This is a genomic window from Methylobacterium mesophilicum (genome assembly GCF_036441335.1).
In the GTDB taxonomy this organism is placed as follows: Bacteria; Pseudomonadota; Alphaproteobacteria; order Rhizobiales; family Beijerinckiaceae; genus Methylobacterium; species Methylobacterium mesophilicum_B.
In genome coordinates this window covers 55892-111221 of the sequence record NZ_MLBW01000026.1, presented here as the reverse complement: position 1 = coordinate 111221, position 55330 = coordinate 55892, and the positions used below count along the sequence as shown (strand labels likewise).

Genomic DNA, 55330 nt, shown 5'->3' with positions numbered 1-55330 from the left:
GCGGCCGCACTCGCCCCGCTCGCCGGCCGCCTCGCCGCCGCGGCGGAACCGCTGATCCGCCGCCCGATCCCGTCGACCGGCGAGATGCTCCCAGCCATCGGGATCGGCACGTCCCGGCGCTACGAGGTCGAACCGACGCCCGAGGCGGTGGCGCCCCTGAAGGCGGCGGTCAAAACCTTCGTCGATCTCGGCGGATCGGTGATCGACACGGCCCCGAGCTACGGCACCGCCGAGGACGTCCTCGGCCTGATCCTGGCGGAGCCCGGCCTGCGCCAGAAGATCTTCCTCGCGAGCAAGGTCGACACGACCGGCCGCGACGCGACGCTCGCGGAGTTCGAAAGATCGCTGAAACGCATGAAGGTCGACACCGTCGACCTGGTGGCGGTCCACAACCTGATCGACGTGAGCAACAATCTGGCGGTTCTGCGCGATCTGAAGGCGCAGAAGCGCATCCGCTACGTCGGCGTCACGGTCTGGCGCGACAATCAGCTCGATGCCTTGGAAGCCGTCATGAAGCGCGAGAGCCTCGACTTCATCCAGGTGAACTACGCCATCGACAACCGCGCCGCCGCCGAGCGCGTGCTCCCGCTGGCCGCGGATCGCGGCGTGGCGGTGATGACCAACGTGCCGTTCGGCCGCGACCGCCTGTTCAAGGCGGTCCAGGGCAAGGAGCTGCCGGCATTCGCCAAGGATCTCGGCTGCGCGAGCTGGCCGCAGGTCTTCCTGAAATACGTTCTCGGCAACCCGGCCGTGACCTGCCCGATCCCCGGCATGGCGAAGGCCGCCTATGTCGAGGACAACCTCGGGGCCGCGCGGGGCAAGCTGCCCGACGCGGCGCAGCGCAAGCAGATGGAGACGTTCATCGATGCGGTCTGATCTCACCTCGCGCCGCACGGCGCTCGCCCTGGCGGCCGGCCTCGTCGTGGCCGCCGCTGTCCCCGCGGCCGTGCTCGCCTCGGCCCAGGACGGCCCGAAGAAGATCCGGATCGGAGTGATCGGCGCCGGGAACATCGGCGGCACGATCGGGACGCTCTGGGTCAAGGACGGCCACGAGGTCATGTTCGCCTCCCGCCACCCGGAGCAGCTCGCCGCGATGGTCTCGGAGCTCGGGCCTAAGGCCAAGGCCGGCACGCCGGAGGAGGCGATCAAGTTCGGCGACGCCGTGTTCATCGCCGTCCCGTACAAGGCCTATCCGGACCTCGCGAAGGAGATCGGACCGTCCTTGAAGGGCAAGGTCGTCCTCGATGCCGGTAACGCCACGCAGAAACGCGACGGCGCGCTCTACGACGAGGTCCAGGCCGACGGGATCGGCGCGACCTCGGCCAAGTACTTCCCCGGCGCCAAGATCGTGCGTGCCTTCAACGCGGCCAACTACAAGGTCTTCGCCAAGGAGGGCGCGGACGGCGGCAAGGGTCGAGCGGGCGGGCGCATGGCGATCCCGATCGCCGGGGACGACCCGGAGGCGCTGACGGTCGCCGAGGGCCTCGTCCGCGACGCCGGGTTCGACCCGGTGGTGGTCGGCCCGCTCAAGGACGCCGACAAGTTCGCCATGGGCAGCCCGGGCTTCGGTCACGACGTCACCGCGCCGGAGATGCGCGAGAAACTCGGACTGGCGAAGTAGGCGCGTCGCCCGACCCCTCGCCGCGCCCTGCGCCGGCGAGGGGCCCGACCGAGCCGTCCCCGAGGGAGGCCCGTCCGGGGAAGAAGCCCATTCCGGTGAGATCGGCCCATGCCTGAAACCGCCCCCGCCCGCGGCACGCTCGCGCGCCTGATCGACGTTCAGCCCGGGGAGGGCCGGGCGCTGGCGTGGTCCTGGGCCTACATCTTCTCGATTCTCGCCGCCTACTACGTCCTGCGCCCGATCCGGGATCAGATGGGCGTCGCCGGCGGCATCGAGAACCTGCCCTGGCTGTTCACCGCCACCCTGGTGGGGATGCTCGCCCTCAACCTGCCCTTCGCCTACCTGGTGAAGCGCATGCCGCGCGCGCGGTTCGTGCCGATCACCTACCGGTTCTTCGCGGCCAACATCCTGGCCTTCGCGCTGACGCTCTACCTCGCGCCCGCCGAGTGGGGCGTTTGGATCGGCCGGGTCTTCTTCGTCTGGCTGTCGATCTTCAACCTGTTCGTGGTGTCGATCTTCTGGGCGACAATCGTCGACGTGTTCTCGAACGCCCAGGGCAAGAGGCTGTTCGGCTTCATCGCGGCCGGCGCCACGCTCGGCGCCATCGCGGGCTCGGCGACCACCGCGATCCTGGCCAAGAACGTCCCGACCTGGGGCCTGATGCTCTGCGCCGTGGTGCTCCTGGAAGTCGCGGTGTTCTGCATGCGCGGGCTCGCGGCGCTGTCGACCCAGCTGCACGAGGTGCCGGGTCGCGACGGAGGCGTCGAGGGCGGTCAGGACCGGACGATCGGGGGCAGCGTGCTCGCCGGCGTCACCCGGACCCTCGCGTCGCCCTACCTGCTCAACATATCACTGTTCCTGCTGCTGTTCTCCGTGACGTCGACCTTCCTGTACTTCGAGCAGGCGGGTATCGCGAAGCGCAGCTTCCCGGATCGCGGCGCGCAGACGGCGTTCTTCGCCAGCGTCGACCTGGCGGTGAACGTCCTGACGCTGGGGATCCAGCTGTTCCTGACCGGACGGATCGTGAACCGCATCGGCGTCGCCCTGACGCTGGCGATCCTCCCGGCCTTCAGCATTCTCGGCTTCGCGGCGCTCGCTCTCTGGCCGACGATCGGGGTGATCGTGGCGTTCCAGGTGCTGCGCCGGGCCGGCAACTTCGCTATCGCCCGTCCGGTGCGCGAGGTGCTGTTCACCGTGGTCCCGCGCGAAGACCGCTACAAGGCCAAGAGCTTCATCGACACGGTGGTCTACCGGCTCGGCGATCAGGTCGGCGCGTGGTCGTTCACGGGTATCCAGGGCATGGGGCTCGGCAGCGCCAGCGTGGCCGGCGCCGCGATCCCGCTGTCGATGGCGTGGCTCGTGAACAGCGTCTGGCTCGGGCGCGCGCAGGACCGGCGCCGTGCAGAACAGGCCGCTGAGACGGGCGTCGCTCCTCAGCCGACGGCCCCGGTCGTTCGCGCGGCGGCCTCGCTCGACGGGTGACCGCCGCCGGCCCGCCTATCGGTGCCGCATGAAGTCCCAGACCAGGTACGCCGGGAACGGCAGCATGATCGCGAAAAAGATCCAGTCGAACATCTGAGGCATGAAGCCGTCTCCCGCTCGGCCCCCCGAGGTTCTACCGGCACGACCGGGTGAAGTTCCGCGCGGCCTCGGCGCCCGTTAAGGGGCGGTTTACCCTGACGGGCGAGGTATCGCGCTCGTTCCGGGCTGGAGACAGACATGGCGGGACCCGCATGGTCGACGCCGCGGCGCCATTGGCGCGCAGCCGGGCCCGCGATGGCCGTGCTCGGGCTCCTCGCGCTCTATCCGGCACCCGTCGCCGCGCAGGAGCCCCTCTACATCCGCATCCGCCCGCTTCCGGACGCCGAGGCCGCGCGCGCGGCGCGGGAGATGCTCTGGGCTCGCCGGCAGGCCCATGCGCGCGCGGTGATCGAATCGGTCTGCACCGGGTGCCTCGGCGCCTGGAAGCCCGAACCGGCCACACCACCGACGCCCGCGCCGGCGCAGGACAGGATTGCGAACCTCACCGTCCCGATAGGGGTTGAACTCGACCCCGGCTCCGGGGCATCCGAGCCTCATCCCGATCCATCGATTTCCGAGAGGCATCCATGACGCAAGCGCATCCGACCAGCGGCGCCGAGCCCGAAGTCGATTGCCCGGTGACCCTCGAGGTTCTGGGCTCCGTGTACCGGGCCGACGATTTCGATCTGCCGCTGATCCTGGAGCAGATCCCGCCGCTGAAGCGCGCCCAGCTCGCCGCCTACCTCTACGGCAAGAGCCACATGCACAAGCTCGGGCTGAAGGTCGCCCGCTCGTGCGAGCGCGACGACCTGATCCGCGTGGCGGGCGAGATCGGCTCGGTGATCCACGGCCAGGCGCATCTGAAGCCGTCGCGCCCGGCTCCCGAGGTTGCCCCGCAGCTGCGCGCCAAGACACCGCCCGGCCAGAAGAAGGTGAGCCTCGCCGGCGCCGCCGCCAAGCCCGCGATCAGCCTCGGCGGCTCGGCCAAGGTCCGCAACTTCGACTGAGGTCCGTCGCGCCGGTCCGGCCTGGATCGCCGGCCGGGATCGCCGCGCGGCTCGCCGCGTCGGCGGATCCGGGTCCCGGACCGGGCGGGATGGCCCCGGGGCGAGGGAAGCGGCTTTGACCGGCGGATGAATCTGGCGATTTCGTGGGTGTCGGCACGTCGGCGGGCCGGACAATCCGGACTTGTGCGTTGCACGCGCCGCGGCCTTCGGATAATCGCCCGCGATGAACACCGACCACGACAAGATCCTGATCGTCGATTTCGGCTCTCAGGTGACGCAGCTCATCGCCCGCCGGGTCCGCGAGGAGGGCGTCTACTGCGAGATCGTGCCCTTCACGAAGGCCGAGGCCGCGTTCCGCGAGCAGAGGCCGAAGGGCGTGATCCTCTCCGGCGGCCCCGAATCGGTGACTGTCGAGGCCTCGCCCCGCGCGCCCCAGCTCGTGTTCGATTCGGGCGTCCCGGTCTTCGGCATCTGCTACGGCCAGCAGACCATGGCGGCCCAGCTCGGCGGCGCCGTCGAGGGCGGCCACCACGCTGAGTTCGGCCGCGCCGAGGTCGAGATCCTGGCCGACTGCCCGCTGTTCAAGGGCGTCTGGCACAAGGGCGAGAAGTACCCGGTCTGGATGAGCCACGGTGACCGCGTCACCAAACTGCCGGACGGCTTCACCACCGTGGCGATCTCCCGGAACGCGCCGTTCGCGGCGGTGGCCGACGAGGCCCGCAACTACTACGCGGTGCAGTTCCACCCGGAGGTGGCGCACACGCCCCACGGCGCCCTGCTGATCCGCAATTTCGTGCGCGACGTCGCGGGCTGCTCGGGCGACTGGACCATGGGCGCCTACCGCGAGGAGGCGATCGCCAAGATCCGCGCGCAGGTCGGCTCCGAGAAGGTGATCTGCGGCCTCTCGGGCGGCGTCGATTCGGCGGTGGCGGCGGTGCTGATCCACGAGGCGATCGGCGATCAGCTGACCTGCGTGTTCGTCGACCACGGGCTCCTGCGTCTCGGTGAGGCCGAGCAGGTCGTGGCGCTGTTTCGCGACCATTACAACATCCCGCTGGTCCACGTGGAGGCGTCGGGGATGTTCCTCGCGGCGCTGGAGGGCGTCAGCGACCCGGAGGTCAAGCGCAAGACCATCGGTCGCCTGTTCATCGACGTGTTCGAGGCCGAGTCGAAGAAGATCGGCGGGGCGAAGTTCCTCGCGCAGGGGACGCTCTACCCCGACGTCATCGAGAGCGTGTCGTTCACGGGCGGACCGTCCGTGACGATCAAGAGCCACCACAATGTCGGCGGCCTGCCCGAGCGCATGAACATGAAGCTCGTCGAGCCGCTCCGCGAGCTGTTCAAGGACGAGGTCCGGGTGCTCGGCAAGGAACTCGGCCTGCCCGAGGGCTTCGTCGGCCGCCACCCGTTCCCGGGCCCGGGCCTGGCGATCCGCTGCCCCGGCACCATCACCGGCGAGAAGCTGGAGGCCCTGCGAAAGGCCGACGCGATCTACCTCGACGAGATCCGGCAGGCCGGCCTCTACGACACGATCTGGCAGGCCTTCGCGGTGATCCTCCCCGTGAAGACCGTCGGCGTGATGGGCGACGGCCGCACCTACGACCACGTCTGCGCGCTGCGCGCCGTCACCTCGGTCGACGGCATGACCGCCGACTTCTACCCATTCGACATGGCCTTCCTGGGCCGGGTCGCGACCCGGATCATCAACGAGGTGAAGGGCATCAACCGGGTGACCTACGACATCACCTCGAAGCCCCCCGGCACGATCGAGTGGGAGTGAGCCGGCCTCCGGTCCGATCCCGCGCCGTCACGGGTTGCAGAGCGCTGGCTCGACCGCCCTCATCGCCGGGCGGAACGCCGCGAGATGCAGCCCGTCGCGCAGGGCCCCGTGCTTGGCGTAGCCGGTGTCGCCGTCGCGCAGGGCCGCGAACGGGTCCGTGAAGACGCAGCCGAGCCGCCCGCAGAGGTCCTGCAACCGGCGCGAGTAGTCCGCGACCGCACCCGCCTCGACCAGCTTGCCGATCTCGCGGCCGACCGGGGGGAGGGCGGTCACCACGACGCGCGGGCTCAAGGCCTGGAGCCGCTTGACGATCGTCTCGGCGGCGGCCTCGAACTGCTCCGTCGGCTTGTGCAGCTGCGGGTTGTTCTTCACCAGGATGTCGTTGGTCCCGATGGTCAGGATCGCGAGCCGGGGATGGACCGCGAATTTCAGGCGCGCGAGGTAGTCCGCGTAGCTGGCCGCGGTCGCGCCGCTGATCCCGCCATTCAGGAACGCGAGGCCGCAGGGCCGCTGGCTCCCGGGCTGCAGCTCCACCTGGGAATCGCCCGCCCAGAACACGTAGTCCGGCGGTGCCTCGTCGAGGCTCACCTGCACGGCGATGAGGCGCATCTCCGCGTAGGCCCGCGCGTCGGCCCCCGGCCGATGGAGGCGCCACCCCGCGAATCCGCCGATGGCGAGAAGGGCGAGCCCGCCGAGAACGAGGAGAACGGCGCGCTTCACGGCTCGGCCCCGGCCCGCTCGACGCGAGCGTCGGGCCGCGCGTCCGTCGTGGCGTAGTAGGGCTTGATGTCGAGGAGCGGCGTGCCGTCGAGGCAGTCGAGCCCGCGCACCCGGAGGGTGTCGCCGTCGCGGCCGAGCAATTCCACGACGGAAAGGGCAATCGGATTGGGGCGAGCGGGCGAGCGCAACGAGAAGGTGCCGCGGGGGCCGTCGGCGTGGCGCGGCCGCTGGATCACGAGGCCGCGGGTCGCCCGGTCCATCCAGTAGAGCAGGATCAGGTGCGTGCAGCCCGTGACGTTGCGCAGGCCGGGGGCGTAGGCCGGATCGACCTCCACGGTGCAGACCGCGTCGGTCTGCAGGCCGTTCTTCGGGCAGTCGGACCGCGTCTGCCAGGGCGTGCGCAGGCGGCCGATGAAGTGGAGGCCCGCGTCGTAGGTCGCGGGCAGGGCGGCCCGCTCTTCGCCGGGACGGGTCCCGAACCCGTCCGCGTCCGCTCCCGCGTCCATTCTCGCGTCCCTGCCGCCTCGCTCCGCGCCGGCCGGCTTGTCGGCCATGTGTCCGCGGCCCGCAACCCCGCATCTCGCCCCCGGGTGGCGCGGGGTGTAGATCCGGCAGCAGCGATGGAGGCGACATGATCGAGCGGGAATTGCGGCCGATGCAGGCGGTGGCGGATGCCGCGACCGCCATCGACCGGCTGGTCGAACTCTACGACGACGCGGCCGGCGCCCTGCGGACCGCCCTCGAGCGCTATCTCGCCGGCGGGCCTCCGCCGGACGCCACGGAGCGGCTCGCCTTCCGCTACCCGGAGCTGCGGATCAGCTACCGCCCGGACGGGCCGCTGCCGCGCGTCCGGCGCGCCACCGCCAAGCTCCAGGCCGCCGGCACCTACGCCACGACGGTCACGCATCCGGGCTTCTTCCGAACCTACCTGACCCGTCAGCTGGAACCGCTGATCGCCGATTACGGCGTCGCCATCGAGGTCGGCCTGAGCGCCCAGGAGATTCCCTATCCGTACGTTCTGGAAGCCGGGCTGGACGCGCGCGGGCGGACCGTCGACGGCGCCGACCTCGCCACCTACTTCCCGGTCCCACTCCTCTCGCTCGTGGGCGACGAGATCGCCGACGGGACCTTCGACCAGATCGCCGGGGAGCCGCTGCCCCTGGCGCTGTTCGACGCGGTGCGGGTCGATTACTCGCTCCGGCGCCTGGTCCATTACACCGGCTGCGACTGGCGCGACGTCCAGCCCTGGATCCTGCTCACCAACTATCACCGCTACGTCGACCAGTTCGTCCGCCACGGGCTGGAGCGGCTCGCCTCGGGCGCGGAGGGGTTCGAGCGGCTGGTCCTGCCGGGCGGCGTGTCCGTGAGCCGCGCGGAGGCGGCCGGTGCGGACCCCGCCGCGGTGATCGCGGCGTCCCCCTGGCACCGGCACCAGATGCCGGCCTACCATCTGGTGGCGCGCGACGCCGACGGGACCCAGCAGGGCACGACGCTGGTCAATATCGGTGTCGGGCCGTCGAACGCGAAGACGATCACAGACCACCTCGCCGTCCTGCGTCCGGATTGCTGGCTGATGGTCGGCCATTGCGGCGGCCTGCGGCAGTCGCAGACGATCGGCGACTACGTGCTGGCGCACGCCTATCTTCGCCGCGACCGGATTCTCGACGAGCTCGTCCCGCCGGACGTGCCGGTGCCGGCCCTCGCCGAGGTGCAGGTCGCCCTTCAGGATGCCGCCGCCGCGGTGACGGGCGAGCAGGCCGACGCGCTCAAGCGACGCCTGCGCACCGGCACCGTGGTCACCTACGACGACCGCAACTGGGAACTGCGCTTCAGCCAGGAGCGGCGTCGGATCAACCAGTCCCGGGCGGTTGCGGTGGACATGGAGAGCGGCACCGTCGCCGCCCAGGGCTTCCGCCTGCGCGTGCCCTACGGCGCGCTGCTCTGCGTCTCCGACAAGCCGCTCCACGGCGAGATCAAGCTGCCGGGCGCCGCCAACGCCTTCTACGACCGGGCCGTCTCGGAGCATCTCCAGGTCGGCCTCGCGGCCCTCGACGGGCTGCGGGCGGACCGGCAGGGACTCCACTCGCGCAAGCTGCGCAGCTTCGACGAACCGCCCTTCCGGTGAGGCGATGCGCGGATCACCGTCTCAGCGACCGACTGCCACGCCGTCAGCTATACTCAAGCTTGGATACGACCATTCCGAGCGGTGTTGAGAGGTTAACACACCACTCATCAGGCTGAGCTCTTCCATGACTCGCATCGCACTCGTATCCACTACCCTGCTGGCCGCCGTTGCCTTCCTGCCGGCCGGGGCCGATGCCCGCGGCTTCGGCGGCGGCGGGTTCCACGGTCGAGCCTCTACGCCCGCAACCTCTACGCCTTCGTCGAGACCCTGATCGACAAGGAGTCGAAGGCGCTGGCGATCAACTGGGACGACGAGCTGGTGAAGGCCACCAACCTCACCCGGAACGGCTCGGTCGTCCACGCATCCTTCCAGCCCAAGACCGATGGCGCAGCCTCGGAAGCCGCCTCCGTGGGGCTGGCCAAGTCGGAGGCCAGCAGGCGTCGGCGGCGTCCGGACCGGCGGCCTGCGGACCGGCGGGCTCAACCAGGCCGGGCGGTACGGCGGGATCGGGAATCGCGGGATCGCGGGTCGCAACTTCGTCAACCGCGGCTATCACGGCCGGGGCTACGGCCGCGGCGTCGGTTACGGGCTGGCCGGCCTCGGACTCGGCCTCGGCGTCGGTTACGGCCTGGGCGGTCTCGGCTACGGCTACGACAATTGCGCCGACACTTACGGCTACGGCGCCTACGACCCGGCCGCCTGCAACGGCTACTACGGCTACGGCTATTGAGCCGGGCGGCGCGGGTCTCGTCCCCGCGGCGCAGCCTCTGAACCGCGCGACGCCCGGCCGGCTTCGGCCGGGCGTCCTCGCGTGATGCCCTGGCCGGGTCGACCTCCTCGATCCACAGCCTTCGCGGCTGACGAAGGCTCGCTCAATCACTCCCGAATTGCGAACCGTTCCAATCGGACGAGGATGCCGCTTCCGGCGTAGCGTGGTGCGGGGACGAACGCGGTGAGCGGTGAGGGACTGGTTGCGGCGACGGCGGCGCTGCTCGTGCTGTGCATGGGTCTCTGGGCGACCGCCCTCCTGCCCGAGATCGTCACGGCGCTGGCCTTCTTCGGGCTCGCGATGCTGCTGCGGCTCGGTTCCGCCGCCACGGTGTTCTCGGGCTTCTCGTCCTCCGCCTTCTGGCTGGTCCTGTCCGGCATGGTGGTGGGGCAGGGCATGACCCGGACCGGCCTCGGCGCCCGGATGGCGCGGACGCTCGCGCTGCGGCTCTCGGGTTCCTACGGGCGCTTCATCGCCGGGCTGGTGACGCTGAGCTTCCTCATCGCCTTCGTCATGCCGTCGAATCTGGGCCGCATCGCCCTGATGATCCCCGTCACCCTGGCGCTCTGCGACGCCTTCGGCCTCGCGGCCGGCCGGCCGGGGCGGACCGGGGCGGTGCTGGCCGTCGGCCTCGCCACGCCGATCCTGTCGGCGGCGATCCTGCCCGCCAACGTCCCGAACCTCGTCATGGCCGGCTCGGCGGAGCACCTGCTCGGCCTGCACCTCTCGTACCTCTCTTACCTCCTCCTGCACGCCCCGGTCCTGGCGCTGGTGAAGGGCGCGCTGCTGGTCGCCCTCATCGTCCGGCTGTTTCCGGACGATCTGGGTTCCACCGCTCCGATCCTGCCGGTGCTGCCGCCGCTCTCGGCGCCCGAGCGGCGCCTCGCGGTGATCCTCGCCTGCACGCTGGTCCTGTGGATGACCGACAGCCTGCACGGGCTCGCCCCCGCCTGGGTCGGACTCGCCGCGGCCGTCGTCTGCCTGCTACCGCGGATCGGAGTTCTCCCGCCGGAGGCGTTCCAGCAGGTGAACCTGAGAACCTGTTTCTACATCGCGGCGCTGCTCGGCCTCGTCGCCCTGGTCAACGAGACCGGGCTCGGCGAGCGCCTCGGCCACCTCCTGCTGACGGTCGCGCCCCTGGCGCACGACGCGCCGACGCAGAACTTCGCGGTGCTCACCGGGATCGCGACGGTGCTGACCCTCCTCGTCACCGCCAACGGCGCCCCGGCCCTCTACACGGCCCTGGCCGGCGAGATGACGCAGGCGAGCGGCCTGTCACCCTTCGCGGTCGTCTCGCTGCAGGTGATCGGCTACTCGACCCTCTTCTTCCCCTACCAGGCGCCCCCGATCGTGTTCGCCAGCGAGCTCGGCCGGGTCCGCCTCCGGGACGCGACCCGGCTCACGCTGAGCTTCGGAATCCTGTCGCTGCTCGTGGCCGCGCCCCTCGATTACGCGTGGTGGCGCATCCTGGGGCAGCTGAAGTGACAGAATCGGCAAAGTGTCGCCTCGGAGGGCACATTGCGCCGCACCATGGTGGATTGCGGGTTGCCCGCTCAGCCACTAGCGCTACCAGATTAGAGACGGTCCAGTTCGCAGCTGCGAGGCTTCAACCCGATGGCACCCACCGCCCGCCCGACAGTGGCACAGCCGCTATCGCCCCATCTCCAGATCTATCGCTGGACCTGGACGATGGCGATGTCGGTGTTCCACCGCATCACCGGCACCGCGCTCTACGGCGGGACTGCACTCGTCGCGATCTGGCTCGTGGCTCTGGCCTCGGGACCGGCCGGCTACTCTTCCGTGGCCGGGTTCTTCGGCTCGATCTTCGGGCGCCTGATCCTGTTCGTCTACACGTGGATCCTGATGCACCACATGCTCGGCGGCATCCGGCACCTGATCTGGGACACCGGCGTCGGCTTCGACCGGGAGAAGCGCCTCTCGATGGCCCGGCTGACGCTGATCGGCTCGGTGGCCCTCACCCTCGTCATCTGGGCGGTCGCCCTTCTGGTCCGCTGAGGAGGCCGACATGGCTAAGGAAGAGGTCCGGCAGGACACGCGCGTCTCGATCCGCACCCCGCGCGCGCGGGTCAGCGGCCTCGGCGTCTCCCATCACGGCGCCGGCCACTGGTGGCTGCAGCGGCTGACCGCCGTCGCCAACGTCGTGCTGATGCTGAGCTTCGTGGTGATCATCGCCAAGATGGCGGGCCGCGGCTACGCCGAGGCGCGGCTCCTCGTCGCGACCCCCCTGGTCTCGATCCTCCTGATCCTGGCGCTACTGTCGGTCACGGTCCACATGCGCCTCGGCATGCAGGTGATCATCGAGGACTACGTGCACGCGCCGGCGACGAAGATCGCGGCGGTGTTCGCCAACAACGCCTACGCGGTCGTCGTGGCCGTCGCCTGCCTCTACGCGGTCCTGCGCATCGGCTTCGGACAGCCGGCCTGATCCCGCCAACATCGATCTCGAGGAGCCGAACATGGCCGCCAACGGCACCAACGGCAGCGGGCCTGCCTACACCATCCACGATCACGCCTTCGACGTCGTGATCGTCGGCGCGGGCGGCGCGGGCCTGCGCGCCACGGTGGGCTGCTCCGAGGCGGGCCTGCGCACCGCCTGCATCACCAAGGTGTTCCCGACCCGCTCGCACACCGTCGCGGCGCAGGGCGGCATCTCGGCCTCCCTCGGCAACATGGGCCCGGACGACTGGCGCTGGCACATGTACGATACCGTGAAGGGGTCGGACTGGCTCGGCGACCAGGACGCCATCGAGTACCTCGTGCGCAACGCGCCGGCCGCCGTCTACGAGCTGGAGCACTGGGGCGTGCCGTTCTCCCGCACGGAGGAGGGCAAGATCTACCAGCGCCCGTTCGGCGGCATGACCACGGATTACGGCAAGGGCACCGCCCAGCGCACCTGCGCGGCGGCCGACCGGACCGGCCACGCCATGCTGCACACCCTCTACGGGCAGGCGGTGAAGAACCAGACCGACTTCTTCATCGAGTACTTCGCCCTCGACCTGATCATGGACGACGAGGGCCGCTGCCGCGGCGTCATCGCCCTGGATCAGGCCACCGGCGAGATCCACCGCTTCCGCGCCCAGATGACCATCCTGGCGACCGGCGGCTACGGCCGCGCCTATTTCTCAGCGACCTCCGCCCATACCTGCACGGGCGACGGCAACGCCATGGTGCTGCGCGCCGGCCTCCCTTTGCAGGACATGGAGTTCGTGCAGTTCCACCCGACCGGGATCTACGGCGCGGGCTGCCTGATCACGGAAGGCTCCCGCGGCGAGGGCGGCTACCTCACCAATTCCGAGGGCGAGCGCTTCATGGAGCGCTACGCGCCGTCGGCGAAGGATCTCGCCTCGCGCGACGTCGTCTCGCGCTCCATGACCATGGAGATCCGCGACGGCCGCGGCGTCGGCAAGAACAAGGACCACATCTACCTGCACCTCGATCACCTGGACCCGAAGATCCTGCACGAGCGCCTGCCCGGCATCTCGGAATCCGCGCGGATCTTCGCGGGCGTCGACGTGACCAAGGAGCCGATCCCGGTCATCCCGACCGTCCACTACAACATGGGCGGCATCCCTACGAACTACCACGGCGAGGTGCTGACGCTGCGCGACGGCAACCCCGACACGGTGGTTCCGGGCCTGATGGCGATCGGCGAGGCGGCCTGCGTCTCCGTCCACGGTGCCAACCGCCTGGGCTCGAACTCGCTGATCGACCTCGTCGTCTTCGGCCGCGCCGCCGGCAAGCGCTGCGCCGAGATCGTCGAGCCGAACGGCCGGGCCATGGAACTGCCGAAGGGCGCGACCGACAAGGCGCTCGAGCGCCTCGACCGCTTCCGCTACGCCAACGGCTCCACGCCGACCGCGGAGCTTCGCGCCGAGATGCAGAAGACGATGCAGAACAACTGCGCCGTGTTCCGCACCGGCGAGGTGCTCGAAGAGGGCAAGGGCCTGATCCACAAGGTCTGGAACGCCGCCGCCGACGTGAAGGTCTCCGACCGCTCGCTGGTCTGGAACACCGATCTCCTCGAGACCCTGGAGTTCGACAACCTGATCGGCCAGGCGGTGGTGACGATGGAATCGGCCGCCAACCGCACCGAGTCACGCGGCGCCCACGCGCGCGAGGATTTCCCGGACCGCGACGACAAGGACTGGATGAAGCATACCCTGTCCTGGCTCGACGAGGGCCGGCATCAGGTGAACATCGATTATCGCCCGGTCCACACCTATACGATGTCGAACGAGATCCAGTATATCGAGCCCAAGGCCCGCGTGTACTGATCCCCAACTCTGCACCACGACTGCGGCGGCGGGGCCTCGCCCCTCCGGCCGCCGCGTCCTGCTCCAGCGGAAGCCGTCGAGAACCATGGCTCAGTTCAACCTTCCGAAGAACTCCCAGATCACGCAGGGGAAGTCCTGGCCGGCCCCGCCCGGCGCCAGGAACCTGCAGACCTTCAAGATCTACCGCTGGAACCCGGATGACGGGGCCAATCCGCGGATCGACACCTATCAGGTCGATCGCGAGGATTGCGGCCCGATGGTCCTCGACGCGCTGCTGTGGATCAAGAACAAGGTCGACTCGACGCTGGTGTTCCGCCGGTCCTGCCGCGAGGGCATCTGCGGCTCCTGCGCGATGAACATCGAGGGGCAGAACGCGCTCGCCTGCACGATGGGCATCGACGAGTGCAAGAGCCCCGACAACGCCCTGCCGGTCATGACCCGCAAGGACAAGGACGGGGCGATCCGGATCTACCCGCTGCCGCACATGCCGGTCCTGAAGGACCTAGTGCCGGACCTGACGAACTTCTACGCCCAGCACGCCGCCATCGAGCCCTGGCTCCAGACCGAGACGCCGGCCCCCGAGAAGGAATGGCGCCAGACGCCGGAGGACCGCTCCCGCCTCGACGGACTCTACGAGTGCATCCTGTGCGCGTGCTGCACCACGTCGTGCCCGAGCTACTGGTGGAACGGCGACAAGTTCCTCGGCCCGGCAGCCCTGCTCCAGGCCTATCGCTGGCTGATCGACTCGCGCGACGAGAACACCGGCCACCGCCTCGACGGGCTGCACGACCCGTTCCGGCTGTACCGCTGCCACACGATCATGAACTGCGCCAATACCTGCCCGAAGAGCCTGAATCCGGCGAAGGCCATCGCCGAGATCAAGAAGATGATGGTCGAGCGCACGCTCTGATTGCAGAGAGCCGCCGCGTGTTGAGGCCTGGGAGCCACACTCGGCCGAAAAGGCCGGCTCTCCGCAGCGGAGTCGGCCCGGGCTGAGAGCGCCGCCTTGCGGTCAGCGCAATTGGCACGGAGTCAGGGTCGAAGCGCCTCCGCGCCCTCAATCCTGACCCGAAGTGGACCGATGCTGCGCCCGAGCCTGTCGACGTTCGCCGTTCTCTGCCTGAGCGCCAGCCTCGGCGCCTGCGCCTCGAGCCGCCTCGACGGGCCGCGCACCCGGGGCCCGTCGCCCCAGGCGTCCCTCGACACCGTGCCGGCCATGCCTTCGGGCACCGTGACGGCGGCCCCGCTGGCGCCGCCGCNCGGCCGCTCCTCGGTGGTCGGCAGCTGGGATGCCCGGGACGCCACCGGGGCGAACTGCAAGGTCACGCTCTCGAGCACGCCGGCCCTCGATCTCTACCGGGCGACGGCCTCGGGCTGCGCCAACAAGGATCTGGCGCGGGTCTCGGCCTGGGACTTCCGCGACGGCGAGGTCTACCTGTACCAGCCGGGCGGCTCGGTGGCGGCGCGGCTGCGCCAGGGCGGCGGCGGCCTGGAAGGCGCCCTGACCAAGTCCGGCGCGGCCCTCGCCCTGAACCGCTGAGGCCGGGCGGCGCGACCACGCCGCGCGGTTGGCACCCGGCGGGAGGCGCTTACATGAGGGGCTCCCGCCGCGTCACGCCCCCGTACACATGTTCCTCGATTGGCTCGAACGCCGCGTCGACCCCTTCGCGCCCTTCGACGAGGCGCGGATGCCGCCGCGGTCGGTGCTCGGTTTCGCCTGGTTCTACCTGCGCCCGATCCGCGCCGCCCTGGCGGCCCTGTTCGTCATCGCGGTGATCGCCGGCACGGTCGAGGCCTCCCTCTACCTCGTGATGCGCTGGTTCATCGACCTGCTCGGCTCGGCCGACCGAGCGACGGTGCTGTCGGACCACGCGGGCGAGCTCGGGCTGGTGGTGCTGTTGATCGCCGTGGTGCGACCGCTGTCGATCTGGGCCCACGAGGTCCTGTCCAACCAGCTCGTCGTGCCGCAATCGACGAGCCAGATCCGCTGGCGGGCGCATCTCTACACCCTCGGGCACGCGCTCTCGTATTTCCAGGGCGACTTCTCGGGGCGTCTGGCCAACCGCGTCGTCCAGGTGGGCCCGGCGGTGCGGGAGCTCGCCGTCGTCTTCATCGACACGCTCCTGTACGTGGCGATCTACGCGATCACCGCGGTCGGACTGTTCAGCGCGATCTCGCCGTGGCTCGCCGTCCCGGTCCTGCTCTGGATCGCTGCCTACGCGGCCCTGACCGCGTGGTTCGTGCCCCGGGCCCGGGCGCGCTCGCACAGGACCGCCGACACCCGCTCGACGCTGATCGGCCGCATCGTCGACAGCTACACCAACATCCTCACGGTGAAGCTCTTCGCCCGCGACCGCGAGGAGAGGGCCGCCGTTCAGGACGCCGTGGAGGTCCACACCGCCGCCTATCTCCACCAGTTCCGGCTGGTGACGCTGACCACCAGTCTCCTCGGCCTGCTCAACAGCACCCTCCTGATCGCCACCGGCGCGGCCTGCCTCGTCCTGTGGCGCGACGGCGGCATGACAACCGGCGAGGCGTCGGCGGGACTCGCCCTAGTCCTGCGCCTCATCGCCATGTCGGGCTGGGTCATGCAGACCGTGCGCGGCGTCTTCGAGAACGTCGGCGTGGTCCAGGAGAGCATGCAGACGATGGCCCGGCCGCACGCCCTCGTCGACGCGCCGGACGCGCGGACGCTCGCCGTCACCGGCGGCGAGATCCGGTTCGAGGAGGTCGGCTTCCACTACGGGCGCGGCGACGCCACCGTCATCGAGGATTTCTCCCTGACGATTCGCCCGGGCGAGAAGGTCGGGCTGGTGGGCGTCAGCGGCGCCGGCAAGTCGACCCTGGCGGGGCTGCTCCTGCGGCTCTACGACGTGGAGAGCGGGCGCATCCTGGTGGACGGTCAGGACATCGCGACGGTGACCCAGCAATCCCTGCGCGAGGCCATCGCGATGGTCAGCCAGGACACGTCGCTGCTGCACCGCTCCATCCGCGACAACATCGCCTACGGCCGTCCCGGCGCGACCCAGGCGGACATCGAGCGGGCCGCCCGCCTCGCCCACGCGGACGGGTTCATCGCCGATCTCGTCGACCACAAGGGGCGGCGCGGCTACGACGCCCAGGTCGGCGAGCGCGGCGTCAAGCTGTCGGGCGGGCAGCGGCAGCGCATCGCCATCGCCCGCGTCATGCTGAAGGACGCGCCGATCCTCATCCTCGACGAGGCGACGTCGGCCCTCGACAGCCAGGTCGAGGCGGCGATCCAGGACTCGCTCGACACGCTGATGGCCGGCAAGACCGTGCTGGCGATCGCGCACCGCCTGTCGACCATCGCGGCCCTCGATCGCCTGGTGGTGATCGACCGCGGACGGATCATCGAGGAGGGGACGCATGCCGAGCTGGTCGCAGCCGGTGGCGTCTATGCGGGCCTGTGGTCGCGCCAGTCGGGCGGTTTCCTCGACGACGGGACGGCCCGGTACGACAGCGCCGTGGCCTGAACGCCGGCGCGGCGCGGTTGCCGGCAACATACCGCTACGATTGAGGGGCGACCTTATCGCCGCGCCGCACACTGCGGCTTGACTCGGGGGCGGCAGACGGTCTCATTGCTCAGATTAGAACCATAATGCTTTGTTCCCGGGACGAGCCGGGACGAGGGCACCTGCGGCCCTGACGCCGACGCATGGAGTTCCGAACCTTGGCGAACACATCAGCCGCCGCTCCCGCGGTCTCTGGTCATGAGGGCAGCCGCCGCGACTTCCTGTTCCTGGCGACCGGCGCCGGGCTGGCGGTCGGGGCGGGTGCCGTCGTCTGGCCGCTGATCTCTTCCATGGCGCCCGACGCCGACACGATCGCCGCCGGCGCGCCGATCGAGGTCGACCTGACGCCCATCCAGGACGGCCAGATCGTCAACGTCTTCTGGCGCGGGAAGCTGATCTTCGTGCGCAAGCTGACCGCCAAGGAAGTGACCGACATGAAAGCGGTCCCCCTCTCGGCGATGATCGACCCGGCCGCTTTCCCGACCCGGGTGAAGAGCGGCCACGACCAGTGGCTCGTCGTGTACGGCAACTGCACGCATCTCGGCTGCGTGCCGATCGGTCACCAGGGCAATTTCGAGGGCTGGGCCTGCCCGTGTCACGGCTCGCAATTCGACGCGGTGGGCCGCGTGCGCCACGGACCGGCGCCCATCAACCTGCCGATCCCGCCCTACGCCTTCCAGACGGATACCAAGATCCGGATCGGCGAAGGCGGCAAGGAAGCGGCCTGAGGAGGACGGAAGCATGAGCGGAACGGCCAGCACCTACGTCCCCAAGAGCCGCGTAGCCAAATGGTTCGAGGCGCGCCTACCCATCGCCGGGCTGGTGCACTCGTCCTTCATTGCCTACCCGGTTCCGCGGAACCTCAACTACTTCTGGACCTTCGGGGCGATCCTCGCGGCCTTCCTGGGGATCCAGATCATCACCGGCGTGTGGCTGGCGATGCACTATGAGCCTTCGGCGACGGGTGCCTTCACCTCCGTCGAGAAGATCATGCGCGACGTGAACTACGGCTGGCTTCTGCGCTACGCGCACGCCAACGGCGCCTCGATGTTCTTCGTGGCCGTCTATGTCCACATGTTCCGCGCCCTCTATTACGGGTCGTACAAGGCGCCGCGCGAGGTGCTCTACATCCTCGGCGTCGTCATCTACCTCCTGATGATGGCGACCGCCTTCCTCGGCTACACCCTGCCGTGGGGCCAGATGAGCTTCTGGGGCGCCACCGTCATCACCAACATCCTGGCGGCCATCCCGGTGGTCGGCGACACGATCCAGACCCTGCTCTGGGGCGGCTACTCGGTGGGCAACCCGACCGTGAACCGCTTCTTCTCTCTGCACTACCTGCTGCCCTGGATGATCGCCGGCGTCGTGATCCTGCACGTCTGGGCGCTGCACGTGACCGGCCAGAACAACCCGGCCGGCATCCCGATCAAGTCGGGCAAGGACGCGGTGCCGTTCACGCCCTACGCGACGGTCAAGGACGTGTTCGCCACCTGCGTGTTCATGATCCTGTTCGCGTGGTTCCTGTTCTACCAGCCGAACTTCCTCGGCCACGCCGACAACTACATCCAGGCGAACCCGGCGGTGACGCCCGCGCACATCGTGCCGGAATGGTACTTCCTGCCGTTCTACGCGATCCTGCGCGCGGTCCCGAGCAAGCTCGGCGGCGTCATCCTGATGTTCTCGGCGGTGATCATCCTGGCCTTCGCGCCGTGGCTGGACACGTCGCGGATCCGCTCGTGCAACTACCGGCCGATCTACCGCCAGTTCTTCTGGGTGTTCATCGGCGCCACGCTGCTCCTCGGCTGGCTGGGCTCGCAGCCCCCGGAGGGTGGCTACGTGCTCGCCGCGCAGGTCTGCACCGCCTACTACTTCGCGCACTTCCTGATCGTCATGCCGCTCTGCGGCCTGTTCGAGACGCCGAAGAAGCTGCCGGGCTCGATCCTCGAGAGCGTGACCGGACCGGGCAAGCAGGTGAGCGGATCCGGCATGCCCGCGGGCGCCGCCGCCGCTCCGACCACCAAAGGCTGACGGGCCGACGACAGGACCATGATGATGACCCGCGTCCTCTCGACGACCGCCGCGGCCGCCCTGGCGGCCCTGCTGATCGGCGCCGTGCCGGTCTCCGCCCAGGAAGGGCATGGCGGGCCGATCCCGGCCCGCGTGAACTGGAGCTTCGCCGGCGTGTTCGGCCGCTTCGACACCGCGCAGCTGCAGCGCGGCTTCCAAGTCTACAAGGAGGTCTGCTCGGCCTGCCACTCGATGAAGCTGGTCTCCTTCCGCAACCTCGCGCAGGAAGGCGGGCCGGACTTCTCGGCCGGGCAGGTCAAGGCGCTGGCCGCGACCTACCAGGTGAAGGACGGGCCGAACGACGCCGGCGACATGTTCGAGCGGCCGGGCCGGCCGGCCGACACCTTCCCGCCGCCCTTCCCGAACGACCAGGCGGCGGCCGCGGCCAACGGCGGCAAGGCCCCGCCGGACTTCTCGGTCATCGCCAAGGCCCGGACCTTCTCCCGCGGCTCGCTGTACTTCCTGACCGACTGGCTGCCCTTCGTCGGCTACTCGGAGCAGGGGCCGGACTACATCCACGCCCTGATCAACGGCTACGAGGATCCGCCGAAGGACTTCGCGCTGCCGGAAGGCGGCCACTACAACAAGTACTATCCCGGCCACATCATCGCGATGCCGCCGCCGATCACCGACGGGCAGGTCTCCTACCCGAAGAACGACCAGGGCCAGCCGGTCGTGCCCGAGACGGTCGACCAGTACGGCAAGGACGTTGCGGCCTTCCTGATGTGGGCGGCCGAGCCGCACATGATGGACCGCAAGGCCCTGGGTTTCCGGGTGATCCTGTTCCTGATCATCCTGTCGGGCCTGCTCTACTACGTGAAGAAGAAGATCTGGGCCGATGTCGGCGGGGAGGTTCACGGCCTCCAGCCGGAGCTTCACAAGACCTACTGAACCGGCCGGATCGGGTCGCAGTTCGGATGGGCCTCCCTCGGGAGGCCCATCTTTTTTTTGGCCGGCGCTCCATGCTACCGCTCGCCCGCCGCGACGGTCCGCCTTCCGACACGGCCCGTCACCGGCACCACCTCGTCCCGGGGTGACCGCGTCAGCGGGTCTCGGAGGAGGGCTTCAGGGATCAGAGCGGCTTCGGGCGGTCTCCTTCGAGGCCTCCGCATGGCTCCGGCTCCTCGCGACGAGGTGCCGGGTGGGCAGGCCGCGCTGCCGAGGCGTCGCGCGTTGAGGGAGTCCGGCATGAGCGCAGCGGTACTGGGAGTCATGGGTGGCTCCGGCGTCTACGACTTGCCGGGGCTCGAGGATGTCCGCGAGGAGCGCGTCGCGTCGCCCTGGGGCGAGCCCTCGGACGCCCTGCGCATCGGACGGATCGGCGACACCAAGGTCGTGTTCCTGGCCCGCCACGGACGGGGACACCGGCTCTCGCCGTCGGGCATCAATTACCGCGCCAATATCGACGTCCTGAAGCGGGCCGGCGTCACCGATCTGGTCGCCCTCTCGGCCTGCGGCTCGTTCCGCGAGGAGTTGCCGCCGGGCCTCTTCGTGCTCGTCGACCAGTTCGTCGACCGGACCCACGGGCGCGCCTCGTCGTTCTTCGGCGACGGTTGCGTCGCCCACGTCTCCCTCGCCCATCCGGTCGGCCCCGGCCTGCAGGCGCGGATCGCCCAGGCCGCGAAGGCCGAGGACATCGCGGTCCATCGCGGCGGCACCTATGTTTGCATGGAGGGGCCGCAATTCTCGTCTCTGGCGGAATCCCGCGCCTACAAGGCCCAGGGCTTCGACGTGATCGGGATGACCAACATGCCCGAGGCCAAGCTCGCGCGCGAGGCGGAGATCACCTACGCGACGATCGCGATGGTGACCGACTACGATTGCTGGCACCCCGGCCACGACGCGGTCGACGTCGCTTCGGTGATCGCGGTCGCCCGGGCCAATGCCGACAAGGCGGCGCGGCTCGTGGCCCGTCTCGCCCGCGACTTTCCGGCCGTGCGCGAGCCGTGCCCGGCGGGCTCGCACCGGGCGCTCGACGGCGCGATCATGACGGCGCCCGCGGTCCGGGACCCGGCTCTGCTCGCCAAGCTCGACGCCGTGGCGGGGCGGGTCCTCAACGGGTAGCCGGCCGCCCTTTCCAATCCGCGGCGAGTCCCTCTAGAAGGCGCGGGCGGCCCCGGCCGCCCCCGACGCGAAGTCCAGACCGAAATGCGCAGCGCCTCCATCAGCCGGAAGACCGCGGAGACCGATATCGCGGTCACCGTCAATCTCGACGGGACCGGGCGGTCGACGATCGCCACCGGCATCGGTTTCCTCGACCACATGCTGGATCTGCTAGCGCGGCACGCCCTGTTCGACCTGGACGTGAAGGTCGACGGCGACCTGCATATCGACCAGCACCACTCGGCAGAGGATTGCGGCATCGCCCTGGGGCAGGCCTTCGCCAAGGCGCTCGGCGACAAGCGCGGGGTCACGCGCTACGCCGACATCCACCTGCCGATGGACGAGGCGCTGACCCGGGTCTGCGTCGACATCTCCGGCCGGCCCTTCCTGGTGTTCCGCACCACCTTCCGGGTGGAGAAGATCGGCAATTTCGACACCGAGCTGGTCCGCGAGTGGTTCCAGGCCTTCGCGATGAATGCCGGCCTGACCCTGCACGTCGAGACCCTCTACGGCGACAACGCCCACCACATCGCGGAGAGCTGCTACAAGGGGCTGGCCCGCGCCTTGCGGAAGGCCGTGGCGATCGATCCGCGGGAGGAGGGGCGCGTTCCCTCCACCAAGGGCTCCCTCTAAGACCCGTTGTCGTCGGGCGCCAGGATCGGTCACGCGGCCGTCGCGGCGCACGCTGTCGGAGTTTCGCGATGCGGATGCGCAGCTACACGCTCCACCTGCCGGCCGATGCCCGGCCGGGCGAGTCGGTCGGGCTCGACCGGGCTCTGCTGGTGCGGGACGGCTTCTCGTGGCCGGCCTTCGCCTTCACGGTCCTGTGGTTCCTGTTCCACCGCCTCTGGCTCGCCGCCCTGCTCGTCCTCGTCGGCCTCGTGGCGCTGGCCGCGGCCGGTATCGCCCTCGGGCTGCCGGCCGGCGCCGGCCTGATCGTCACCCTGCTGGCCGCCTGGCTGATCGGCCTCGAGGCCTCAAGCCTGCGCCGCTGGACCCTCGCCCGGCGCGGCTGGCCGGCGCGCGACGCCGTGATCGCCGCGACGCCCGAGGAAGCGGAGGCCCGCGCCCTGAACCGCTGGCTCGGGGCGAGCCCGACCGCGCCGCGGGCCCCGTTCCCGAGCGGCCCCAGCCGGCGGACCGAGCCGGTTATCGGGCTGTTCCCCGCCCAGGAAGGCGCCCGGTGAGTTCCCGGGCGAGACGCGCATGACCACCGAGACCGTCGCGATCATCGATTACGGATCGGGCAACCTCCACTCCGCCGCCAAGGCCTTCGAGCGCGCCGCCCGCGAGAGCGGGCGCGACGCGCGGATCTGCCTGACCTCGGACCCCGACGTTGTGGCCGCCGCCGACCGCGTCGTGCTGCCAGGCGTCGGCGCCTTCGCGGATTGCCGCCGCGGGCTCGACGCCGTCCCCGGCATGGTCGAGGCGATGACGCGGGTCGCCCACGGGGCCGGCCGCCCGTTCCTCGGGATCTGCGTGGGCATGCAGCTCCTGGCGAGCCGCGGGCTCGAGTACGCGACAACGGCGGGCCTCGGCTGGATCCCCGGCGATGTCGGCCCGATCCGGCCGTCGGACCCGGCCCTGAAGGTCCCCCACATGGGCTGGAACACCCTGCGGACCGAGCGCGACCACCCGCTGCTCGCCGGCATCCCCACCGGCGAGGACGGGCTGCACGCCTACTTCGTGCACAGTTACGCGCTCAACGCGGAGCGCCCGGACGACGTGGTGGCGCGCGCCGAGTACGGCGGCCCGGTCACCGCCCTCGTCGCCCGCGACAACGTGGCCGGCACGCAGTTCCACCCCGAGAAGAGCCAGCGGCTGGGCCTCGCGCTCATCGCCAACTTCCTGAACTGGCGCCCGTGAGCGCCGTTCGACCCAGGCAAGAAGGACGGAAGCGCCCGTGATCCTGTACCCGGCGATCGACCTGAAAGAGGGGCGTTGCGTCCGCCTCATCCAGGGGGACATGGCGCAGGCCAAGGTCTTCGGCGACGATCCGGCCGCGCAGGCCGCGATCTTCGAGGCGCAGGGGTTCTCCTGGCTCCACGTGGTCGACCTCGACGGCGCGTTCGCGGGGGCGCCGCGGAACGCGGAGGCGGTGGACGCGATCCTCGCGCGGGTGACGATCCCGGTCCAGCTCGGCGGCGGGATCCGCGAGATGAAGACGCTGGAGGGCTGGCTGAGCAAGGGCGTCGCCCGCGCGATCATCGGCACCGCCGCGGTGCGCGATCCCGGCTTCGTCCGGGAGGCCGCGCGCAAGTATCCCGGGAAGATCGCGGTCGGCATCGACGCCAAGGACGGCCGCGTCGCCGTCGAGGGCTGGGCCCAGACTTCCAGCATGACCGCGGAGGAGCTGGGGCGCCGGTTCGAGGACGCGGGCGTCGCGGCGATCATCTACACCGACATCGCCCGCGACGGGATCCTGAAGGGGCTCAACGTCGAGATGACCCTGGCGCTCGCCCAGGCCGTGCGCATCCCGGTGATCGCCTCGGGCGGCCTCGCGTCGATCGACGACGTCCACCGCCTGCTGCAGCCGGACTGCACCCTGATCGCGGGCGCCATCACAGGCCGGGCACTCTACGACGGCCGCATCGATCCGGAGGCGGCCCTGGCCGCGATCGCTGCGGCGCGCGGCCCGGCGGCGTGATATCCAGAGGCTCGCGACATGAGACGCCGCCCGTGCTGAAGACCCGCATCATCCCCTGCCTCGACGTGAAGGACGGGCGCGTCGTGAAGGGCGTGCGCTTCGAGGGCCTGCGCGACGCCGGCGATCCCGTCGAGGCCGCCAAGGTCTACGACGCGGCCGGCGCCGACGAGCTGTGCTTCCTCGACATCACCGCGAGTCGCGAGGCCCGCGGCACCCTGCTCGACATCGTCAGCCGGACCGCCGAGGCCTGCTTCATGCCGCTCACCGTCGGCGGCGGCGTGCGCACCGTCGAGGACGTGCGCGCGCTGCTGCTCGCCGGTGCCGACAAGGTCGCGATCAACACCGCGGCCGTGAAGGATCCCGACCTCGTGGCCCGGGCCGCCGAGAAGTTCGGCGCGCAGTGCATCGTGGTGGCGATCGACGCCAAGCGCGTCTCGCCCCCCGGCGCGCCGGCCGCCTGGGAGATCTTCACCCATGGTGGCCGCGACCCGACCGGGATCGACGCCGTGGCCTTCGCGCGGCGGGTGGCCGGCAAGGGCGCCGGCGAGCTGCTCGTGACCTCCATGGACAAGGACGGGACGCGCTCCGGTTACGACCTTGCCCTCACGCGGGCGATCAGCGACGCCGTCACCGTGCCGGTGATCGCCTCGGGCGGCGTCGGCGGGCTCGACGACCTCGTGGCCGGCGTGGCCGAGGGCGGCGCCAGCGCCGTGCTGGCGGCCTCCATCTTCCATTTCGGCCAGGCGAGCGTCGCCGAGGCGAAGGCGCACATGGCGGCGGCCGGCCTCGCCATGCGCCTCGACGGCCCGGCCTCTTCCGCGAGGGCGCCCCTGTGAGCAGCTACCTTCTGGCGAACGCTAACCTCCTCGATCCCGCGACCGGCCGCGAGACCGCCGGCGCGGTGCTGGTGCGGGACGGCCGCATCGCCGACATCGCCGCCGGCNGGCGCCCCGGCCGACGCGAAGCGCGTCGACTGCGCCGGCCGCGTGCTGACCCCCGGGCTGATCGACATGCGCGCCTTCGTGGGCGAGCCGGGAGCCGAGCACCGCGAGACCCTGGCCTCGGCGAGCGCCGCGGCGGCCGCGGGCGGCGTCACGACGCTCGTCTGCATGCCCGACACCAACCCGGTGATCGACGAGCCGGCCATCGTCGATTTCGTGCTCCGCCGCGCCCGCGACACGGCGAGCGTCAACGTCCTGCCGGCGGCCGCCATCACCAAGGGGCTGGCCGGCCGGGAGATGACCGAGTTCGGCCTGCTCAAGGAGGCCGGCGCGGTCGCGTTCACCGACGGGCTCCGGGCCGTGGCCAACGCGCAGGTGCTGCGCCGTGCCCTGACTTACGCCCGGGATTTCGACGCGCTGATCGTGCAGCACGTGGAGGAATCCGCCCTCGTCGCCGAGGGCGTCATGAACGAGGGCGAGCTCGCCTCGCGCCTCGGGCTCATGGGCATCCCCCGCGAGGCCGAGACCGTGATGCTGGAGCGGGACATCCGCCTCGTCCGGCTGACCGGCGCCCGCTACCACGCGGCGATGATCTCCTGCGCCGATTCGGTCGACATCGTCCGCCGCGCCAAGCAGGACGGCCTGCCGGTGACCTGCGGCGTCTCGGTGAACAACCTCGTCCTCAACGAGAACGACATCGGCCATTACCGCACCTTCTGCCGGCTCTCGCCGCCCCTGCGCCACGAGACCGACCGTCAGGCGGTGGTGCGCGCCCTCGACGAGGGCGTGATCGACGTTGTGGTGTCCGACCACAATCCGCAGGACGTGGAGACCAAGCGCCTGCCCTTCGCCGAGGCGGCGGACGGGGCCCTCGGCATCGAGACGCTGCTCGGCGGCGCCATGCGACTCGTCCATACCGGCGACCTCGCGCTGCCCAAGCTCGTCGCCGCGCTGACCGTGAACCCGGCGCGGATCCTCGGCCGCGAGGCCGGCCGGCTGGCGGTCGGCGCTCCCGCCGACCTGGTGCTGATCGATCCCGATCTGCCCTACGTCCTCGACAAGCGCCGGCTGAAGTCGCGCTCGAAGAACTCCCCCTTCGACGAGGCGCGCCTCCAGGGCGCGGCGGTGCTGACGCTGGTCGGCGGCCGGATCGTCCACGCGGTCGACGACCTCGCGGCCGCCGCATGATACCGCCGCATCTCGCCACCCCGGCCGCCCTCGGCGGCCTCGCCCTCGGCTACGCCCTGGGCTCCATCCCGTTCGGGCTGATCCTCACGAAGTTCGCCGGCCTCGGCGACGTCCGGGCGATCGGCTCCGGGAATATCGGCGCCACCAACGTGCTCCGCACCGGCCGCAAGGGCCTCGCCGCGGCGACCCTGCTGGGCGACGCCCTGAAGGGCACGCTGGCCGTCCTCATCGCGCGCCAGCTGGGTGAGGGCCCGGCGCTCGCGGCCGGGCTCGGCGCCTTCCTCGGCCACCTCTTCCCGGTCTGGCTGGGCTTCAAGGGCGGCAAGGGCGTCGCGACCTTCATCGGCGTGCTCCTCGCCTTCAGCCCGCCCGCCCTCGCGGCGTTCGCGGCGATCTGGCTCGGGCTCGCCTTCGCGCTCAAGTACTCGTCGCTGGCGGCGCTCGCCGCCTCGGCGGCCACACCCCTCGTCCTCTGGGTGCTCGGCGCGCCGACGCAGGCGGCGCTGTTCCTGCTCCTCGGCCTGCTGCTATGGTGGAAGCACGCGCCCAACATCCGCCGACTCGCGTCCGGCACCGAGGGGCGCATCGGCCAGAAGGGCTGAGTGCCGGCGCGCCGCGCCGACCTTCGGGCAGGTGTGGGGGTGTTGGATGCAGCTCACCGAGGCCCAGCGGCTCGACTGGCTGCGGCTGATCCGGACCGAGGGCGTCGGCCCCCGCACCTTCCGGAGGCTCGTGAACCGGTTCGGCGGCGCGGCCGCCGCCCTCGACGCCCTGCCGGAGCTCACCGGCCGCCAGGGACGGCGGATCGTACCGCTCGCCCGCGCTGAGGCCGAGGCCGAGATCGCGGCCCTGGCCCGCCTCGGCGGGCGGCTGATCGCCAGCGGCGAGGCGGAATACCCGCGTCTCCTCGCGCAGGTCGACGCGGCGCCGCCGCTCCTGGCCGTGCGCGGCGCCCCGATCCTCAACCGGCCCGCCGCCGCTCTCGTCGGCTCGCGGAATGCCTCGTCGGCGGGGCTCGCCTTCACCGAGCGGCTCGCCCGCGGCCTCGGCGAGGCCGGCCTGACAATCGTCTCCGGCCTCGCCCGCGGGATCGACGCGCGCGCCCACAGGGCGAGCCTCCGGACCGGCACGATCGCCGTCATGGCCGGCGGCCAGGACCGGATCTACCCTGCGAGCCACGGAAGCCTGGTCGAGGCCATCCTGGCGGAGGGCGGCGCGGTCCTCGCGGAGATGCCGATGGGCTGGGAGCCCCGGGGGCGGGACTTCCCGAGGCGCAACCGGATCATCTCCGGCCTGTCCTACGGGACGGTGGTGGTGGAGGCCGCCCGCCGCTCCGGCTCGCTGATCACGGCGCGCTACGCCCTGGAGCAGAACCGGGAGGTGTTCGCGGTGCCCGGCTCGCCCCTCGACCCGCGCGCCGAGGGCACCAACGACCTGATCCGCCAGGGCGCCACCCTGGTCTCCGAGGTGGACCACGTCCTCGAGGTGCTGGGACCGATCGTCGAGCGCGGCCCGGATGCCGAGGCGGCACCGGCGCGCGGGCGGCCGGACCTCGCCGAGCAGCCGGATTTCTGGGACGAGATCGCGCTCGACGCGGCTCTCGACCCGGGACCGGAGCGAGCCTACGGCGCGTCCGCCGACGATCCCGCGCGCGACGACCCGCCGCCCGAGGCGGTGGACGACCGGGCGCGGATCGTGGCCCTGCTCGGCCCGAGCCCGGTCGGCACCGACGAGCTGGCGCGGAGCGCCGGGGTCGGTGCCCGGACCGTGCAGAGCGTGCTGCTGGAACTGGAGCTCGACGGACGGATCGAGCGCCACGGCAGCGGCACCGTCTCGCTGGTCAGCCGCTGAGGGACCCGTCCTCGGGATCGTCGTCCGCGTCGGCGTCCGCGAGGTTGCGCATGACGTCGAGGCAGCCCTGGAGGATGTAGGCGGCGGCGAGCTTGTCGACGAGCGCGCCGCGCCGCGCCCGCGAGGCGTCGGCCTCGATCAGCGCGCGGGTGACCACGGCGGTGGAGAGTCGCTCGTCGAAGAAGACGTGGGGGAGGGGGAGGATCGGCGCGAGGTTGCGCATGAAGGCGCGGGTCGACTGCACCCGCGGCCCCTCGCTCCCGTCCATGTTGAGCGGCAGTCCGACGACGAGGCCGCCGACCGCGTGCTGCCGGCACAGGGCGGCGAGCCGCTGCGCGTCGGGAGTGAACTTCACCCGGCGGATCGTCTCGAGCGGCGTCGCGATCTGGCGGCCGAGATCCGACAGGGCGAGGCCGATCGTCTTGGTGCCGAGATCGATGCCGATCAGGCGGGCGCCGCCGCGGGACTCGGCCGCGAAGGCGCGGATCGCGTCGAAGTTCATGACTCCGCCCGCGCGGTGCGCGCGAGGGTGGCCTCGGTGACGCCCTCGAACCGGGCGGGGAGGGGCTCCGAGCCCGGTCCCAGGACCAGGGCCGCGGACGGCGCCGTGACCCGGGTGAAGAAGTCGTCGAGGCTCTCGCCGCCGAAGCGCACCGTCTCCAGGTCGGGCGCCAGAAGCCAGACGTCGTACTCCCCGTCGGTCCCGGCGACGTCCCAGAACAGGAAGCTGCCGTCCTCGCCCGCGCCGAAGAAGCAGGCGCGCTCGACGATGCCGGCGTCGCCGCCCTCCACGTCGAACCGGTGCGGTTCCGCCCCGTCCTCCAGCATGGCAACCGCGGCGCCGACGCTGTGGGCGATGAGGGCCGCCTGGCTCACCAGATCGCAGGCCTCGAACGGCGCCGGCACGGCGACGCGGAACTGCCCGCCCGCGAGGCCGACGCCGCAGGTCCGGCAGAAGTCGCGATAGGAGGCCGGCAGGGCGAAGCCCAGCGCCTCCGCCGCCCGATCGAGGGCCGCCGCGTCCGGCACGAAGCCCGGCGCGAGCTCCTCGAAGACCGTCTCCCACATCGCTCCCTCTCCACCGTCCACAGGCTTCGGCTCCTCCGCAGATCGCCCCCGGTGCGCGCGGAGCCGTTCGCGTCTAGGTAGGTTAATGTTCCGTTAAACCACGCTGTAGGGGTCCGCCTTGTCGACGAACGGCCAGCTCTCCTCTTCCGCTCCGTCCGGCCGCCGGCGGGCGATGCCGCGCAAGCACCGCTGGATGCTGCTCCTCGCCTTCGAGGTGCTGGTCGCTGGCTTCACCCAAGCCATGATCCAGCCGGTCCGGCAACCGGGAATCACGATCGAGATGTCGGTGACGCCCCACCACGTCGTGACCTGATCCAGTCCGTCAACCGGCCCGCCGCGCTCCGTCGCGCCGGTCCCGCGCCGCTGGACCGGCATACCGGCGGCGCGGCATAGCCCACCCGCGTTGCGGCGCGTCGAGAGCCGATGCTATAGCGCGACCGACTTCGGGAGAGCGCTCCCGGGCAGGGACGAACGGGACGGCATGTCGGTCGACGAGAAGACGGTTCGGCGCATCGCGCATCTGGCGCGGATCGCGGTCACCGACGACGAAGTCGGGCCCCTCCAGGGCGAGCTGAACGCCATCCTGGCCTTCGTCGAGCAGCTCGGCACGGTCGACGTCGCGGGCGTCGAGCCGATGACTTCGGTGACGCCGATGGCGATGAAGAAGCGCGAGGACGTCGTCACGGAGGGCGGCCGCGCCGCCGACGTCGTGGCCAACGCGCCCGAGACCGAGGACAATTACTTCCTGGTCCCGAAGGTGGTCGAGTAGGCCGAGGACGGCCCGGACCTTGCGGACCGGATTTCTGGCGGGCAGGCGCGCGGCGGCGCGCGCGGGGACGTGAACAGCGTGGATCCGAACGAACTCACCCTGGCCGAAGCGCGCGACGCCCTGAAGGCGAAGCGGATCTCGGCCCGCGAGCTCACCCAGGCGCATCTCGACGCCATGGCCAAGGCCCGCGTCCTGAACGCGTATATCCGGGAGACCCCGGACCGCGCCCTGGCGATGGCCGAGGCGTCCGATCAGAAGATCGCGTCCGGCGCGGCGCGGCCGCTCGAGGGCATCCCCCTCGGCATCAAGGACCTGTTCTGCACGCACGGCGTGACGACCACGGCGGGCTCCAAGATCCTCGAGACCTTCGAGCCGCACTACGAATCGGCGGTGTCGGCCAACCTGTGGCGCGACGGCGCCGTGATGCTCGGCAAGCTGAACCTCGACGAGTTCGCCATGGGCTCGTCCAACGAGACCAGCGCCTACGGCAACGTGGTCTCGCCCTGGCGGCGCGCGGGATCGGACGCGCCGATCGTGCCCGGCGGCTCCTCGGGCGGCTCCGCCGCGGCGGTTGCCGCGCGCCTCTGCCTCGGCGCCACCGCGACCGATACCGGCGGCTCCATCCGGCAGCCCGCCGCCTTCACCGGCACGGTCGGGATCAAGCCGACCTACGGGCGCTGCTCGCGCTGGGGCACGGTGGCCTTCGCCTCCTCCCTCGACCAGGCCGGCCCGATCGCCCGGACGGTGCGCGACTGCGCCATCCTCCTCGGCTCGATGGCGGGCGCCGACGCCCGGGACACGACCTGCGCCGACCTCGCGGTGCCGGACTTCGAGGCCGCCGTGTCGCGCGGCGTGAAGGGCCTCACCATCGGGATCCCGAGGGAGTACCGGGTCGACGGCATGCCCGCCGAGATCCAGAAGCTCTGGGACGAGGGCGCGGCGTGGCTCAAGGCCGCCGGCGCGACGATCCGGGAGATCTCGCTGCCGCACACCGCCTACGCGCTGCCGGCCTACTACATCGTGGCCCCGGCCGAAGCGTCCTCGAACCTCGCCCGCTACGACGGCGTCCGCTACGGCCTGCGCGTGCCCGGCAAGGACATCGCCGGGATGTACGAGAACACCCGCGCCGCCGGCTTCGGCCGCGAGGTGAAGCGCCGGATCATGATCGGCACCTACGTGCTCTCGGCCGGCTACTACGACGCCTACTACGTCCGCGCGCAGAAGATCCGCACGCTGATCAAGCGCGACTTCGAGGCCGCCTACGCGTCCGGGGTCGACGCGATCCTGACGCCGGCGACGCCGTCGGCCGCCTTCGGCATCGGCGAGAAGGCCTCGGCCGACCCGGTGGAGATGTACCTCAACGACGTGTTCACCGTGACGGTGAACATGGCCGGGCTGCCGGGCATCGCCGTGCCGGCGGGGCTCGACGGCCAGGGCCTGCCCCTGGGCCTGCAGCTCATCGGCCGGCCCTTCGACGAGGAGACGCTGTTCGCGGTCGCGCAGGTGATCGAGGACTCCGCCGGTCGCACCGTCCTACCCAAGCCGTGGTGGTCATGACCGTCCCGTACTATCCCTGGACGGTCTGGATCTGGGCCGCGTTCGATCCGGCGCTGATCGTGGTGGCGGTCTACCTCGGCTGGACCGCCAGCCAGTTCGGCAAGGTCTTCATCGCGGCGATCGCGGCGCTCGGCTTCTCGGTGCTGTTCTCCTACGCGGTGAGCGCGGCCGGCATACCGTGGCCGGCGCCGATCACCCGCGACGGCCCGACCTTCTTCCCGGTGCGGGCCGTGGCGGCCCTGCTCTGGGCAGTCCTGGGCTACGGCGCGCGGCAGGCGGTCAGACGCCGCGCTTGATCTTTTCGCGACGCGGCCCGTAAGTGGCCGCACGACATCGACGCCGACCCGCGCCCTCGTCCTGAGGTCCCCGCGTGCGCGGGCCGCGAAGGAGGCCTCCAGCCGGCCGCGCGATCCCTGGAGCCCGCCTTCGAGGCCGCCGCGCAGCACCTCGGGACGCGGGCGCGGGTGGGCGGATCCCGCCACGCTCCCTTCCCGGCCCGGACGACCATGAACGCACCCGTCGACCCCAAGAAGCTGATCAAGGGCGGCCTCCACGACTGGGAGGTGATCGTCGGCATGGAGATCCACGCCCAGGTGTCCAGCCGGGCGAAGCTGTTCTCCGGCGCCTCGACCGAGTTCGGGGCCGAGCCGAACGACCACGTGTCGCTGGTCGACGCCGCGATGCCCGGGATGCTGCCGGTGATCAACGCCGAGTGCGTCGCCCAGGCGGTGCGGACCGGCCTCGGCCTGAAGGCGAAGATCAACCTGCGCTCCGTGTTCGACCGGAAGAACTACTTCTACCCGGACCTGCCGCAGGGCTACCAGATCTCGCAGTACAAGGACCCGATCGTCGGCGAGGGCGAGGTCCTGGTGGATCTGGCCGACGGCGCCTCGATCACCGTGGGCATCGAGCGCCTGCACCTCGAGCAGGATGCCGGCAAGTCGCTGCACGACCAGGACCCGACCCGGAGCTTCGTCGATCTCAACCGGTCGGGCGTTGCGCTGATGGAGATCGTGTCCCGGCCCGACCTGCGCTCCTCCGAGGAGGCGAAGGCCTACGTCACCAAGCTGCGCACGATCCTGCGCTATCTCGGCACCTGCGACGGCGACATGGAGAAGGGCTCGCTCCGCGCCGACGTGAACGTCTCGGTGCGCCGCCCCGGCGAGCCGCTGGGCACACGCTGCGAGATCAAGAACGTCAACTCGATCCGCTTCATCGGGCAGGCGATCGAGACCGAGGCGCGGCGCCAGATCGCCATCCTCGAGGACGGCGGGAAGATCGACCAGGAGACGCGCCTGTTCGACCCGACCAAGGGCGAGACGCGCTCGATGCGCTCGAAGGAAGAGGCGCACGACTACCGCTACTTCCCCGATCCGGACCTGCTGCCGCTGGAATTCGACCAGGCCTACGTCGACGCGCTGGCCGAGGGGCTGCCCGAACTGCCGGACGCCAAGAAGGCGCGCTTCGTCTCGGCGTTCGGCCTCTCGCCCTACGATGCCGGCGTACTGGTCGCCGAGCGCGCCTCCGCGGACTACTACGAGGCGGTGGCCAAGGGTCGGGACGGCAAGGCCGCCGCCAACTGGGTGATCAACGAGCTGTTCGGGCGCCTCAACAAGGAAGGCCTGTCCATCGACGCGACCCCGGTCTCGGCGGATCAGCTCGGCGCGATCATCGACCTGATCGGCGAGGGCGTCATCTCCGGCAAGATCGCCAAGGACCTGTTCGAGATCGTCTGGACCGAGGGCGGCGACCCGCGCGCCGTCGTCGAGAGCCGCGGCATGAAGCAGGTGACCGACACGGGCGCCATCGAGGCGGCGGTGGACCAGATCATCGCGGCCAATCCCGACAAGGTCGCGCAGGCCAAGGAGAAGCCGACCCTGCTCGGCTGGTTCGTCGGCCAGACCATGAAGGCGACCGGCGGCAAGGCGAACCCCGCGGCGGTGAACGCGCTGCTCAAGGCGAAGCTCGGGATCGAGTGACCGCCTCGCGGTGAACGGCCATCCCGCGCGCGATCCGATCCTGAGGCGCCCCGCATCGGCGGGCCTCGGGGCGCGGCGCGGGATGAGTGGCCGCGGATCCGGGGTCGGCGACGATGCCGGCCGCCCTCAGCCCCGTCGGCGCCTCGGCCACGACGAGATCCCGCCGCGGCGCTGCCGGGCAGGTGAGGCATTCGCATTCTTCAGAGAGAAACCGCGGCGGAACGGCTCGAAGTGGGGCCTTTCGCGCATTCGAAGGCGTGCCATGCGTGGCCGCTTCTGCGCCCCTGGAGCCGCGTCCGTCCGGCTGTCCGTGCTGCGCCGCTAGGTCTCGGGCCGAACTTGTCCCTGAACCGTCCAGGCGGCATTCCGCTGCGGTGGAGTCATCCCTGTCTCCTCCAGCTTCCCGCGACCGACACCGCTGCGAAACCCGATCGCGTCAAGGTTTCGTGCCGGTCCGTGCCGGCTTTCGCCAAGCACAGGGAGAGAGTGCGCCCGCGCTCCGGGTCGGTCAATAGCTATTTTCTCGGCAAAAGGCATTCTCGATCCACTTGGCTCCGCGAGCGCGCTGCAGCGCGTGCAGGCTCAACGACTTGGATCGATCCCGCGGCGCTGCGAAATATTGATTGGCGCGCAAACCACTTGCCGGCACCTCTATCGTTCTCGACGGGAAGTCGGATTCCGCGGTCGTCAGGCGACCGCGCAGCCGATACAGCGCCGCGTCCGGCGACATCGCCACGATCCGGATCGGTCGGATCCGCGACGAGCAGATCCCTGATCGGTGCGAGGCTCCGCGCTTCGGCGCTGACGCACTTCAGTCGCGCGGTGACGGCCGCGTCGCCCGCCACCGGCGACGGGTTCGAGAACGCGAAGTCGAATACCGCGGCTTTCGGGGACGCGGCCGCGGCGGTGACCGCGGCCGGAAGCAGGCCGGGTCAGCGCCGTTCGGCTTCCCGGGCGGGACCGGCCGCCGGCGTAGTCAGGGCGGAGACGCGGTCGCGCAGGTCCATGAACCAGTTCGGCGCCGGGCCGCGGCCGCCGTTGACGAACACCGTCGCGGTCATGCCGGCGATGAGCGGGACGCCCGTCGGGACGTGGTCGATGCGGATGCGGACGGGTACCCGCTGGGCGAGGCGGACCCAGGTGTAGACCGGGTTGACGTCGGGCAGCCCCTGCGTGCTGGCGGCGGCGTTCGCCGTCGAGATTCCGAGCGTGATGCTGTGGACCGTGCCGGTCAGGTGCGGGTCGAAGCCCATCAGCTTCACGTCGGCGGGATCGCCGACGTGGATGTTGGGCATCTTGGTCTCCTCGAAATAGCCGTCGATCCAGAAGGAATCGGTGTCGACTACGTTGATGTTCGCCGTGCCGGTCCGCGCGTAGTCGCCGACCCGCATGAGCAGGTTGGTCACCCGGCCGTTGACGGTCGACCTCACCTGGGTGCGCTCGAGATTCACCTTCGCCTGGCGCAGCTGCGCCTGCGCGCTCTCCAGCGACGCCTCGGCGATCTTCGCGGCCCCGGCGAATTGCTGCTTCTCCTCGATCGAGGTCGACACGGTCGAGAGCGCCTGCCGGCGGGCCGACTGGGCGTTCTTCACCTGCAGGTCGGCCTCGCGGTTCTTCACCTCGGCGTCCGCCGAGGTGACCGCGACCTCGAAGTCGACCGGGTCGATCACGTAGAGGACGTCGCCCTTGCGGACATTCTGGTTGTCCTGGACCCGGACCTCGACGATCTGCCCGGCGACCTGCGGGGCGATGTTGGCGACCTGCACGCGGACCGTGCCGTCGCGCGTCCAGGGCGCCGCCACGTAGAACTCCCACACGAACGCCGCCGCCAGGGCTGCCACGAGGAGTATCAAGCCGGTGGCCGCGAGGCGGAACACCTTCGCGGCGCGGCCCCGGCGCGGCACGGCGGGCAGCGGGTCGCTCCGCCCGGGCGCAGTGTCGCGGGCGGCGGTCTTCGGATCATCCTCGTCGGCGGTCGTGTCGGGCATCAGATGAACGCGATCAGGAGGGCGAGGACACAGACGTAGAGGCCGGCCTCGGCGAGCGGGGCGTTGGCGACGTAGCGGCTGAAGCGGATGCGGGCGAAGACGAGTCGCAGGACGACCAGGATCACGAAGGCCGCCAGCGCATAGGCGACGAAGGCCGTGACCAGCACCCCGCCGACATGGATGTCCTCGTGCATGGTGACCCCGGGAGAAGCGGTCGTCAGAATAGCGCGATGTCGAGGCGATTCAGGAATCGCCGGTGACGGGTGATGGTGCGCGACGCGGTGACGAGGTCGCTGGCGGCGCGGGCCGTGGTCAGCCGCACCGCCCGATCCTCGCCGGACGCGGCGCGGATCAGGTCGCGCGCCGCGGTCTCGAGCCCGCGATCGTCGCCCGCGGCTCCAGCTCGCCCGCGATGGCGCTGGCATCGGCCCGCAGCGGCGCGATGGTGCGGATCAGCGCGGCGGTGCGCACGGCGCCGAGGTCGCCCGCCGCCAGCGTCTCGCGGGCGTAGCCGCGCGTGTCGTCCCAGGCCTTGCGCAGTTGCGGCAGCAGCGCCCGCCACGTGCTCGGCGAGGCGAGGGCGTCGTTGATGAAGGTGATCACGACGATGCCGAGCACGATCACGGCGACGCGGGACACGGCGGCGTCGAAGGTGCCCTGCGGATCGTCGATCTGGCCGAGCGCGACGATCGCCACTGTGTAGCCGGACAGCATCGCGCCGTAGGCCCGCGTGTCCTGCAGGAACTGGGCGACGAAGACGCACAGGCCGAGCCAGGCGGTGAAGCTGAGGAGCAGCAGCACCCGGTCCTGGCCGAACAGGGCCATGAAGACGAGCGCCACCGCGGCACCGATCAGCGTGCCGAGCAGGCGGTAGACCGCCTTCGAGATCGCCTGCCCGCGCTTGGGCTGAGCGAGGATCGCCACGCAGGTGGCGGCGGACGAGGCGCTGTCGAGCTGGAGCCAGAAGGCGGCGGCCAGCGCCAGCATCATCGCAATCCAGATCCGCAGCGCGAAGGCCCAGGCGGCCGGCTTGGGCACCCAGGCATCGAGGAACGCCAGGGCGCGGTCGACGAACGGTTCGGCGCGGGGATCCGCGGCGATGGAAACGGGGGCCTCAGCCATGCCGGACCCGGCGCGCCGCGCTGTCCACCGCCCGTCCGGGCGGAGCAGGGTCCGTCATCGCCTCGTGCCTCCTGCCAACCCGCCGCGGATGTCTGAACGAACGGAACGCCCCGCGGTTCTAGCCGGTCAGGCCTTGTCGCCACCTTTCAGGCGCTTGTTGCACTTGCTCCAGAACTGCGGCCATTTCGGCCCCTGCGCGGCCTTCTGCGCGTCGGTGAGGGCGCGCCACTCGGCGCCGCAGGTCTTCTGCCGCTCGCGGGTGGCGGACTGGCCCGGGCTCGGGGTCCTGGCGGCTGGCGCTGCCGGTGCCTCGGCGGCGGGCGGCGCCTTCGCGGGTGCCTCCCGAACAGGCGGCTCCTTGGCGGGCGCGTCCTTGGCGGAAGCCGGACAGGCGGCGAGCAGCGGCGCGGACAGGATCGCGATCCTGGCGAGACGATCGATCATCGGAAGTTCCCCCTCGGGCGTCGTTCCGGCGCCCGAGCCGCAATCTCGCCGCTCGCTCGTGCGCCCGGCAAGACCGCTCGGCCGGCCGCCGCAAGCTCCGGCGCAGCTTCACCGAACCGTCGGGCTCGCCGGCCGCTGCCCTTGAGCGCGGCCGGGAAATCGTCTTCACTGCCGGGGTTGTACGGAAACGGCGGAGGACCACCGCGCCGCCGACGATCGGGTCCAGGAGCAGGCAGAGCATGGCAGCGGTGTCCGGGCGGCCGATCGACGTCCACACATGGAGTACGCCGAACGGCTGGAAGATCCCGATCATGCTGGAGGAGTGCGGACTCCCCTACCGCATCGTTCCCGTGGACATCGCCAAGAACGAGCAGTTCGCGCCCGATTTCCTGGCGATCTCGCCCAACAACAAGATTCCCGCCATCGTCGACCCGGACGGGCCCGGGGGACAGCCGATCTCGGTCTTCGAATCCGGGGCGATCCTGCAGTATCTCGGTCGGAAGTCCGGGCAGTTCTACCCGGCCGACGAGCGCGCCCGCGTGCAGGTCGACGAGTGGCTGTTCTGGCAGGTGGCGGGGTTCGGGCCGATGCTCGGGCAGACGCACCACTTCAAGATCTACGCGCCCGAGAAGGTGCCGTACGCGATCGAGCGGTTCACCGCGGAGGCCAAGCGGCTCTACGGCGTGCTGGAGCGCCGCCTCGAGGGCCGCCCCTTCCTGGCCGACGACTACTCCATCGCCGATATCGCGACGTTCACCTGGGCCAAGCTCAACTTCAAGCAGGGTGTCGACATCAACACCCTGCCGAACGTGGCCCGATGGCTCGAGAGCATCCTGGCGAGGCCGGCGGTGCAGCGCGGCCTCGCGGCGATCTGACGCCGCTCAGTTCTTGTTGGCGGCCTGCTGGTTCACGTCCGGCACGCGGGTCCAGGTCTGCGACCCGCACAGGATCTTGAGCATGCAGCCCGAGACGTTGAGCTCGGCCTCGCTCTCGCGCTCCAGGCTGACCGTGTAGATCTTGCCTTCCTCGATATTGTAGAGTTCGCCGGTGAACTTCGCGTCGTCCGGCTTCAGACCTTCGATCAGCTGGAGACCGATCACCGGGCGGGCGCGCTTCTTCGGATCGGGATTCTTGAGATCGGTGCGCGGGGCGCCGTTGTCGAAGGTCGGCGTCTTGAGCCAGACGACCTTGCCGCAGACCAGCTTCTGGCCGGCGCCGCAGCGGTCGATCCGGATCTTGGCGCGGCCGTCGCCGGTGAGCCACGTGCCGGACGGATCCTTGGCGGTGTCGGCGGCGGCGGCGGAGAGGCCGGCGAGAAGCAGGCTGGCGCCGAGAGCGAGTCGCATGGTTCGTCTCCGGGTTAGGGGCGTCCGCGGACGCCCGGGGGGTGGACGAAGTCGGTTGGTGCGCGACTGAGCCGCCGCAATCGGGCGATTTTTCGGCGGTGTTGCGGCGGAGCCACGGCCGCGCTTGCCCCGCCGGGTCGCGCTGGGCCGCTTGAGGCACCGGGGGGCGCCCGCTATAAGCCCGGCGCCGAAGCGAAATTCTCGCTGCCGCGGCGTGTCCGGATCGCCGGCGCGCCGCAGACCTTTTCCACAGACAGACCGGACGCACCATGGCCACCGAGCGCACCTTCTCGATCCTGAAGCCCGACGCGACGCGGCGGAACCTGACCGGCGCGGTCAACGCCGTCATCGAGGAGGCCGGCCTCCGCATCGTCGGCCAGCGCCGCATCCGCATGACCAAGGAGCAGGCCGAGAAGTTCTACGAGGTGCACAAGGAGCGCCCGTTCTTCGGCGAGCTCGTGACCTTCATGACGTCCGGCCCGGTGGTGGTTCAGGTCCTCGAAGGCGAGAACGCCGTCGCCAAGTACCGCGAGGTCATGGGCGCGACGAACCCGGCCCAGGCCGCCGAGGGCACGATCCGCAAGAAGTTCGCCGAGTCCGTCGGCGAGAACACCGTCCACGGTTCGGACAGCGCCGAGAACGCCAAGCTCGAGATCGCGCAGTTCTTCAAGGATTCCGACATCGCCGCCTGAGGCGCGGTGCGGTGGCGGGTTGGGCACACCGACCCGCCATTCGCGTGCCCCATACCCGGCGGCGCGGGGAATGCCGCGCTGTGTGACCGGGTCGTCCTTGACGGGACGGAGCCCGGGAGCGTCCAACGGCCGAGCTTAGCCAACCTCAGCCCCCGGACGATCCCGACCATGACGATGCGCCGCCTGCCCCTGCTGATCGCGACCGGCCTGATCGCCCTCGGCGCGACCGCCGCCCTCGCGGGCGGATCCTCGGCCCCGTTCCAGCAGTACGAGCCCGATCCGGCCCTCAAGACCGCCAGCAAGACCAATCTCGAAGGCCGCGTGCGCCACGCCTGCACCGTCGTCCAGGCCCGCATGACCAGCGCCCCCGAGGCGTCCCTGGAGCGCCCCTGCGGCTGCTACGCCCGGCAGACCCTGCGCAGCCTCGATGCCTCCGAGATCGAGGCCTACCGGACCACCGGCTACTTCAACGACACCGCCCGCGCCAAGGCGCTCTCGGCCCTGGACAGCTGCAAGCTGCAGCGCCCGGTCTGAGCGCCCCGAGTCCCGAGGGCTCCCGGGTCCGCGCGCGGAGGGCGGCAACCCGGGGAGCGTCACGGCGGCGGGCGGGTCGGCCGAATGGCCTCGCCCCGCCCGCCGGGACGGGGTTGACCGTATTGCCGCCCGCTAGAGGCTGAGCAGCGCGCCGTCCGGCGCCGCGTCGGCGATCACCACGCGGTCGCCCTCAAGGCGGGCGCGGCCGCCCGCCACCAGGGCGAGCACCGCCGGGTAGAGGCGCCGCTCCTGCACGATCACCCGGTCGGCGAGGCTGTCGGGGTCGTCGTCCTGGCGGACCGGGATCGCGGCCTGGGCGACGATCGGTCCGGCATCGAGCTCCGGCACGACGAAATGGACCGTGCAGCCGTGCAGGCGCACGCCGGCGTCCAGCGCTTGCCGGTGCGTGTGGGTGCCCTTGAACAGCGGCAGGAGCGACGGGTGGATGTTGAGCATCCGGCCGGCCCAGGACGCCACGAAGTCCGTCGTCAGGATCCGCATGAAGCCGGCGAGGCAGACGAGGTCGATCGCGGCCGCCCGCAGCGCCGCGTCGAGGGCGGCGTCGAAGCCGGCGCGGTCGGCGAAGGCCCGGTGATCGATGGCCTGCGTCGGGATGCCCGCCTCGGCCGCCCGGGCCAGGCCGGCGGCCTCCGGGCGGTTCGACAGGACCAGCACGATCTCGGCCGGGAAGGCGGGATCCTTCGCGGCCTCCAGGAGCGCCACCATGTTCGAGCCGCGCCCCGAGATCAGGACCGCGACGCGGGTCTTGCGGCCGGCCGCCATCAGAGGGCGAGGCGGCCGGTGAAGGTCACCGGCTCGGGGCCGCGCGCCGTGATCCGCCCGAGGCGGACCGGGGTCTCGCCGGCCCGGGTCAGGGCCTCGTCGACGTCGTCGACGGCGTCGGCGGCGGCGATCACCACCATGCCGATCCCGCAGTTGAAGGTGCGCAGCATCTCGGCCTCGGCGACGCCGCCCTCGCGGGCGAGCCAGCCGAAGACCGGCGGCGGGGTGACGGCGTCGAGGTCGACGGCGATGCCGACATCGTCGGGCAGGACCCGCGGCAGGTTGTCGGGGAAGCCGCCCCCGGTGATGTGGGCCAGCGCCCGGATCCCGCCGGTGGCGCCCAGAGCCGCGAGCAGCGGCTTCACGTAGATCCGGGTCGGCTCCAGCAGCGCCTCGCCGAGGCTGCGGCCCGGGGCGAACGGGGCCGGCGCGTCCCAGCCGAGGCCGGTCTTCGCGACGATCCGGCGAACCAGCGAGAAGCCGTTGGAATGGACCCCGGAGGAGGGCAGGCCGAGCACGACGTCGCCGGGCCGGATGCCGGGCCGGGGCAGCAGCGCGCCGCGCTCGGCGGCGCCGACCGAGAAGCCCGCGAGGTCGTAGTCGAACCCGTCGTAGAGGCCGGGCATCTCGGCGGTCTCGCCGCCGATCAGCGCGCAGCCCGCCTGCCGGCAGCCCTCGGCGATGCCGCGCACGATGTCGGCGCCGACGCCCGGGACCAGCTTGCCGGTGGCGTAGTAGTCGAGGAAGAACAGCGGCTCGGCGCCCTGGACGATGATGTCGTTCACGCACATCGCCACGAGGTCGATGCCGATCGTGTCGTGGCGGCCGGTCTCGATGGCGATCTTGACCTTGGTGCCGACGCCGTCATTGGCAGCGACCAGGATCGGGTCGCGGAAGCCCGCGGCCTTCAGGTCGAACAGGCCGCCGAACCCGCCGATCTCGGCGTCGGCGCCCGGGCGCCGGGTCGAGCGCACCAGCGGCTTGATCGTCTCGACCATGGCGTTGCCGGCATCGATATCGACGCCCGCCGCCGCGTAGGTCAGCCCCGTCTTCGGCTCGTTGCCGTCCTTGGCCGTCATGCCCGCGCCACCTCGCTGAATACTGGCCCCGCTCTAGCGGCTTCCCGCGCGCGGCGCGAGTCGTGCCGGCGGCGCCTTGATCGGCGCGCCCCGCATACCCACTCTGCCCGCTGGCGTGGTGTGCTGCGGGGGGAGCGTCATCGTGCGCGCACGGGCTGTGATCGGGCTGGCCGCTGTCGTCGCCCTGGGATTGATCGTCTACCTCCTCCGGGAGGTGATGCTGCCGTTCGTGGCCGGCATCACGCTGGCCTACCTGCTCGATCCCCTGGCCGACCGGCTGGAGCGGCTCGGTCTCGGGCGGCTGGCGGCGAGCCTGCTGATCCTGGCGCTGTTCGTCGTCGTCCTCGTCGTGACGCTGCTGATCCTGATCCCGCTCACGGCCAACCAAGTCGTGGCGCTCGTCAACGCGCTGCCCGGGATGGTGTCGCGGCTCCAGGCGATCATCGCCGAGCGGTCCGGCACCCTGCTCGAGCGCGTCGGCGGCGCGAACGTCCTCAACGAGCTGCAATCCTCGGTGGGTACGCTGGCCACCCAGGCCGGGACGTGGCTCCTGGCCTTCCTGAAATCGCTCTGGTCGGGCAGCCAGGCGCTGATCTCGATCGCCTCGCTGCTCGTCGTGACGCCGGTCGTCGCCTTCTACATCCTCGTCGACTGGGACCGGATGGTCGCCGCCATCGACGGCTGGGTGCCGCCCCGGCACCGGGCGACGGTGCGCGAGCTGGCGCGCCAGATCGACGGGGCGGTCACCGGATACGTCCGCGGCCAGACGCTGGTCTGCCTCATCCTGGGCAGCTTCTACGCGGTCGGCCTCTGGCTGGTCGGCCTCAACTTCGGCGTGCTGATCGGGCTGATCGCGGGGTTCCTGACCTTCATCCCCTACGTCGGTACGCTCACCGGCTTCCTGCTCTCCGTGGGCGTCGCGCTCGTCCAGTTCTGGCCCTCCGGAGACTGGCTGCATCTCGGCCTGACCGTCGGCGTGTTCCTCGTCGGCCAGTTCCTGGAGGGGAACGTCATCTCGCCGAAGCTCGTCGGCGATTCCACCGGGCTGCATCCGGTCTGGCTGATGTTCGCCCTGCTCGCCTTCGGGACGCTGTTCGGCTTCGTCGGACTGCTGCTCGCGGTCCCGATCGCGGCCTCGATCGGCGTGCTGGTCCGCTTCGCCCTGGCCCGCTACCTGGAGAGCCGGCTCTATCACGCCGGGCAGCCGATCCTGATCGAGCACGGCGGCACGGACGCTTCGGCCTTGACCTCCGCGGGCGCGGGATGATCCTGAGCGGCACATGCGCGAGAACGCCCCACCCCGGCAGTTGGCCTTCGACCTGCCGCTCGATCCCCGCTACGGGCGCGAGGATTTCCTCGTCGGGCCGGCCAACGAGGCTGCCTACGCGCTGATCGAGGCATGGCCGGACTGGCCCGACAGCGTCCTGGTCCTCACCGGCCCCTCGGGCAGCGGCAAGAGCCACCTCGCGGCGATCTGGGCCGAGCGCGCCCATGCCTGGACCCTGCCGGCCGCGGAGCTGGGTGCCGACGCCGTCCAGCACCTCGTGTCCAACGGGGCGCTGGTCGTGGAGGACATCGACCGGGCGGAGCGGCTCGACGAGGCGGCGCTGTTCCACCTGCTCAACCGCGCCCGCGAACGGCGCTGCCCGGTCCTGCTGACCAGCGCCGCGGGCCTCGACGCCCTCGACCTCGCGACGCCGGACTTGCGCTCGCGGCTCCGCCTCGCCCCCGGCATCGCCATCGAGGCGCCGGACGACGCCCTGCTGCGCGCCGTCCTGGTCAAGCTGTTCGTGGACCGGCAGCTGGTCGTCGATCTCGGCGTGATCGATGCGTTGGCCCTGCGAATCGACCGATCGCTGGGCCGCGCCCGCGACGTCGTTGCCGAGCTCGACCGCGACGCCCTCGGCCGCGGGCGGCGGATCAGCCGGCCGCTCGCGCTGGCCGTCCTGCGGCGGGTGGGTCTGGAAGACGAGCCCGACCCGGCCGGCTGAGCGCGGAATGCGGCGGGCGTCACGAAACTGTCGTGAAGGCCGCCGGTCGAGGGTGATACACGCTCCGCCGCCGCGAGGAGCAGAGACAGGGATCCGGGATGGAATCGACGCAGAAGCCCATGGACCGCGACGCCGCCGACGAGGCCGCCGAGCCCCGGCGGCGCGCGGCGGCCAACCCGGCCGCCGACGCCAACGACGAGTGGCCGGCCGCCGCCGCACCGGCGGAGCCGGCGGCCGGCGCGGCCCGCGAACCGGTTCTGGAGGCGGGGCGGTCCCTGCGTCACTCGCCGGAGCGGTTCGTGAACCGCGAGCTGTCCTGGCTGCAGTTCAATCGGCGCGTCCTGGAGGAGGCGTCGAACCCGAACCACCCGCTCCTGGAGCGCCTCCGCTTCCTGTCGATCTCGGCCAACAACCTCGACGAGTTCTTCATGGTCCGCGTCGCCGGCCTGATCGATCAGGTCCGGGCGGGGATCACGGTCCCGTCGCAGGACGGCCTGTCGCCGTCGGAGCAGCTGGTCCGGATCGGCGCCGAGGTGTCGCGCCTCGCCGCCGACCAGCAGGCCCGCTGGCGGGACCTGCGCGAGGAGCTGCACGCGGCCGACATCGACATCGTCGAGCCCGCCGCCCTCTCGGCCGAGCAGGCGGCGTGGCTCGAGGAGTACTTCCTCAACCACGTCTTCCCGGTCCTGACGCCGCTGGCGATCGATCCGGCCCACCCGTTCCCGTTCATCCCGAATCTCGGCACGACGATCGCGCTGATGCTGGTGCGGCCGAAGGACGGCCGTCTGCTGCGCGCGCTCATCCGCCTGCCCGGCGTCATCGACCGCTTCGTGCGCCTGCCGGTGAGCGACAGTGAGACCGCGGCGCGGCTGATGCCGATCGAGCAGGTGATCGGGATGTTCACCGGTCGGCTCTTCCCGGGCTACCTCGTGAAGGGCAGCGGCGCGTTCCGCGTGGTCCGCGACTCCGACCTGGAGATCGAGGAGGAGGCGGAAGACCTCGTCCTGCATTTCGAGACCGCGCTGAAGCAGCGCCGCCGCGGCGTCGTGATCCGCCTCGAGGTCGAGTCCGGCATGTCGGAGGATCTGCGCAGCTTCGTCGCCGACGAGCTCGAGATCGCCGCGGACGCGATCTTCCTCGTGGAGGGCATGCTCGCCCTGAACGAGCTGTCCCAGGTCGTCGGCATCGACAGGCCCGACCTGAAGTTCAAGCCCTACAACCCGCGCTTCCCCGAGCGCATCCGCGAGAGCGGCGGCGACGTCTTCGCGGCGATCCGCCAGAAGGACTTCATCGTCCACCACCCCTACGAATCCTTCGACTCGGTGGTCCAGTTCCTGGCCCAGGCCGCTCGAGACCCGAACGTCGTCGCGATCAAGCAGACGCTCTACCGGACCTCGTCGAACTCGCCGATCGTCGCGGCCCTCGCCGAGGCCGCCGAGCTGGGCAAGTCCGTCACCGCGCTCGTGGAGCTGAAGGCGCGGTTCGACGAGGAGGCCAACATCCGCTGGGCGCGCAACCTGGAGAAGGCGGGCGCGCAGGTCGTGTTCGGCTTCGTCGAGCTGAAGACGCACGCCAAGCTGTCGCTGGTGGTACGACGCGAGGGCGACAGGCTCGTCACCTACTGCCACGTCGGCACCGGCAACTATCACCCGATCACGGCCCGCATCTACACCGACCTCTCCTTCTTCACCGCCGACCCGGCGATCGCCCGGGACGTGTCGCGCATCTTCAACTTCATCACCGGCTACGCCGAGCCGGCTGAGCTGGAGCGGATGGCGGTCTCGCCGCTGACGGCGAAGAACAAGCTGCTCGAGCACATCGAGGCGGAGGTGGCCCATGCCAGGGCCGGGCGCCCGGCGGCGATCTGGATCAAGTGCAACTCCCTGGTCGACGGCCAGATCATCGACGCCCTCTACGACGCCTCGGAAGCCGGCGTTCAGATCGACTGCGTGGTCCGCGGCATCTGCTGCCTGCGGCCGGGCATTCCCGGCCTGTCGGAAACGATCCGGGTGAAGTCGATCGTCGGCCGCTTCCTGGAGCACGGGCGCATCTACGCTTTCGGCAACGGCGTGGGGCTGCCGCACCCCAAGGCCACGGTCTACATCTCGTCCGCCGACCTGATGAGCCGGAACCTCGACCGTCGCGTCGAGGCGCTGCTGCCGATCACGAATCCGACGGTGCATCAGCAGGTGCTCGACCAGATCATGCTGGCCAACCTGCTGGACAACCGCCAGAGCTGGCGGCTCCTCGCCTCGGGCGGGTGTGAACGGATCCAGCCCGCCGAGGGCGAGGAGCCGTTCAACGCCCACAAGTATTTCATGACCAATCCCAGCCTCTCGGGACGCGGCAAGGCCTCGAAGAAGTCGAGCCCGCGGGCGCTGAGCCGCCGTGCGCAACGCAGCTGAGTTTCGCCGCGCGGCGTCGCTGGGGTAAACCTCCCGCACGGCGCGTCGGCAGGCGCGCCGGGCTGATGAAGGACTCGGACGTTTGGGCAGCCCTCTTGCCAATCTCACCCTCGCACACGACGCGGAGGCGATCGACAGCGCCGCGCAACAGCCGGTGGCGATCATCGACATCGGCTCGAACTCCGTCCGCCTCGTCGCGTATGACGGGCTGACCCGGGCGCCGACGCCGCTCTACAACGAGAAAGTGCTCTGTGGCCTGGGGCGCAACGTCCTGACGACGGGCCGACTGAACGAGGAGGCGGTGGCCCGCGCGCTCGCTGCCCTGGCGCGGTTCCGGGTGCTGTGCGAGACGATGCGCGTCCGGCGGGTCTTCGTGCTCGCCACCGCGGCGGCGCGGGACGCCGAGAACGGTCCCGACTTTCTCCGCGCCGCCGAGGCGGCCTGCGGCCAGGAGATCCAGCTCCTCTCCGGACGGCGCGAGGCGGAGCTCTCGGCGCTCGGCGTGGTCTCGGGCTTCCACGCACCGAACGGGGTCGTCGGCGACATGGGCGGCGGCTCCCTCGAACTCGTGGACGTCCGCGGGGCGGTCGTCGGCCAGGGCGTGACCATGCCCCTCGGCGGTCTCGCGCTCCAGGACCTGTCGGGCGGCTCGGTCAAGAAGGCCGCCAAGATCGTCCGCGAGTACATGCGCAAGGCGGCCCCGCAGCTCGAGACGCTGCGCGGCCGGACCTTCTACGCCGTCGGCGGCACGTGGCGCGCGATCGCGCGGCTCCACCAGGCGGCCCGCGGCTACCCCGTGCACGTGATGCACGGCTACACGGTCGAGCCCACCGACGAACTCAGCTTCCTCCAAGTCGTCGAGCAGACCGACGTTGCGCTGCTGCAGGACGTCGACGCGATCTCGGAAGCGCGGCGCCCGCTGCTGGCCTACGGAGCCGTCGTGCTGGAGGAGATCATCCGGGTCGGACGCCCGCGCGAGGTGGCGATCTCGGCATCGGGCGTGCGGGAGGGCCTGCTGTTCGAGCAGCTCGATCGGGACACCCGGCTGATCGACCCGCTGCTGGCCTCGGCGTCGGAGTTCAACGTCCTGCGCGCGCGCTCGCCCCGCCACGGGGAGGAGTTGATCGCCTGGACGGACCGATTCGTCGCGACTCTGGACGGCCACGAGACCGCCGACGAGCGCCGGCTGCGCCACGCGGGCTGCCTGCTGTCGGATGTCGGCTGGCGGGCACATCCGGACTATCGCGGGGAGCAGAGCATCGCGGTGATCCAGAACGCCGCCTTCGTCGGCGTGGATCATCCGGGCCGCGCCTATCTCGCCCTGGCGGTGTCCCTGAGGCACACGGGCCTGGCGCCCGAGAAGGCGAACGCGATGCTCCGGAGCGTGGCCGGTCCGCGCCTGTTCGAGCGCGCCCGCCTCCTCGGCGGCTTGCTCCGGATCGCCTTCCCGATCTCGGCCGGCATGGACGGCGCGCTCGGTCGTGCCCCGCTCACCGTCGAGGATGGCCGCGTGGTGCTGCGCCTCCCGCGCGACTGGGAGGCTCTGACCGGGGACCGCCTGTTGAACCGTGTTCGCGGCCTCGGGCGCATCATCGGCCTGGACGGGCGTGTCGAGGTCACGGACCGCGCCGCCTGATCCGCGCGGCTCAGGTCCGTACCGGTCGACGCACCACGTCGCCGGCGCCGCGGACCGAGCACCCGCCGATGCGGCGACGGCCTCGCGCGACGCCGAGGCCATCCTCGCCCTCCGGGACCGGTATGCCGCGCGTGGAAGCCCGCACGCGGCCCGCCTGACGCGACCTGCGGTGGCACGCGACCGCCGCGACGCATCGCGTGAACGCTGCCGCGCGGCCCAGAATACCTCGATCGATCGATAGATCCGCGATAACATTCGTTTAATTGAGAAACCTAAATTTTTTATTTGTCATTCCATTCCCTGCTTTCAATTCAACCTAAAAACGACATTTCATCGAACGTATCGCCAAGACATACTATCCAATAGTTTCACTCCCCAGGGTGATCGGCCACGCACTTCGCTCTATGATGCGCGCGACGCCCCGAACGACCTCGCATTGTGGACTGTCCGCGCGATGAGATGGCTTGGCTATTTCTCAATCAAAGTCGTCATGTGCACGACAATATTCTCGATGGCGTTGATGTTATTGGGATACGCTGGAAATGCTCTGGTCGAGGCGCGGCTCCAGGCGCAACAGGCCGACGTCGCGGTCACATTGACCCGCGCCAGCCGCCAGCTGCTCAAGACGATCCTGCCGACGCGCCTCGAGAGGGGGGCGGCCCTCGCCCTGAGCGGAGACGCCGCCGCCGACCCGGACAGCCTGAAGGCCTACGCGACGAATCGGGATGCCGTGATCGCGAATTTCAGGAGCCTTCAGGATCTCCTGAAAGACCGCGATCTGCCGGCCGTGACGGTGACGATAGCGAGGCTGATCGCCGCCCAGGACGCGGTGAACCGGCTCCGCCCCCGCATCGATGAAGCCCTGCGCGTACCGAAGCCGAAGCGGGACCCTGCGCTGCTGCCCGCCGTTCTGACCGCCTTCCAGGAACTCGTCGACGCGCTGACGGCGACTACGGACGCCGTGGATTCGGCCATTCCGCGCGCCGACGCGATCCTGCAGCGCTACCTCGTCCTCAAGCGGTCGGCCTGGGCGACCCGCGTCGCGATCGGCAACGTCGCATTGCGGGTGCATACCTCGCTGGCTGCCGGGACATCGTGGTCGCTGCCGGAGACCGTGGCCGCGGCCGAGGAGCGGGCCCGGGTGCAGTCGGCGTGGTCGAGCACCAGCGAGGCCGCGGCGCAGGGCTCGGACGCCGTGCGGGCCGCGTTCGAGAGGGCCAAGCGCAGCAATTTCGAGGGCGAGGCGGCGGAGGCGGCGCGCGCGATCTTCGACGCGCTGAGCCAGCGGCGGGCGTCCCCCTACACGTTCCAGGACCTCCGGAAACGGAACACCGTCGAGCAGATGACGATCGTGGATCTCGCCGATGCCGCCCTCGCCGAGATGGTGTCGCGGGCCGAGAACCTCGCCGCGGCGGCGGACCGCGTTCTCCTGCACAGTGCCGCGGCGCTGCTGGCGGTCCTGCTGCTCGTCGGTCTGGGTCTCGTGGCCCTGTTCAGGGGTGTGCTGCGCCCGCTCCGGATCATCGCCACCGCGATGCGGACGCTGACGGCGGGCGGGACCGCCGTCGACCTCCCGGTGCACGCCTACCGGAACGAGTTCGCGCCGATCATGGTGGCCGTCCAGGCATTCCGGGACAACCTGATCCGCACGCGGGCCCTCGAAGGCGAGGCCGAGCGGGCGCGGCTGGACGCCGACGACCAGCGCCGGGACAGCCTGCGCCAGATGGCACAGCGCTTCGAACAGGCGGTCGGAGGCATGATCGGTCAGGTCGCCGCCTCGGCCTCCGCCTTGCAGGTCACGGCGCAGACGATGACCGCGACGGCTACCCAGACGGCCGGGCAGTCGACGACGGTCGCGGCCGCCGCCGAGCGGGCGTCCAGCAACGTCAACACCGTGGCGGCGGCCGCCGAGGAACTGGGCACGTCCGTGGAGGAGATCGGCCGGCAGGCCGACGGCTCGGCCGATCTCGCGCAGAAGGCGGCGGCCGAGGCCGACCGGACCGCCGCGCGCGTCCAGGATCTGAGCAGCGCCGTGAACAAGATCGGCACGATCGTGGGGCTGATCTCGACGATCGCCGAGCAGACCAACCTGCTGGCGCTGAACGCCACCATCGAGGCGGCGCGCGCGGGCGCCGCCGGCCGCGGCTTCGCCGTGGTGGCATCGGAGGTGAAGGCCCTGGCCGAGCAGACCGCCAAGGCCACCGACGAGATCGCCGGTCAGATCGCGCAGGTCCAGGCCTCGACCGGTCAGGCGGTGGAGGCCATCGCGGCGATCACCGCGCGGATCCGCGAGATCAACGGCGTGGCGACCTCGATCGCGGCGGCCGTCGAGGAACAGGGTGCGGCGACCCGGGAGATCGTGCGGAACGTCGGGCAGGCGGCTGTCGGCACCGGCGAAGTGACCAGCAACATCACCGGCGTCGCCCAGGCGGCCGAGAGCACGGGTCTGGCAGCCGGCCACGTCCTCGACGCGGCCTCTTCCCTCTCGGATCAGTCCGACCACCTGACCGCGGAGGTCGGACGGTTCCTGGCGAGCGTTCGCGTCTCCTACGCGATCTCCGCCGCGCAGGTCGCGCTGGTGCGGAGCAGCTTCGCGACGGTGCAGTCAATGGGCGATGCCGCGGCGGACATCTTCTACGGCCGGCTGTTCGACACCGCGCCGCAAGTCCGGTCGCTCTTCCCGGACGACATGAGCGCGCAGAAGCGGAAGCTGGTCGCCATGCTGGCGCTGGCGGTGTCCAATCTCGACAAGCCGGAGGCCCTGGTCGCGACCGTGCGCGATCTGGGCGACCGGCACGCCGGCTACGGCGCGCTGCAGGCCCATTACGAGGCCGTCGGCGCGGCGCTGCTCTGGACCCTGGAGCAGGGGCTCGGCCCGGACTTCACACCGGAGGTCCGGGACGCCTGGGCCGAGACCTACCGGGTCATCGCCGGCCTCATGACGATGGCCGGGACCGCGAAGGCCGCGTGAACCGGCCGGAGGTCAGGCGACGCGATCGGAGAAGATCGCCTTCTTGACCACGGCGTGGACGCCCCAGTTGCCGTCGACGACCTGCGTGATCCCGAAATCGACCGCCACCGACATCAGCGAGATGGCCTCATCCTCGGTGAGGCCCTTCGCGTGCATCAGGAACTGGCGCATCTTCCGGAACGCGTCGCGCATGGCGAGGTCGATGGAGGATTTCTGGAAGATCGCGCTCTGGGCGTCCGGGCCGAGGTCGCGCAGGTAGTTCGGGTAGCTGAAGCCGGACAGGACCCAGTCGTCCCGGGTCTCGATCATCGGGAAATCGAGGGCTTCCAGCGGCGTCCCGGGCAGGTCGGCCTTCTTGTGGAGGATGAACTGGAAGGTGCCGGTGAGCGAGCACTCGATCGCGGTGCCGCACAACTCGGAATCGCCCTGGCTGGCATGGGGATCGCCCACTGAGAACAGGGCGCCCGGCACTGCCACCGGGTAGTAGAGCGTCGCGCCCTTGCCGATCCGCCAGTTGTCGATGTTGCCGCCGGTATAGCTCGGCGGGATCGTGTTGACCCGGTCGGCCTCGGCGGGCGCGACGCCCATCGTGCCGAAATGCGGCCGGATCGGGACGCGGATCCCTTTCAGGACCTCGAAGGTCTTCTGCGTCTTCGTGTGGTCCACCGGCAGGCCGGGATAGTCGATGGTCGGATGGGAGACGCCGAACGGGTCGGTCACGCCCGGCCAGCGGAAGCTGTAGACCGCCCGGGCCCAGTCGCGCTCGCCGGTGGCGTCGACCTCGTAGATGGTCACGACCTCGCGGGGTTTATCGCCGGTGATCAGGTCGTTGTAGTGGTATCCCCACCACGCCGCCGCGTTGCTGCCGAAGGCCAATCCCTTGTACTTGGGGTTGGCGGAGGGCCGGGGGGCGACGTCGAGGATGCGCACCTCCAGGACGTCGCCGGGTTCGGCGCCGCGGATCGCCACCGGACCGGTGCAGATGTGCACGCCGAGGCCGCCGCCGGGGCCGACCTTGGCGTCCATGGCGCCGGCCCCGCGGGGCGAGACACCCATCTTGTCCTTGGTCCAGAGATAGACGCTCTCGGCGCCCGGATCGCCCTGGATCATGCGCTCGGCATCGTCGCTCGCCTGATGGGTGAGCGTCTCGATCGTGACGAAGTCGCCGGAACCGATCTCGACCTTGGGCTTGAGGCTGCGGCTGAAGAAGCCCCAGTGGACGGTCTCGGCATTCGCCGGCAGGTGGTAATGCGCCGTGGCGGCGATCTTGGCGCCGCTCGCCTGCGCCAGGGCCGGGCTCACGAGCGACGGGCCGCCGGCCGCNGCCGCCGGCCGCCAGGGCCGCGGCGGCGGCGCCGGTCGCCGCGAAGCCGCTCTTCAGGAAGGCGCGCCGCTCCGGCTCCAGATCCCGCCGGAACCGGCGGCGGTGCTCCTCGAAGGCGTGGCAGGTTGGATCGTCGCCCGCGCACATCGCGTCATCTCCCGGTGGTTTCGTGGCCCCGGGACCGGGAAGCAAATCGACGGCCACGCTCGCGGCCGCCGACGGGCGCTCCTCACTCCGAGATCATGCCGACGCCGCTCTCCTCGGCACTCGGAGCGGCCTCGTCCGCCTGGGCCTCGACCACGGCCGCGGCCGTGACGTTGACGATGCCGCGGGCCGTCACCGACGGCGTCAGGATGTGGGCGGGCTTGGCCGGGCCGATCAGGAGCGGGCCGACCGGCAGCGCGTCCGCCAGCACCTTCGCGAACTGGAAGGCGATGTTGGCGGCGTCGAGATTCGGGAAGACCAGGACGTTGGCCGCGCCCTTGAGCCGCGAGCCGGGCAGCACGCGCTCGCGCACCATCTCGTTCAGGGCCGAATCCGCCTGCATCTCGCCGTCGACCTGCAACTCGGGATCCCGCTTGTGCAGGAGCGCGAGGGCGTCGCGCATCTTCATCGCGGACGGCGAATCCGACTGGCCGAAATCCGAGTGGCTGAGCAGCGCGATCTTCGGCGTCATCCCGAACCGGCTGACGTGGCTGGCGCAGGCCTGCGCCACGTCGGCGATCTCCTCGGCCGTGGGGTTCTGGCGGACATGGGTGTCGGCCAGGAAGTAGGCGCCGTTATGGGTCACCACGAGGCTCATGGCGGCGCACTGCTCCACGCCCGGGGCGAGCCCGATCACGTCGCGGATGATGCGCAGCCGCGTCTCGAACCGGCCCTCGAGGCCGCAGATCAGCGCGTCGGCCTCGCCGCGGCGGACCGCGATGGCGCCGATCACGGTGTTGTTGGTGCGGACCAGAGTCCGGGCCGCGTCCGGCGTGATGCCGCGGCGCCCGGCCACCTCCAGGTAGGTCTGGACGTAGGCGCGGTAGCGGGGATCGTCCTCGGGATCGATCAGCTCGAAGTCGCGGCCGTGCACCATCGACAGGCCGAAGCGCTTCAGGCGAGTCTCGACCACCCGCGGACGGCCGACCAGGATCGGCAGGGCGACCTTGTCCTCGACGATCGCCTGGACGGCGCGGAGCACGCGCTCGTCCTCGCCCTCGGCGTAGATCACGCGCTTGGGCTCGGCCTTCGCCTTCGAGAACAGCGGCTTCATGATCAGGCCGGACCGGTGCACGAACCGGTCGAGGCTCTCGACATAGGCGTCGAGGTCCGGGAGCGGCCGGCCGGCGACGCCCGAATCCATCGCGGCCTTGGCGACAGCGGGGGCGATGCGCAGGATCAGGCGCGGGTCGAACGGGCTCGGGATCAGGGATTTCGGCCCGAACGGGCGGGCCTCGCCGCCGTAGGCCCGGGCGACCACGTCGGAGGTCGTCTCGTGGGCCAGACCCGCGATCGCCTTCACGGCGGCCTTCTTCATCTCCTCGTTGATCTTGTGCGCGCCGACGTCGAGGGCCCCGCGGAAGATGTAGGGGAAGCACAGGACATTGTTGACCTGGTTCGGGAAGTCCGACCGCCCGGTGCAGATCATCGCGTCCGGCCGCTCCTTCTCGGCCAGATCCGGCATGATCTCTGGATAGGGATTGGCGAGCGCCATGATCAGCGGCTTCTCGGCCATCTCCTTCAGGTACTCGGGCTTGAGCACGCCGCCGGCCGACAGGCCGATGAACACGTCCGCGCCCGGGATCACCTCGGCCAGCGTCCGCTTGTCGGTCTCCTGGGCGTAGACGTCCTTCCACCGGTCCATCAGCTCGGCCCGGCCCTTGTAGACGACGCCCTTGATGTCGGTGACCGTGATGTTCTCGCGGGTCGCGCCGAGGGAGACGAGCAGGTTGAGGCAGGCGAGCGCCGCCGCGCCGGCGCCGGACGTGACGATCCGGACGTCGGACAGGTTCTTGCCGGCGAGTTCCAGGCCGTTGAGGACGGCGGCCGCGACGATGATCGCGGTGCCGTGCTGATCGTCGTGGAAGACCGGGATGTTCATCCGGGCCCGGCACTGCTCCTCGACCTCGAAGCACTCGGGCGCCTTGATGTCCTCCAGGTTGATGCCGCCGAAAGTCGGCTCGAGGGCGCAGACCACGTCGACGAGCTTGGACACGTCCTTCTGGTCGACCTCAATGTCGAAGACGTCGATGCCGGCGAACTTCTTGAACAGGACGGCCTTGCCCTCCATCACGGGCTTCGAGGCCAGCGGGCCGATATCGCCGAGGCCCAGCACCGCCGTGCCGTTGGAGAGCACAGCCACGAGGTTCTGGCGGACCGTGAGTTCGGCAGCCTGCTGCGGGTCGTCGTGGATCGCCATGCAGGCTGCGGCGACGCCGGGCGAGTAGGCCAGCGCGAGGTCGCGCTGGTTGCCGAGGGGCTTGGTCGCCTGGATCTCCAGCTTCCCGGGCTTGGGCAGGCGGTGGTAGACGAGCGCCCCGGCCTTGAGGTCCTCGGACATGTTATCGGCCATCGCCCACGCTCCCGCTCACCTTTTTCACCGAGGACGACACGGTCGCGCATCGCGCGGGCCCGCGTCATGACCGGTCTGTTGCACCGGCTGCGCAGGGGGCGCAACCCGCACAACGAGACCCGGATCCACCTCGCCACGCTGGCGAGGACCCACGGCTTCTCCATAGGCGCCTATTCGTACGGCCGTCCAAAAGTCCGCTTCCCGGAGAGCGGGCGGCGGCTGACGATCGGCCGCTATTGTTCCATCGCCGACAAGGTCGAGATCCTGCTCGGCGGCGATCACCGCCTCGACTGGGCGTCGACCTACCCGTTCGCGGCGATGCGCGGGCACTTCCCGGACGCCGCGGCGCCGGAGGATTACCACGCCTCGCGGGGCGACGTGGTGATCGGCAACGATGTCTGGCTCGGGTCCGGCTGCATGATCCTGTCGGGCGTCACCGTCGGGCACGGGGCCGTGGTGGCGGCCCGCGCCGTGGTGACCCGCGACGTGCCGGCCTACGCCGTCGTGGCGGGCAACCCGGCGCGGGTGGTGCGCCGCCGCTTCGACGCGGAGACCGTCGAGGCGCTCGTGGCGGCGGCGTGGTGGGACCTGCCGCACGATGCGGTGACGCGGCTGGTGCCGCTGCTCCAGAGCGGTCGGATCGCGGAACTGCTCACGGCGTTGCGCGCGGGCGCGGATTCCCGTACCGGCGGGGCCCAACGCGAAGACCATCCGAGATCCGGACGATGACCGACACGCCTCCCGACCGCCTCGCCTCGAACCCGAACAGCCCGTTCTACGACGAGAAGGTGCTGGAGCGCGGGGTCGGCGTCCGATTCAAGGGCGTCGAGAAGACGAACGTCGAGGAGTACTGCGTGAGCGAGGGCTGGGTCCGGCTCTCGGCCGGCAAGACCCTCGACCGGGCCGGCAACCCGATG

At 70.8% G+C, this 55330-nt stretch carries 53 protein-coding genes and 4 pseudogenes (2 of these 57 cut by a window edge); 43 read left to right on the top strand and 14 right to left on the bottom strand.

Annotation, left to right across the window (positions count from 1 at the left end; all coding sequences use genetic code 11):
• The 6 genes from MMR14E_RS16510 to guaA form a co-directional block, all read left to right on the top strand.
• On the top strand, nucleotides 1-876 hold the 3' portion of the coding sequence (locus tag MMR14E_RS16510; protein WP_331315727.1) for an aldo/keto reductase. It extends 30 nt beyond the left edge of the window; 876 of the gene's 906 nt are visible here — the last part of the coding sequence; the start codon falls outside the window, past its left edge; its stop codon occupies nucleotides 874-876.
• Nucleotides 866-1621, top strand: a complete 756-nt coding sequence (locus tag MMR14E_RS16505; RefSeq protein ID WP_331315726.1) for an NADPH-dependent F420 reductase — start codon at nucleotides 866-868, stop codon at nucleotides 1619-1621. Before MMR14E_RS16510 ends, MMR14E_RS16505 begins: the two co-directional genes overlap by 11 nt.
• 108 nt (nucleotides 1622-1729) lie before the next feature.
• The gene (locus tag MMR14E_RS16500; RefSeq protein ID WP_331315724.1) at nucleotides 1730-3103 is read left to right on the top strand and encodes an NTP/NDP exchange transporter; all 1374 of its coding nucleotides are present in this window, start codon (nucleotides 1730-1732) and stop codon (nucleotides 3101-3103) included.
• Between the two features lie 237 nt (nucleotides 3104-3340).
• Nucleotides 3341-3733: a hypothetical protein gene (locus MMR14E_RS16495; RefSeq protein ID WP_331315723.1), complete on the top strand. Its 393-nt coding sequence runs from the start codon at nucleotides 3341-3343 to the stop codon at nucleotides 3731-3733.
• Nucleotides 3730-4149 carry a hypothetical protein gene (locus tag MMR14E_RS16490; protein ID WP_331315721.1) on the top strand — a complete coding sequence of 140 codons (420 nt, stop codon included), beginning with the start codon at nucleotides 3730-3732 and terminating at the stop codon, nucleotides 4147-4149. Before MMR14E_RS16495 ends, MMR14E_RS16490 begins: the two co-directional genes overlap by 4 nt.
• 223 nt (nucleotides 4150-4372) lie before the next feature.
• Nucleotides 4373-5929, top strand: a complete 1557-nt coding sequence (gene guaA / locus MMR14E_RS16485; RefSeq protein ID WP_331315719.1) for a glutamine-hydrolyzing GMP synthase — start codon at nucleotides 4373-4375, stop codon at nucleotides 5927-5929.
• 27 nt (nucleotides 5930-5956) lie between these two features.
• Here guaA and MMR14E_RS16480 read toward each other — a convergent pair whose 3' ends face one another.
• Both MMR14E_RS16480 and tsaA read right to left on the bottom strand, forming a co-directional pair.
• Complete coding sequence (locus MMR14E_RS16480; RefSeq protein ID WP_331315717.1) at nucleotides 5957-6649, bottom strand: SGNH/GDSL hydrolase family protein; 693 nt, start codon at nucleotides 6647-6649, stop codon at nucleotides 5957-5959.
• Nucleotides 6646-7155, bottom strand: a complete 510-nt coding sequence (gene tsaA / locus MMR14E_RS16475; RefSeq protein ID WP_331315715.1) for a tRNA (N6-threonylcarbamoyladenosine(37)-N6)-methyltransferase TrmO — start codon at nucleotides 7153-7155, stop codon at nucleotides 6646-6648. The genes MMR14E_RS16480 and tsaA overlap by 4 nt, the downstream gene beginning before the upstream one ends.
• Before the next feature lie 125 nt (nucleotides 7156-7280).
• On the opposite strand from tsaA, the gene MMR14E_RS16470 reads away from it, so the two are divergent.
• The 22 genes and pseudogenes from MMR14E_RS16470 to dprA all read left to right on the top strand — a co-directional run bounded on the left by MMR14E_RS16470 (nucleotide 7281) and on the right by dprA (nucleotide 28168).
• Complete coding sequence (locus MMR14E_RS16470; RefSeq protein ID WP_331315714.1) at nucleotides 7281-8774, top strand: AMP nucleosidase; 1494 nt, start codon at nucleotides 7281-7283, stop codon at nucleotides 8772-8774.
• Nucleotides 8775-8999: 225 nt separating this feature from the next.
• A pseudogene (locus MMR14E_RS16465) lies at nucleotides 9000-9152 on the top strand (NAD(P)(+) transhydrogenase (Re/Si-specific) subunit alpha); the annotation flags it as partial.
• Nucleotides 9153-9156: 4 nt separating this feature from the next.
• The gene (locus MMR14E_RS16460; RefSeq protein ID WP_331315713.1) at nucleotides 9157-9504 is read left to right on the top strand and encodes a hypothetical protein; all 348 of its coding nucleotides are present in this window, start codon (nucleotides 9157-9159) and stop codon (nucleotides 9502-9504) included.
• A gap of 222 nt (nucleotides 9505-9726) precedes the next feature.
• Nucleotides 9727-11028, top strand: coding sequence for an SLC13 family permease (locus MMR14E_RS16455; RefSeq protein ID WP_331315712.1), 1302 nt, complete (start codon nucleotides 9727-9729; stop codon nucleotides 11026-11028).
• A 129-nt stretch (nucleotides 11029-11157) separates the two neighbouring features.
• Entirely contained in the window at nucleotides 11158-11559 is a 402-nt protein-coding gene (sdhC, locus tag MMR14E_RS16450; protein WP_331315711.1) for a succinate dehydrogenase, cytochrome b556 subunit, read from the top strand.
• A gap of 10 nt (nucleotides 11560-11569) precedes the next feature.
• Nucleotides 11570-11989 (top strand): succinate dehydrogenase, hydrophobic membrane anchor protein, encoded by a 420-nt coding sequence (gene sdhD / locus MMR14E_RS16445; protein WP_331315710.1) that lies wholly within the window; start codon nucleotides 11570-11572, stop codon nucleotides 11987-11989.
• A gap of 31 nt (nucleotides 11990-12020) precedes the next feature.
• A complete protein-coding gene (gene sdhA, locus MMR14E_RS16440) occupies nucleotides 12021-13838 on the top strand; it encodes a succinate dehydrogenase flavoprotein subunit (RefSeq protein WP_331315709.1) in 1818 nt (605 codons plus the stop codon).
• 85 nt (nucleotides 13839-13923) lie between these two features.
• Entirely contained in the window at nucleotides 13924-14748 is an 825-nt protein-coding gene (locus tag MMR14E_RS16435) for a succinate dehydrogenase iron-sulfur subunit (protein ID WP_024831121.1), read from the top strand.
• Between the two features lie 171 nt (nucleotides 14749-14919).
• Complete coding sequence (locus MMR14E_RS16430; protein ID WP_331315708.1) at nucleotides 14920-15378, top strand: protease inhibitor Inh/omp19 family protein; 459 nt, start codon at nucleotides 14920-14922, stop codon at nucleotides 15376-15378.
• Nucleotides 15379-15466: 88 nt separating this feature from the next.
• The gene (locus tag MMR14E_RS16425) at nucleotides 15467-17332 is read left to right on the top strand and encodes an ABC transporter ATP-binding protein (RefSeq protein ID WP_331315706.1); all 1866 of its coding nucleotides are present in this window, start codon (nucleotides 15467-15469) and stop codon (nucleotides 17330-17332) included.
• Nucleotides 17333-17529: 197 nt separating this feature from the next.
• Nucleotides 17530-18099, top strand: coding sequence for a ubiquinol-cytochrome c reductase iron-sulfur subunit (petA, locus tag MMR14E_RS16420; RefSeq protein WP_331315704.1), 570 nt, complete (start codon nucleotides 17530-17532; stop codon nucleotides 18097-18099).
• 13 nt (nucleotides 18100-18112) lie between these two features.
• Nucleotides 18113-19399 (top strand): cytochrome b, encoded by a 1287-nt coding sequence (locus MMR14E_RS16415; protein ID WP_331315702.1) that lies wholly within the window; start codon nucleotides 18113-18115, stop codon nucleotides 19397-19399.
• 18 nt (nucleotides 19400-19417) lie between these two features.
• Complete coding sequence (locus MMR14E_RS16410; RefSeq protein WP_331315700.1) at nucleotides 19418-20329, top strand: cytochrome c1; 912 nt, start codon at nucleotides 19418-19420, stop codon at nucleotides 20327-20329.
• A gap of 297 nt (nucleotides 20330-20626) precedes the next feature.
• Nucleotides 20627-21502 (top strand): S-methyl-5'-thioadenosine phosphorylase, encoded by an 876-nt coding sequence (locus tag MMR14E_RS16405; protein WP_331315699.1) that lies wholly within the window; start codon nucleotides 20627-20629, stop codon nucleotides 21500-21502.
• 84 nt (nucleotides 21503-21586) lie between these two features.
• Nucleotides 21587-22174 carry an imidazoleglycerol-phosphate dehydratase HisB gene (gene hisB, locus MMR14E_RS16400; protein WP_331315697.1) on the top strand — a complete coding sequence of 196 codons (588 nt, stop codon included), beginning with the start codon at nucleotides 21587-21589 and terminating at the stop codon, nucleotides 22172-22174.
• Nucleotides 22175-22248: 74 nt separating this feature from the next.
• Complete coding sequence (locus tag MMR14E_RS16395; protein ID WP_419539363.1) at nucleotides 22249-22728, top strand: DUF2628 domain-containing protein; 480 nt, start codon at nucleotides 22249-22251, stop codon at nucleotides 22726-22728.
• Between the two features lie 19 nt (nucleotides 22729-22747).
• Nucleotides 22748-23407 (top strand): imidazole glycerol phosphate synthase subunit HisH, encoded by a 660-nt coding sequence (gene hisH / locus MMR14E_RS16390; RefSeq protein WP_331315695.1) that lies wholly within the window; start codon nucleotides 22748-22750, stop codon nucleotides 23405-23407.
• Between the two features lie 37 nt (nucleotides 23408-23444).
• On the top strand, nucleotides 23445-24188 hold the full coding sequence (gene hisA, locus MMR14E_RS16385) for a 1-(5-phosphoribosyl)-5-[(5-phosphoribosylamino)methylideneamino]imidazole-4-carboxamide isomerase (protein WP_331315693.1): 744 nt from the start codon (nucleotides 23445-23447) through the stop codon (nucleotides 24186-24188).
• A 32-nt stretch (nucleotides 24189-24220) separates the two neighbouring features.
• On the top strand, nucleotides 24221-25024 hold the full coding sequence (hisF, locus tag MMR14E_RS16380; protein ID WP_331315692.1) for an imidazole glycerol phosphate synthase subunit HisF: 804 nt from the start codon (nucleotides 24221-24223) through the stop codon (nucleotides 25022-25024).
• Nucleotides 25021-26317 (top strand): annotated as a pseudogene (locus MMR14E_RS16375) (dihydroorotase). Before hisF ends, MMR14E_RS16375 begins: the two are co-directional and overlap by 4 nt.
• On the top strand, nucleotides 26314-26919 hold the full coding sequence (gene plsY, locus MMR14E_RS16370; RefSeq protein WP_331315691.1) for a glycerol-3-phosphate 1-O-acyltransferase PlsY: 606 nt from the start codon (nucleotides 26314-26316) through the stop codon (nucleotides 26917-26919). Before MMR14E_RS16375 ends, plsY begins: the two are co-directional and overlap by 4 nt.
• A gap of 46 nt (nucleotides 26920-26965) precedes the next feature.
• Nucleotides 26966-28168, top strand: coding sequence for a DNA-processing protein DprA (gene dprA / locus MMR14E_RS16365; RefSeq protein WP_331315690.1), 1203 nt, complete (start codon nucleotides 26966-26968; stop codon nucleotides 28166-28168).
• Here the strand turns inward: dprA and ruvX are convergent.
• Nucleotides 28158-28670: a Holliday junction resolvase RuvX gene (gene ruvX / locus MMR14E_RS16360; RefSeq protein WP_331315688.1), complete on the bottom strand. Its 513-nt coding sequence runs from the start codon at nucleotides 28668-28670 to the stop codon at nucleotides 28158-28160. The genes dprA and ruvX overlap by 11 nt on opposite strands.
• The gene (locus MMR14E_RS16355; protein WP_331315687.1) at nucleotides 28667-29236 is read right to left on the bottom strand and encodes an SMI1/KNR4 family protein; all 570 of its coding nucleotides are present in this window, start codon (nucleotides 29234-29236) and stop codon (nucleotides 28667-28669) included. Before MMR14E_RS16355 ends, ruvX begins: the two co-directional genes overlap by 4 nt.
• A gap of 172 nt (nucleotides 29237-29408) precedes the next feature.
• Between MMR14E_RS16355 and MMR14E_RS16350 the strand changes: the two genes are divergently transcribed.
• The 5 genes from MMR14E_RS16350 to gatB all read left to right on the top strand — a co-directional run bounded on the left by MMR14E_RS16350 (nucleotide 29409) and on the right by gatB (nucleotide 33541).
• Entirely contained in the window at nucleotides 29409-29549 is a 141-nt protein-coding gene (locus MMR14E_RS16350) for a hypothetical protein (RefSeq protein ID WP_012317484.1), read from the top strand.
• A gap of 168 nt (nucleotides 29550-29717) precedes the next feature.
• Entirely contained in the window at nucleotides 29718-30005 is a 288-nt protein-coding gene (gene gatC / locus MMR14E_RS16345) for an Asp-tRNA(Asn)/Glu-tRNA(Gln) amidotransferase subunit GatC (RefSeq protein WP_012317485.1), read from the top strand.
• A 78-nt stretch (nucleotides 30006-30083) separates the two neighbouring features.
• Nucleotides 30084-31562 (top strand): Asp-tRNA(Asn)/Glu-tRNA(Gln) amidotransferase subunit GatA, encoded by a 1479-nt coding sequence (gene gatA / locus MMR14E_RS16340; RefSeq protein WP_331315685.1) that lies wholly within the window; start codon nucleotides 30084-30086, stop codon nucleotides 31560-31562.
• Nucleotides 31559-31858, top strand: a complete 300-nt coding sequence (locus tag MMR14E_RS16335; protein ID WP_331315683.1) for a hypothetical protein — start codon at nucleotides 31559-31561, stop codon at nucleotides 31856-31858. The genes gatA and MMR14E_RS16335 overlap by 4 nt, the downstream gene beginning before the upstream one ends.
• 210 nt (nucleotides 31859-32068) lie before the next feature.
• The gene (gene gatB, locus MMR14E_RS16330; protein WP_091978070.1) at nucleotides 32069-33541 is read left to right on the top strand and encodes an Asp-tRNA(Asn)/Glu-tRNA(Gln) amidotransferase subunit GatB; all 1473 of its coding nucleotides are present in this window, start codon (nucleotides 32069-32071) and stop codon (nucleotides 33539-33541) included.
• Nucleotides 33542-34049: 508 nt separating this feature from the next.
• On the opposite strand, the gene MMR14E_RS16325 is transcribed toward gatB, so the two are convergent.
• The 5 genes and pseudogenes from MMR14E_RS16325 to MMR14E_RS16305 form a co-directional block, all read right to left on the bottom strand.
• A complete protein-coding gene (locus tag MMR14E_RS16325) occupies nucleotides 34050-34271 on the bottom strand; it encodes a hypothetical protein (RefSeq protein WP_331315681.1) in 222 nt (73 codons plus the stop codon).
• 202 nt (nucleotides 34272-34473) lie between these two features.
• On the bottom strand, nucleotides 34474-35529 hold the full coding sequence (locus MMR14E_RS16320) for an HlyD family secretion protein (RefSeq protein WP_331315679.1): 1056 nt from the start codon (nucleotides 35527-35529) through the stop codon (nucleotides 34474-34476).
• Nucleotides 35529-35723, bottom strand: a complete 195-nt coding sequence (locus tag MMR14E_RS16315) for a DUF1656 domain-containing protein (RefSeq protein ID WP_020091795.1) — start codon at nucleotides 35721-35723, stop codon at nucleotides 35529-35531. The genes MMR14E_RS16320 and MMR14E_RS16315 overlap by 1 nt, the downstream gene beginning before the upstream one ends.
• A gap of 202 nt (nucleotides 35724-35925) precedes the next feature.
• Nucleotides 35926-36651: pseudogene (locus MMR14E_RS16310) on the bottom strand (FUSC family protein); the annotation flags it as partial.
• 126 nt (nucleotides 36652-36777) lie between these two features.
• Complete coding sequence (locus tag MMR14E_RS16305; RefSeq protein WP_331315678.1) at nucleotides 36778-37095, bottom strand: hypothetical protein; 318 nt, start codon at nucleotides 37093-37095, stop codon at nucleotides 36778-36780.
• A 239-nt stretch (nucleotides 37096-37334) separates the two neighbouring features.
• Between MMR14E_RS16305 and MMR14E_RS16300 the strand changes: the two genes are divergently transcribed.
• Nucleotides 37335-37970, top strand: a complete 636-nt coding sequence (locus MMR14E_RS16300; RefSeq protein ID WP_331315677.1) for a glutathione S-transferase N-terminal domain-containing protein — start codon at nucleotides 37335-37337, stop codon at nucleotides 37968-37970.
• Between the two features lie 6 nt (nucleotides 37971-37976).
• Here MMR14E_RS16300 and MMR14E_RS16295 read toward each other — a convergent pair whose 3' ends face one another.
• Nucleotides 37977-38441, bottom strand: coding sequence for a DUF2147 domain-containing protein (locus MMR14E_RS16295; protein WP_331315676.1), 465 nt, complete (start codon nucleotides 38439-38441; stop codon nucleotides 37977-37979).
• A gap of 269 nt (nucleotides 38442-38710) precedes the next feature.
• Here MMR14E_RS16295 and ndk point away from each other — a divergent pair, with 269 nt between their 5' ends.
• A complete protein-coding gene (ndk, locus tag MMR14E_RS16290; RefSeq protein WP_012317495.1) occupies nucleotides 38711-39133 on the top strand; it encodes a nucleoside-diphosphate kinase in 423 nt (140 codons plus the stop codon).
• Nucleotides 39134-39301: 168 nt separating this feature from the next.
• Nucleotides 39302-39667 carry a hypothetical protein gene (locus MMR14E_RS16285; RefSeq protein WP_331315675.1) on the top strand — a complete coding sequence of 122 codons (366 nt, stop codon included), beginning with the start codon at nucleotides 39302-39304 and terminating at the stop codon, nucleotides 39665-39667.
• 132 nt (nucleotides 39668-39799) lie between these two features.
• Here MMR14E_RS16285 and purN read toward each other — a convergent pair whose 3' ends face one another.
• Together purN and purM are read right to left on the bottom strand one after the other, a co-directional pair.
• Nucleotides 39800-40450, bottom strand: a complete 651-nt coding sequence (gene purN, locus MMR14E_RS16280) for a phosphoribosylglycinamide formyltransferase (protein WP_331315674.1) — start codon at nucleotides 40448-40450, stop codon at nucleotides 39800-39802.
• Entirely contained in the window at nucleotides 40450-41529 is a 1080-nt protein-coding gene (gene purM / locus MMR14E_RS16275) for a phosphoribosylformylglycinamidine cyclo-ligase (RefSeq protein ID WP_331315673.1), read from the bottom strand. The genes purN and purM overlap by 1 nt, the downstream gene beginning before the upstream one ends.
• Nucleotides 41530-41671: 142 nt before the next feature.
• On the opposite strand from purM, the gene MMR14E_RS16270 reads away from it, so the two are divergent.
• The 5 genes from MMR14E_RS16270 to MMR14E_RS16250 all read left to right on the top strand — a co-directional run bounded on the left by MMR14E_RS16270 (nucleotide 41672) and on the right by MMR14E_RS16250 (nucleotide 50532).
• Nucleotides 41672-42796 carry an AI-2E family transporter gene (locus MMR14E_RS16270; protein WP_331315672.1) on the top strand — a complete coding sequence of 375 codons (1125 nt, stop codon included), beginning with the start codon at nucleotides 41672-41674 and terminating at the stop codon, nucleotides 42794-42796.
• A gap of 13 nt (nucleotides 42797-42809) precedes the next feature.
• The gene (locus tag MMR14E_RS16265; RefSeq protein WP_331315671.1) at nucleotides 42810-43520 is read left to right on the top strand and encodes a hypothetical protein; all 711 of its coding nucleotides are present in this window, start codon (nucleotides 42810-42812) and stop codon (nucleotides 43518-43520) included.
• A 98-nt stretch (nucleotides 43521-43618) separates the two neighbouring features.
• Entirely contained in the window at nucleotides 43619-45925 is a 2307-nt protein-coding gene (locus tag MMR14E_RS16260) for an RNA degradosome polyphosphate kinase (RefSeq protein WP_331315670.1), read from the top strand.
• An 82-nt stretch (nucleotides 45926-46007) separates the two neighbouring features.
• Nucleotides 46008-47561 carry an exopolyphosphatase gene (gene ppx / locus MMR14E_RS16255; protein WP_331315669.1) on the top strand — a complete coding sequence of 518 codons (1554 nt, stop codon included), beginning with the start codon at nucleotides 46008-46010 and terminating at the stop codon, nucleotides 47559-47561.
• Nucleotides 47562-48072: 511 nt separating this feature from the next.
• Nucleotides 48073-50532 (top strand): methyl-accepting chemotaxis protein, encoded by a 2460-nt coding sequence (locus MMR14E_RS16250; RefSeq protein ID WP_419539357.1) that lies wholly within the window; start codon nucleotides 48073-48075, stop codon nucleotides 50530-50532.
• Nucleotides 50533-50544: 12 nt separating this feature from the next.
• Here MMR14E_RS16250 and MMR14E_RS16245 read toward each other — a convergent pair.
• Nucleotides 50545-52003 (bottom strand): annotated as a pseudogene (locus tag MMR14E_RS16245) (acetamidase/formamidase family protein).
• Between the two features lie 82 nt (nucleotides 52004-52085).
• Complete coding sequence (locus MMR14E_RS16240; protein WP_331315667.1) at nucleotides 52086-54413, bottom strand: NADP-dependent malic enzyme; 2328 nt, start codon at nucleotides 54411-54413, stop codon at nucleotides 52086-52088.
• A gap of 66 nt (nucleotides 54414-54479) precedes the next feature.
• On the opposite strand from MMR14E_RS16240, the gene MMR14E_RS16235 reads away from it, so the two are divergent.
• Together MMR14E_RS16235 and MMR14E_RS16230 are read left to right on the top strand one after the other, a co-directional pair.
• On the top strand, nucleotides 54480-55142 hold the full coding sequence (locus tag MMR14E_RS16235; RefSeq protein ID WP_331315666.1) for a CatB-related O-acetyltransferase: 663 nt from the start codon (nucleotides 54480-54482) through the stop codon (nucleotides 55140-55142).
• Nucleotides 55139-55330, top strand: the 5' portion of a protein-coding gene (locus MMR14E_RS16230) for a DUF3297 family protein (RefSeq protein WP_331315665.1). Its footprint extends 60 nt past the window's final position; the window shows 192 of its 252 coding nt (coding positions 1-192); its start codon is at nucleotides 55139-55141; its stop codon lies beyond the right edge, outside the window. Before MMR14E_RS16235 ends, MMR14E_RS16230 begins: the two co-directional genes overlap by 4 nt.

Bases quoted from the DNA above. Each gene is read 5' to 3' on its own strand.
- sdhC (WP_331315711.1), top strand. From the start codon at position 11,158: ATGGCACCCACCGCCCGCCCGACAGTGGCACAGCCGCTATCGCCCCAT.
- hisB (WP_331315697.1), top strand. From the start codon at position 21,587: ATGCGCAGCGCCTCCATCAGCCGGAAGACCGCGGAGACCGATATCGCG.
- MMR14E_RS16500 (WP_331315724.1), top strand. From the start codon at position 1,730: ATGCCTGAAACCGCCCCCGCCCGCGGCACGCTCGCGCGCCTGATCGAC.
- MMR14E_RS16355 (WP_331315687.1), bottom strand. From the start codon at position 29,236: ATGTGGGAGACGGTCTTCGAGGAGCTCGCGCCGGGCTTCGTGCCGGAC.
- MMR14E_RS16470 (WP_331315714.1), top strand. From the start codon at position 7,281: ATGATCGAGCGGGAATTGCGGCCGATGCAGGCGGTGGCGGATGCCGCG.
- gatB (WP_091978070.1), top strand. From the start codon at position 32,069: ATGAACGCACCCGTCGACCCCAAGAAGCTGATCAAGGGCGGCCTCCAC.
- sdhA (WP_331315709.1), top strand. From the start codon at position 12,021: ATGGCCGCCAACGGCACCAACGGCAGCGGGCCTGCCTACACCATCCAC.
- sdhD (WP_331315710.1), top strand. From the start codon at position 11,570: ATGGCTAAGGAAGAGGTCCGGCAGGACACGCGCGTCTCGATCCGCACC.
- MMR14E_RS16250 (WP_419539357.1), top strand. From the start codon at position 48,073: ATGGCGTTGATGTTATTGGGATACGCTGGAAATGCTCTGGTCGAGGCG.
- MMR14E_RS16490 (WP_331315721.1), top strand. From the start codon at position 3,730: ATGACGCAAGCGCATCCGACCAGCGGCGCCGAGCCCGAAGTCGATTGC.
- MMR14E_RS16415 (WP_331315702.1), top strand. From the start codon at position 18,113: ATGAGCGGAACGGCCAGCACCTACGTCCCCAAGAGCCGCGTAGCCAAA.
- MMR14E_RS16305 (WP_331315678.1), bottom strand. From the start codon at position 37,095: ATGATCGATCGTCTCGCCAGGATCGCGATCCTGTCCGCGCCGCTGCTC.
- MMR14E_RS16335 (WP_331315683.1), top strand. From the start codon at position 31,559: ATGACCGTCCCGTACTATCCCTGGACGGTCTGGATCTGGGCCGCGTTC.
- MMR14E_RS16350 (WP_012317484.1), top strand. From the start codon at position 29,409: ATGCCGCGCAAGCACCGCTGGATGCTGCTCCTCGCCTTCGAGGTGCTG.
- MMR14E_RS16435 (WP_024831121.1), top strand. From the start codon at position 13,924: ATGGCTCAGTTCAACCTTCCGAAGAACTCCCAGATCACGCAGGGGAAG.
- gatC (WP_012317485.1), top strand. From the start codon at position 29,718: ATGTCGGTCGACGAGAAGACGGTTCGGCGCATCGCGCATCTGGCGCGG.
- MMR14E_RS16285 (WP_331315675.1), top strand. From the start codon at position 39,302: ATGACGATGCGCCGCCTGCCCCTGCTGATCGCGACCGGCCTGATCGCC.
- ruvX (WP_331315688.1), bottom strand. From the start codon at position 28,670: ATGAACTTCGACGCGATCCGCGCCTTCGCGGCCGAGTCCCGCGGCGGC.
- MMR14E_RS16295 (WP_331315676.1), bottom strand. From the start codon at position 38,441: ATGCGACTCGCTCTCGGCGCCAGCCTGCTTCTCGCCGGCCTCTCCGCC.
- MMR14E_RS16325 (WP_331315681.1), bottom strand. From the start codon at position 34,271: ATGTCGCCGGACGCGGCGCTGTATCGGCTGCGCGGTCGCCTGACGACC.
- MMR14E_RS16425 (WP_331315706.1), top strand. From the start codon at position 15,467: ATGTTCCTCGATTGGCTCGAACGCCGCGTCGACCCCTTCGCGCCCTTC.
- MMR14E_RS16315 (WP_020091795.1), bottom strand. From the start codon at position 35,723: ATGCACGAGGACATCCATGTCGGCGGGGTGCTGGTCACGGCCTTCGTC.
- MMR14E_RS16235 (WP_331315666.1), top strand. From the start codon at position 54,480: ATGACCGGTCTGTTGCACCGGCTGCGCAGGGGGCGCAACCCGCACAAC.
- MMR14E_RS16410 (WP_331315700.1), top strand. From the start codon at position 19,418: ATGATGATGACCCGCGTCCTCTCGACGACCGCCGCGGCCGCCCTGGCG.
- purN (WP_331315674.1), bottom strand. From the start codon at position 40,450: ATGGCGGCCGGCCGCAAGACCCGCGTCGCGGTCCTGATCTCGGGGCGC.
- ndk (WP_012317495.1), top strand. From the start codon at position 38,711: ATGGCCACCGAGCGCACCTTCTCGATCCTGAAGCCCGACGCGACGCGG.
- MMR14E_RS16405 (WP_331315699.1), top strand. From the start codon at position 20,627: ATGAGCGCAGCGGTACTGGGAGTCATGGGTGGCTCCGGCGTCTACGAC.
- purM (WP_331315673.1), bottom strand. From the start codon at position 41,529: ATGACGGCCAAGGACGGCAACGAGCCGAAGACGGGGCTGACCTACGCG.
- MMR14E_RS16320 (WP_331315679.1), bottom strand. From the start codon at position 35,529: ATGCCCGACACGACCGCCGACGAGGATGATCCGAAGACCGCCGCCCGC.
- MMR14E_RS16265 (WP_331315671.1), top strand. From the start codon at position 42,810: ATGCGCGAGAACGCCCCACCCCGGCAGTTGGCCTTCGACCTGCCGCTC.
- MMR14E_RS16240 (WP_331315667.1), bottom strand. From the start codon at position 54,413: ATGGCCGATAACATGTCCGAGGACCTCAAGGCCGGGGCGCTCGTCTAC.
- MMR14E_RS16460 (WP_331315713.1), top strand. From the start codon at position 9,157: ATGGCGCAGCCTCGGAAGCCGCCTCCGTGGGGCTGGCCAAGTCGGAGG.
- plsY (WP_331315691.1), top strand. From the start codon at position 26,314: ATGATACCGCCGCATCTCGCCACCCCGGCCGCCCTCGGCGGCCTCGCC.
- dprA (WP_331315690.1), top strand. From the start codon at position 26,966: ATGCAGCTCACCGAGGCCCAGCGGCTCGACTGGCTGCGGCTGATCCGG.
- MMR14E_RS16300 (WP_331315677.1), top strand. From the start codon at position 37,335: ATGGCAGCGGTGTCCGGGCGGCCGATCGACGTCCACACATGGAGTACG.
- MMR14E_RS16505 (WP_331315726.1), top strand. From the start codon at position 866: ATGCGGTCTGATCTCACCTCGCGCCGCACGGCGCTCGCCCTGGCGGCC.
- tsaA (WP_331315715.1), bottom strand. From the start codon at position 7,155: ATGGACGCGGGAGCGGACGCGGACGGGTTCGGGACCCGTCCCGGCGAA.
- MMR14E_RS16495 (WP_331315723.1), top strand. From the start codon at position 3,341: ATGGCGGGACCCGCATGGTCGACGCCGCGGCGCCATTGGCGCGCAGCC.
- MMR14E_RS16260 (WP_331315670.1), top strand. From the start codon at position 43,619: ATGGAATCGACGCAGAAGCCCATGGACCGCGACGCCGCCGACGAGGCC.
- hisH (WP_331315695.1), top strand. From the start codon at position 22,748: ATGACCACCGAGACCGTCGCGATCATCGATTACGGATCGGGCAACCTC.
- guaA (WP_331315719.1), top strand. From the start codon at position 4,373: ATGAACACCGACCACGACAAGATCCTGATCGTCGATTTCGGCTCTCAG.
- MMR14E_RS16395 (WP_419539363.1), top strand. From the start codon at position 22,249: ATGCGCAGCTACACGCTCCACCTGCCGGCCGATGCCCGGCCGGGCGAG.